Origin of the sequence: Sulfurimonas sp. RIFOXYD2_FULL_34_21 (assembly GCF_001830805.1) — a bacterium.
Classification (GTDB): domain Bacteria; phylum Campylobacterota; class Campylobacteria; order Campylobacterales; family Sulfurimonadaceae; genus Sulfurimonas.
On record NZ_MICH01000001.1, the window covers coordinates 137,343 to 195,013 of the forward strand.

Here is a 57,671-nt window from a genome sequence, read left to right on the forward strand (position 1 = left end):
ATATGCTGTTTTTGTACCGGTTTTATTAAAAGATCCGAATATTCGTCTTTATTCTCTACTTTTACTTCAGGTATTTTTATCTCATCTACATTTTCTTTTTGTACTTTAGGCTCTTCTAGCGTTACTTTTTGCGTAGGAGTCTGGGTAACATGTGTCTGTTTTTTTTCAGTTTGACTATATGATGAAGTTACTATATCCGATAGTTCGATTATATATGCTTTTTCTGTAGGGCTGTCTGCTAAATATATAGTTTTTACTCTTATAGCCGTTGTGAAATTTTTGCCTTTGACATTGATAATTGCTTTAGGTTTTATGCCGCTTTCATCACATGTAATATAGTCAATCCAGTGTACATGTGCAAAATTATGGATATAGCCGGGAGTTTTTACAAATAAATCTGCAAAATCTTTTGCTTCTTTATAAAAATCATCTAAAGTTGCAAATCCAAAAGCAGTTAAATCATCTTCATCAATACCAAAAAACTCTTTTTTATAATTGTAAATTAACATCTATATCCTTTGATATCGGTCTATTGATTTGATTTTTCATAATCGTTGATATTTTTTCTATGAGAAGGTTTGCTTACAGAAATATATCCCGTAATTTGACCCTCTTCGTCAATAATAGGAATTATCTCCATATCTATCCAGTAATAACGACCGTCTTTACGAAGATTTTTAAGTGTACCGCTCCATACTTTATTACTTTTTACGCTCTCGTAAATTTTTTCAAAACTTAAATTTTTGTTACCAGGATGCTCTACTATACCATGACTGTTGCCTATGAGTTCATCAACGTTATAACCTGATATCTCACAAAATTTTCTATTGACAAAAGTTATATTACCTTCCAAATTAGTTTGGCTGATAGCGATTTTTCCTTCAAAAATATACTCTTCATCCACGGCAACGACTAAACTCATAAAAACCCTCGGTACGATATTATCTGGCACCAATATATCATTAATAGTTTAAAAAAAAACTTATTTATAAATATCTTTTATTATTATCGCATCTTTTAAACTTAAAACAGCAGCTATCTCTTCTACGCTTAATATTTTTAACATGTCAAAAGTACCGAAATGTTTTATAAGCTTTACTATTTTTGCTTGAGATATCCCTTTTAGCGTTAGAAGTTTACTCTCATTGTCTATTTTCAATTTTGTTTTTTTATGGAAGTTTATAGCGCATCTGTGAGCTTCGTCTCTTAGTTTTTGCACCCACTGAAGCTTTTTATCGCTCTCTATAAGCTTGAAGGTATTCTCTTTGGTATGTATGATATCGTTGGCTTTACCTTTCGCTCGGTGTGATTTTTTATCTATCTTCTCTTTTGATATAGCAATAACATCTAAAAAAACTCCATCCGATTCTAAAATTTCAAGTGCTAGGTTTAAAAGCGTGCTGCCGCCGTCAATAACCCATAAGTCGGGCGGCGGATTTTTTGAAAAACTTTTTACTCTTCTTGTAAGTGTTTCTCTCATTTGCGAGTATTCATCTTTGGCATCAAGATGATATATTCTATAACTCTTTTTATCAAATTTTTCATCTTCATAAACTGCCATTGCCCCAACAGTTGCCATCCCTGACATGTGAGAGTTGTCAAAAACTTCCACTCGATTTGGGACTCTTTGTAAAGAGAATAGCTCTTTTATCTCCTCTGCTATATCATTGTTTTTTTGTTTATTATCTTTTTTTAAAAGTTCTTGGGCATTTAATAGAGCTAAATCTACGAGTTGCTTTTTATTTCCTATCTTAGGCACTTTTATTTGTGCCTTTTTTTCAAATAGAGTTGTTAGATACTCTTCTATTATATTTTTGCTCTCAAATTTACATGCTACTAAAATCGGTGCAATAATAGGCGGTTTTTCATTGCCGTAGAACTCCATGATAACTCTTTGGTAGAGTTCATCTTCATCATAGCCTTCATTTAGCTGTATATAGTCGTAAGAAGACGAAATTATTTTGCCATCACGCATAAAAATTCTAACAACGACTGCTTTGTTACCTGCATCTTTTAGTGCAAAAATATCGTAATTTTCATCGCTTGCAAAATCTATCTCGCTTTTAATTTCCGAACGGCTTATTCTCTCACATCTGTCTCTAATCTCTTTTGCCTCTTCAAAGCGGAGATTATCGGCATAAAAACGCATTTTTTCTTCTAATTTTTTTAATAGTGTTTTTTTATTCTGTATCAGTTCTATCGCTAAATCAAGCTCTTTTTTATACTCTACATGTGAGATTTTTAATTCACACGGTCCCAAACATCTGCCTATTTGATAGTAAAGACACAACTTTTTTGATTTTAAAGAACCTTTTTTTTGAACAAGACGACATAAATCATAAACAGAGTCTAAAATATCTCTTGCACCTACGGAGTATGGACCGTAATATTTGATATTAGCCGACTTTACCGTTTTTCGCGTTATCTCAAATCTCGGATACTCTTGCGAATAATCTATGTAAATATATGGGTAGGTTTTATCATCTCTAAGAAGAATATTGTATTTAGGAGTAAGTTGTTTTATAAGAGAGTTCTCTAAAATAAGCGCATCATGCTCTGAATTTACGACTATATAGTTCATAGAGAAGGTTTGAGAAATCATCTTTGTAATTCTTACGGATAGATTGGAATTCGGTTTTAAAGATGGTGTAAAATTAAAGTAGCTTTTTACTCTTTTGGACAAACTTTTTGCTTTGCCTATATACAGAAGGTTGCCGTTTTCATCAAAATATTGATAGACCCCTGCAGAGTCGGGAAGCTGTTTTATGCTCTCTTCAAGTCTCATTTGCGGCTCTTTATGATATCTTGAATAGATTTTATAAGAGAGTTTAACTTCTCGTCTTGGACATTTATCTCAAAATTTCCGCTTGAGCGCTCCGTATAAATCTGCTTTGTCTCTATAAAATCAGGTATCTCTTTTTTTGGAGTATGTGTTACAAAAGCCCGTATATCATCAAATAACTTCTCATCATTCTCTTTGCACTCTAGGGGCATATAAAACTTTAAAGCACTTTTAATGCTATGTATATTATTATCAAACTCTTGTTTTCCTACGGGATGATTAAATACGAAGAATAGAGTCTTGTTTTTTATGTATGCAAAGTTAATCATTTTTTGTACGGGTGCAGTGAACATAGATTGTACTATTTTGATGCACTTATAATAAGATAATTTAGAGAATTGAGGTCTATTTTGAATAGAATTTATAATTTGAGCGGCATTTTTCATTCGATAATTATAGCAATGTTTTTATTAAGCTTAAGTGGATGCGGATATAAAGCGAGTCCATACTATGAACAAGAAGTGCAGAGTGATAAAAATATAAAATTTATTATTAAAAAACCGGCTAGTGATAATAATCAAAGCAGTAATGAGCATAAATGAAATATGACGTAATAATTGTCGGCGCAGGAGTGTCGGGTCTTTATGCAGCTATGCATATACCTAAAAGCAAAAAAGTTCTTATAATAAATAAAAGAGAGACTTTTAAATGTAATAGTTTTTATGCACAAGGCGGAATAGCTTTAGCAATAGATAAAGAGGATATTCCTCTACATGTAAAAGATACTCTTGATGCAGGGGCAGGGCTTTGTGATGAAGAAGCGGTAAAAGTGTTAAGCGAAAACTCAAAAGCGATTATCGATGATTTAATTGCAAGAGGATTTGAGTTTGACAAAGACAAAGACGGAAATTTGCTTTATACAAAAGAAGCGGCACACTCAAAAGAACGAATACTACATGCAGGAGGAGATGCGACAGGCAGATATATGCACTACTTTTTGCTAGAGCAAAATCCTCATCCGATGTTAACCGATGCCAGAGTAGTAGATTTGCTTATAAAAGACAATGAATGTTACGGCGTAACAGTGCTAGACCATAGAGAGAGCAGAAATATATATGCCGATAATGTAATTATTGCAAGCGGAGGAGTAGGTTCACTTTATGAATACCACACAAACGCACCGTGTATTAGCGCAGATATGCAAGGACTTTGCGTATTAAAAGGCATAAAACTTGATGATATGGAGATGATGCAGTTTCATCCGACGGTTTATGTTGATAATAACTCCGCACAAAAACTTCTTTTAACCGAAGCACTAAGAGGTGAAGGTGCTACTATTGAGGATGAGAAAGGGAGACGATTTTTATTTGATTATGATGAGAGAGGAGAACTTGCTTCAAGAGATATTGTAAGCAAAGCAATATACGATTACAATAAAAAAACAGGTATGCAGACATATCTTTCATTTAAAAATTTCGATCATGTTTACTTTACAAAAAGATTTCCAAACATATATAAAAACCTTCAGCTTTTGGGTTTTGACGTGCCAAAACAGAGAGTTCCGATATCTCCGGCGTTTCATTATGCAATAGGAGGAATAAAAACAGATATAAACGGTGCCGTAGCAGGTGTAAAATCTCTTTATGCCATCGGAGAGGTTGCTTCTACAAAAGTTCACGGAGCAAACAGGCTCGCTTCAAATTCACTTCTTGAAGGGCTTGTTTTTGGCAAGAGAGCAGTAGAACATATGTTTAAAAATATACATGTAAAAGAAGATATCAAGTTTGAAGTAAGTGATGAGATAATGAGTTTAAAAGAGGATAAGGAGAAAAAAAATCTTCTTCGCCGTCTTATGTGGGAAAATGTCTCCATTGTTAGGACAAAAAGCGGTTTAAATAGTGCGTTAAATCAAATTAATGCTCTTTTAAATGAAAAAATTGGTAAACTTCTCAAATTTCGTTTACTCACAGCAAAAGAGATTGTTCTTGCGGCGTTAGCAAGAGATGAGTCGGTCGGGGTACATTTTATCAAAAAGGATAGTAATGATTAAGCTTTTAATTATTATGCTCGGTTTTAGTTTTGCATTTGCCAGTTCAGATGCTTCAAGTAGTGTTATTCCGGATTTAACATTCACGTGGGTAGGGATACTCTCTTTAGTAATATTTGTAGTTGCTTATTATTTTGTTGCAATGGAAGAGAAGTATCATATAGACAAAGCTAAACCTGCACTTTTTGCCGGTACGTTTATGTTTATACTTATCGCAATTTACTACATGTTAAATCATCTTGATATGAATCTTGTTCATACTCAAGCACAGCATCTAATCCTTGAAATAGCAGAAATTTTCTTCTTCTTGTTTGTTGCTATGACTTACATCGAAACTCTAATTCACATGAATGTATTTGAGAAGTTAAAATATAGTCTTATCTCAAAAGGATATAGCTATAGAAAACTTTTTTGGCTTACCGGTTTTTTAGCATTCTTTATCTCCCCGATAGCAGACAACTTAACAACGGCTCTTATTCTCTCAACCGTGCTTATTACAATTGAGCGTGAAAAAATATCATTTTTGGTTCCGGGCGCAATCAACATAGTAGTTGCCGCAAATGCAGGCGGTGCATGGAGTCCATTTGGAGATATAACTACACTAATGGCTTGGACGTCTGGTAAAGGTGCTTTTTCTGACTTCTTGTTCTTGTTTCCCGCAGCAATAGGAGGATATTTGGTAACAGCATATCTGCTTAGTAGATTTGTACCGCAAACACAGCCGGATTTTGACGTCTCAAAAGAAAAAGTTCCTGAATTAATGCATGGTGCTAATAATGTAGTATTTCTTGGCGTAGCTACTATCGCTTCAGCAGTTCTTTCTCATCAGCTTCTTCATCTTCCTGCAATGTGGGGTATGATGTTCGGTCTGGCAATGTTGAAAATTTATCAATACAGTTTAAAAAGAAAATATAACTCAAAATTAAATATTTTTGAGTCCATGAGCAAAATTGAGAACAACACTCTTCTTTTCTTCTTCGGTATTTTGGCTGCGGTCGGTGCTCTTTATTTTGTTGGTTGGCTTGCTCTTGCTGCCGTAGTTTATGACCCGTCGGTTCTTGGGCCTACATGGTCAAATATCGGTGTCGGCTTCCTATCTGCAATCGTAGATAATGTTCCTGTTATGTCGGCGATTCTAAAAGCTAACCCTACTATGGGACTTGATCAGTGGATGTTGGTTACATTAACTGCCGGAGTCGGCGGTTCGTTAATCTCTTTTGGTTCTGCTGCAGGGGTTGGCGTAATGGGTAAATTACCTGGTATTTACACTTTTGGCTCTCATATGAAGTATGCATGGACAATTTTTATCGGATATGTAGCATCTGTTGTTATCTGGTATCTTCAATTTGAAGTATTAGGTCTATATATTAAACATTAATCTTAATTATTGTATCCTTTCACTATGTGAAAAGGGTACACCCCTCTTTAAAGCCGTTTTTTGGCACCTCAAACACTCTTATTAAAGGCATTTAAATGACAAATGTTAGCATCATTGTTTTAGACTTTGGCTCTCAATATACACAACTTATAGCTCGCCGTTTGCGTGAAGATAAAATTTATTGTGAAATTCTTCCTTATCATGTAAGTGTAGAAGAAATTAAAGCAAAAAACCCACAAGGTGTTATTCTTAGCGGCGGACCGTCGTCTGTTTACAATAAAGACGCTTATGAAGTCGATCAGGGTGTCTATAGCATGGGCGTACCTGTTCTTGGTATCTGTTACGGAATGCAGAGGATAGCAGTTGATTTTGGAGGAAGCGTAATTCGCTCTTCTCATCACGAGTATGGAAAAGCAGAGCTAAATATTAAAGGCTCAGAATCAAACTGCTCTCCTTTACTAAAAGATTGTGACGATGGAAGAATAGTATGGATGAGTCATAGCGATAAAGTAGATGTACTTCCTGATGGTTTTACTCCTATCGCTACTTCTGCTAACTCTCCTTATGCGGCTATTGCAAATGAAGAAAAACGTGTATATGCAATGCAGTATCATCCTGAAGTACAGCACTCTGAAGAGGGTTACTTGATGCTTCGTAACTTTGCAAGAAATATTTGTGGAGTGACTGAAAAGTGGAAAATGGAGCATTTCCTAAAAGAGCAGATTAAAAGTATTCGCCAAAGAGTCGGAAACGGAAAAGTTCTTTGTGGTTTAAGCGGAGGAGTTGACAGCTCAGTAGTTGCTGCTATGCTTTATGAAGCAATCGGAGATCAGCTAGTTCCTGTTTTTGTGGATAACGGTCTTTTGCGTAAAGGCGAGAGAGAACAGGTTGAAGAAGTTTTTAAAATTAATCTCAAGGTGCCTCTTGTAGTTGTTGACGCAAGAGAAAATTTTTTAACTAAACTAGCAGGTATTAGCGATCCTGAGAAAAAACGCCAAATAATCGGACATACTTTTATAGAAGAGTTTGAAAAAGAGGCTAAAAAACATGACGGTATTAAGTTTTTAGCTCAAGGTACACTTTATCCTGATGTTATAGAATCTATCTCCGTAAACGGTCCCTCTGAAGTTATTAAGTCCCATCATAACGTAGGCGGATTGCCTGATTGGATGGATTTTGAATTAATAGAGCCTCTTCGTGAACTTTTTAAAGATGAAGTGCGTAAAATCGGTTTAGAATTAGGGCTTCCTGAGTCTATGATAAACCGTCATCCGTTTCCTGGACCTGGACTTGCAATTCGTATCATGGGCGATGTAAATGAGGTTGATTTAACACTTCTTAGAGAAGCAGATGTGATTTTGCTTGATGAGTTAAAAGCAAGCGGATACTATGCAAAAACTTGGCAAGCATTTGTTGTTTTACTAAACGTAAAGTCGGTAGGAGTTATGGGGGATAATCGTACTTATGATAATACAGTCTGTGTAAGAGTTGTTGAAGCGGTTGACGGTATGACGGCAACATTCGCACATCTTCCGCATGATTTGTTAGAGAGAATAAGTAGAAGAATTATAAACGAAGTTGACGGGATAAACCGTGTTGTTTATGATATCAGCTCAAAACCGCCAGCGACAATCGAGTGGGAATAAATATCTATACATGTTAAAAAAAATCTATCTCTTTGCTACTTCTAAAAGCAAATATGCAATCAATGTTAAATCTTTAGATGTCAGGTATTTGAAACCTGATATCGATTTTTCAAAATATGATTATCTCATAGTTACCTCTAAACAGACCGTAAAATCTTTAGAACAGTATAAAAGAGAGGATTTTATAGACATTCCTGCACTATGTGTCTCTCCTAAAACGGCAGATACGTATAGTGAATTCGGCGGTAAAGTATTGACGATAGGTGACGGTTATGGGGACAATCTCGTAAAAAATATAAAAGAGTTCTCCAAAGATACAAAATGGCTCTATTTAAGAGCGGAAGTTATAGCTTCTGATTTTGTTCAAAAGTGCAATGATGAAGGATATAATATAGAGGAGAAGATTATTTATGTCAGTGAGTGCTCAAAAGAGATATTGGATGTAAGAGTAGAAGATGACTCTACTTTGATTTTTACGTCTCCCTCATCGATAGAGTGCTTTTTAAAGAATAACTCTATAAATCCGAAAGCAAATGTGATAGTAATAGGTAAAACAACTGCAAAGTTCTTGCCAGAAGGTGTAAAATATATACTTAGTGAGCATACTTCTATAGAGAGTTGCATAGAGTCGGCTCTAAATATATAGCAAGTTTTTATCAAAATAAAATAAAATCAAGAAATATTTTGTATAATAATATTAATAGTCTGGATAGTTCGATATATCGCACTAATGAGGGTTCTACATTTTCAAGTAGCGAACTAGTAGTGTTTTTGTGTGTTGGTGTTATCGTTTGAGATATGTTAGCTCTGTCGAGATAATGTCGCCGTTATAAAATCTCTCTTCGCCCAAATACGGCTTTTAGAACCAAGCCAAATGCGAAACGGCTATCCGGGCTATTTAATTATTTTTAGAAGTAAGAAGAGTTTTGATATTCTCTGCAACAACTTTTGATGATGCATTTCTTGACAAGAGGCAACTGATTGAAAAAGAGTTTGCTTTTGGTTTTTCTCCCAATAGGACAATTTTAGGAGTAATCGAGACATGTTTTTTATATACATGTAAAAATTTTTCTACGGTTACATTTTGTAGGCGGTCTTCTACTATTAATACTTTTACGCTGTTATTAATTGCCCATTTTATTGCACTTTTTTCATCTACAAACGATTTTATATCAAGGGTCAATTTTAAATTTTTAATATAAGATTCATACTCCATAGCATCCAAAGCAGAGTTTACAACAATCAATATATAATCTTTTTGTACTGAGATAAGATAGTCATAAAGCGCAAAAAGTTTTTTAGTCTCATCGGTTGCTTTGTCAGAGTCCAATGAGTCAAGATAGTATTTAAGATAAGTTTTTGTATTTAATTCGCCGCTTACTGAAGAGTCTTTAAAATGCGCTTTTACGGCTTTTGATTTTTTTGCCTCTTGCCAAAGTTGTGAATCAAGCAGATATGCTTGAGCATTCAATACTTTTAGTAAATCTTTTTTATAAAAAAGTGCTTCCGTGCGAAAAATCTCACTAAATTCTGCTTTATACTCCTCTTCAAAAGTGCTTAATAGTTTGAGGTCATATTTATAACGCTCATCAAGTTCAGCCATTAGATGCACCATATCAACATAAGCTCCGCTAAGAGATTTCAACTCATACTGAAGTGCCGTAAATTCATCACTTTGAATATTACTTGCAAGATCCTCTTTTCTTACTTTTAAAATTCCGTCTAACTGCTCCTCGCTAGTTCGCAGCTGGTTTAATTTTTCTATAGTATGTTCGGCTCCTACTTTTATTTTGACATATTCGGCTTGACATGATAAAAAAACTTCTTGGTATGCAATATTTGGATATTTTGTTTTTTCAATGAAGTCATCATAAAAACTGCTCATAACTTTCAAATCTTCGTATAGCATTTTTATTTTCGGGGTAATTATATGCAAATCTATATCAGATAAATTGTTAAAAGTTGTAAACAAAAAACGTTTAATCAAAACATAGTCAAGGCTTCCGGGGACTTTTTTATATACGCTTCTATGCTCTAAATGCTCTTTTATTTTAGTAAAATAGTTTGAGATAGCGGTTGCTATATTTATGGATATTGTTATACTTTCCGGTCTTGATTCATCATCGTACTCAAGTTCTTCATCATCATCGTACTCAAGTTCTTCTTCAACCTCTGTTTCAACCTCTGTGTCTATTTCTGTTTCTATTTCTGTTTCTATTTCTGAAGCAAGTTCTTGTGTTAACTCACTGATTGAAACAATCTCTTTTAGCGTCTCTTTTATAATCTCTTCGGGTTTTATCTCTTGCTGTACATGTACAATAGAGGGTTCATTCTTTTGAAGTTTGCTGCTCTCTTTTGAGAGGATATTTAAAGCTTTTTTGTCTTTTAAATTAAAGACAACCTCTAAACCAAGCGAAGGCATAATATCAAAATCATTCCATTCATTAACAATAAAATCGATTTTCTCTTTTTGAGAAGTAATAATTATTCCTTTTCCCTCATTTTCATTAAAGAAAAGAATCTTGCCAAAATTCATCATGTTTGGATTATATCAAATATATTAATAAAACGTACATAGTTAAATAAAAAATAGACATGAAAAAGATATTGAATTTAATAGAGTATGTGCTATAATTAGCCAAATTTGAGTGTTTGCAAAGATATCTGCTTAAGTCATTCTGATGTTTTAAGCAGATGTCTTTTTAGTTTATTTATGGAGTATTGATGAAGATTTTAATTTTAGGTAGCGGCGGAAGAGAGTATTCGATTGCCCGTGCAATTTTAAATGAGAAAGAGTCGCATGAACTCTTTTTTATGCCTGGAAACGGAGCAACAAACTCTTTGGGAACAAACCTAAATATTAAAGATTATTATGAGTTGGCGCAATACGCAAAATCAAATAATATAGAGCTTACGATAGTCGGTCCCGAGGCTCCTTTAGTTGAAGGTGTCGTAGATATTTTTAAATCACAAGGGCTAACTATTTTTGGACCAAGCAAAGAAGCCGCTCAGCTTGAAGGTTCAAAAGTTTATATGAAAAACTTTTTGGCAAAATATAATATCCCTACTGCACGATATATTGAAACATCATCGATTGAAGATGCTTTTAAATTTGCAGATAAACTTATCACGCCGATAGTTGTAAAAGCGGATGGTTTATGCGGCGGCAAAGGTGTGATAATTGCTTTAACACATAATGAAGCTAAAGTCGCAATCTCTGAGATGTTAAGCGGAAAAAGTTTTGGAGATGCAGGAAAAAAAGTTATTGTCGAAGAGTTCTTAGATGGTTATGAACTTTCTATGTTTGCAGTTTGTGACGGAGATAACTATATCTTGCTTCCTGCTGCACAAGATCACAAAAGACTACAAGACAACGATAAAGGACCAAATACAGGCGGAATGGGTGCTTATGCACCGACGCCTTTGGTTAATGAAGAGCTTTATCAAAAAGTCAGAGATAGGATAATCCGTCCTACGCTAGATGGGATGAAGGCAGAAAATGCTCCATTTGAAGGTGTCCTTTTTATAGGCATTATGGTTGTAAACGGTGAACCTATAACATTAGAATTTAATGTTCGTTTCGGTGATCCCGAGTGTGAGATACTTATGCCTCTAATGACCTCAAGCGTAAGTGATATGTTTTATAAAGCTGCTACAAACAGACTAGACGAGATTAAAGTAGAATTTTCAAACCAGTATGCAGTAGGCGTAGTTATGGCTAGTGCTGATTATCCGTACAAGAATTCAACTCCGGCAGAAATAATAATAGACAATGTATATCATGAAGAGATAGAGAAATATACGCATATCTCTTATGCGGGTGTTAGTATGATTGATGATACTCTTTATGCAGACGGCGGCAGAGTTTTGGTTTGTGTCGGTATCGGTAATAGCATTAGAGAGGCGAGAGATAGAGCATATCTTAGATGCGGACAAGTTCATTTTGCAGGTAAGAAACTTAGAACAGATATAGCATATCAAGCTTTATAAGAAGAGATAAAGTGAACGAAGAGATTCAAGACAGACTTCATCGTGAAGAGATTACGTTAGCAACAATTAAAAGTAGAGGAATGGCTTTTTTTATAGATGAGATGCTACTCTCTTTATTGCTGATTCTTGCGCTTGGAGACTCATTCTTTGAATCTAAAACAGTTGAAGAGATGATAATTCTTACAAATACGTTTGTTTTAGAGTATATGGCAGTGAAGTTTTTTTATCAAGCTTTTTTTGTTATGCAGTATGGAGCAACACTCGGTAAAATTGTAATGAAGATAAGAGTTATAGAGATAAAAAGCCTTCAGACTCCAAATGTTATATCTGCAATGAATCGTTCAGCCGTAAGGATTATAAGCGAGATGCTCTTTTATCTTGGATTTGTATGGGGAGTGATGGATCCATCAAGGCAGACATGGCATGACAAAAGTGCAAAAACTCTGGTAGTAAATGCTTAAGTTACTTTTACTATTCATTATAGCATTCTCCTCAATTATTGCCGATGATAAAGTCGGTGTATATGCAACGACAATAGAGACAAAAGATAATATTGTAAAAGCAGATGGTGAAGTTGTTGTTACTTATCGAGACTATCATCTGAGTGCTAAAAGAGCTATTTACAATAGAAACAGTGGAGAGTTAGAACTATTTGATGATATTCGTGCTACTCAGGGAGAAAGTGTTAAACTTCTCGGAGAGTATGCTAAATTAAATATAGCTCAAAAAGAGAGAGTTTTTAAACCGTTTTACATGTTGGAAAAAAACTCAAATGTTTGGTTAAGCGGCGGTGAAGGGTATTCAAAAGATAATGATTTACATGTAGAGTCAGGTATTGTAAGCGGATGTGACCCGAACAACCCGCTTTGGAAGATGGAGTTTACGTCATCGGATTATAATTCAGAGACTATGTGGCTAAACCTCTACAACGCAAGACTTTATATATATGATATTTTAGTCTTTTATACCCCATATTTCGGCTATTCGCTTGATACTGCGAGAAGAAGCGGACTTTTACCGCCGATGGTAGGACTTTCAAATAAAGAGGGGTTTTATTATGAACAGCCTATCTTTATAGCCGAGCAGAATTGGTGGGATTTGGAGATTAAGCCTCAAATAAGAGCAAATCGCGGTGCCGGTGTTTATTCTACTTTTAGATTTGTTGATAGCAGCATCTCAAAAGGCTCTTTAACGGCGGGCTATTTTAAGGAAAAAGAGAGCTATTTTCTTGATAGCAGTTTGGCAAATAAAAAGCATTACGGGTTTAATTTTTTATATGAAAATAGTGATTTTGCGAATCAGTGGTTTGATACAAGTTTTGAGGGACAATCCGGCTTATATATGGATATAGTTAACATGAATGATGTTGATTATATAAATCTATCTACAAATGATACAACAAAAAATGTAACGGCAACACAGTTACTATCGAGAGTCAATACCTTTTACAATACAGACAATGACTATATAGGCGCTTATTTTAAGTACTATAAAGATTTGACTCTTGATAGCAATGAAAATACTCTTCAAAATCTTCCTTCTATTCACTATCACAGATATCTCGACTCTTTTTTAGATAACTACTTTTTATACAATATAGATGTAAAGAGTAACAACTATTACAGAGATGTAGGTAAAAATGCTATCCAAACAGATATAAATATTCCACTTACGCTTCAGACGTCACTTTTTGATGAGTTTATGAATGTTTCATATAAATCATATATTTATGCACAGCATACGGCATTTAACGCAAAGGAAAATATTGTAACGGCAGATGAATACAATAACGGTTTTTTTGCCAGAAATTACCACTCCTTAACTCTCTCTTCACAACTTACCCGTGCTTATGATGATATAACACATGTAATTGATTTTGGAGGACGATATCAGTTTGCCGGTTCTGAACTTGAGGATGGCTATTATGATGAAAAAAGAGATTACTGTTCTATAAAAGCAAATAAAACAGAGCCTATTTGTGAGTTTTACAATATTGCAGATATAGAAGAGAATATGCAACTCTATTTTTCACAATATTTGTATGATATATCCGGAAAACAGATAGTCTATCATAAACTGTCCCAAAACTTCTCTTATGAAGATGCAGGTTCTGAAGTAGGCGAACTCGAAAATGAACTAGATTATCAGATTAACGATAGCTTGAATTTTTATAACAATATGTTCTATAACTATGATGAGAATGCTTTTTCTAAAAATTTTAATAAAATATTATATACAAACAGTAGTTTTGACATTAGTCTCTCTCACATGTACAAAAATAGCTTTTTGCCTTATACGGTTAAAACTTCACCGATAACTAGTTATGTGACATCAACTATTAATTATAAATACAATAAACGTTACTCTTATAGGTTTAGACAAGATTATGATTTAGAGAGAAATGAAAAAAAGAGTTTAGAGATTGGATTTTTATATCAGAAAAGATGTTGGGATTTTGGTCTTACTTATCTTGAAAACAATAGACCTGTACTTAACAAAAACGGTGTGTCTGATTCAATATATGACAGATATATTTACGTTACTATAAGACTTAAGCCGATAATGAAACAAGATGGCGGATTGTCAGGATTTGTGTATAGGCTTCCTGATAGAAACGAGATAAATTAAAATTATGAAAAAATACAAAAATATTTTAATTAATCGTCAAGATGCGGCTAAGAAGCTTCAAGATGTTATACCTATGCAAAGACTTAAAGATGAAAATTGGAGATTAATTGCACTTTCAAGAGGAGGATTGGAACTTGCGTATCAAATCCGCTCAAAATATAAAAATAGTATAGATTTTCTTTTTTCAGAAGCTATTTTAGCTCCAAATAATAGCGAATGCGAAATAGCCAGAGTTTGCGAGAGTGAAGAGATCGTTATAAATGAAAAACTTGTCTCTGCATTTGGGATAAAGTATGACTATATCTATGGGGAAGCACGCAGAAAACATGAGGAGAAAATACTAAGTTATATTTATCAATATAGAAAGGGTCGCCCTTTTTCGTCAATGCATAATCAGATAGTTTTGTTAGTCGATGAGGGAAGTGAGACGGGGTTAAAGTTTATGACTGCGCTAAAAGCAATTTTGGCAATGAAGCCAAAAGCGGTATATATTGCAACCCCTGTTGTTCCGAGTGATGTTTTGGATTCACTCGAACCGTTTGCGGATGATGTATTTTTTCTTTACAATATAGATGACTATGTAGAAACATCGTTATATTATGAAGAGTTAGAGAAGATAGATGAAGAGAGAATAGAAAAGATACTAGGAGAAAAAAATGAAGTATGATGTTAATGTAGATTTAAAAAATAGAAGTGAAGAGTATTCATTTACGCAAGTTGCAAAACAAGCAAACGGTGCTGCATGGTTAAAAAGCGGCAAAACAGTTATTCTTGCAACGGTAGTGATAGATGAGACTGAAATAGTAAAAGATGATTTTCTCCCTCTAACGGTTCAATACATTGAAAAAACATACGCGGCAGGTAAAATTCCTGGCGGTTTTTTTAAACGTGAAACAAAACCAAGTGATTTTGAAACATTAACTTCGCGTATAGTTGACCGCTCACTTCGCCCGCTTTTTCCTAAAGGGTTTGGATATCCTACTCAAATAACTATTATGACATTTAGCGTTGACAAAGAGTCAGACTTACAGGTTTTGGCGCTTAGTGCAGCTTCGGCAGCACTTTATGTCAGTAATATAGATATAAATACGTCGATATCTGCCGTAAGAGCGGCAAAAGTTGATGGAGAACTTATACTTAATCCGACTCTATCGCAGTTAAACAACTCTACTTTGGATTTGTATCTTTCAGGAACAAAAGATGATTTGTTGATGATTGAGATGAGAAGTGTTGGAGGAGAAAAAGTAGATAGTACTTTGATTATAGACCCGTTAATGGATCCTACGCTAAGTGCTCCAGTAATAACGACACATGTTTCAAATGCACTGAATGAAGATGAACTTATAAACATTTTTGAAAAAACACAAAAAGTTCTTTTTGAGAGCAATGTGAAGTATGAAGAGGCTTTCAAATCTTTTAAAAAAGAAACATTAAAGATAGAATATAAAGCACATGTAGTAAATGAAGAGATGGTTTCATATGTGAGAGACAATCACATGTCAGATATCAAATCTGCTATGAACCAGATGGCAAAATCAGAACGTTCAACTGCCCTAAGACAACTTAGAAAAAACATAATAGCCATAAAAGCAGAGTGGTCGGATGTAGAACAAGAGGTATCTTTAAAAGATGCCATTGAAAAGGTAAAAAAAGAGCAGGTTAGAGCTCAAATCTTAAATGAGAGAGTTCGAGCCGATGGAAGAGCGTTAAATGAAGTTAGACCTATCAGTATAAACACAAACATACTTCCAAGCGCTCATTCATCTTGTCTTTTTACCCGCGGACAGACACAGGCACTTGTCGTACTTACTATGGGCGGACCTAAAGATGCTCAAATGTTTGAAAATTTAACTGATGAAGGCACTCAAAATGAGAACTTTATGGTTCACTACAACTTTCCGGGGTTTAGTGTCGGCGAAGCCTCACCGATTATGGGAACAAAGAGAAGAGAGTTAGGACATGGGAACTTAGCTAAGAGAGCATTAGAGCCTATCATAAATCTTGACGGACAGACTATTCGCCTTGTTTCCGAAATTTTAGAGTCAAACGGTTCATCTTCAATGGCTACTGTCTGCGGCGGTTATATGGCTTTAAAAGCTGCTGATATTGATACTTCCGACACTGTAGCAGGTATTGCCATGGGTATGGTTAGTGATGGCGAAAAATATGCAATTCTCTCAGATATTATGGGATTAGAAGATCATGACGGAGATTTGGATTTTAAAGTAACAGGCTCAAAAGATGGCATAACTGCTATGCAGATGGATATAAAACTCGGTGGAATTAGTCTAAATATTTTAAAAGAGGCTCTTTATCAAGCAAAAGAGGGAAGAAGTCATATAATTGACATAATGCAAGAAGCTGAGAAAAGTATAGAGTTTAATGACGGTGTATTGCCAAGTACTGACTTTTTTCATATAAATCCTAGTTTTATAGGCGATATTATTGGTCAGGCCGGCAAAACAATCCGTGAAATAATCGAGAAGTTTGAAGTTGCTATAGATATCGATAAAAAAGACGGTAAAGTCAAAATAACAGGTAAAAATAAAACCGGCGTAAAAGCGGCACGTGAGCATATAGAGGGAATTGTAAATACTCCAAAAGTTGCTAAAATTGAGTATAAAGTCGGTGATAAATATAAAGGTACGGTTAAAAAAATAGTTGATTTTGGTGCATTTATAGAGCTTCCTGACGGAACGGACGGATTGATACATATCTCAAAAATATCTGATCAAAGAGTTGAGAAAGTATCAGATGTTTTAAAAGAGGGCGATGAGATAAATGTAGAGATATTAGAGTTTAAAGGCAATAAAATTTCTCTAGGTCGTGCATAATCTATTTTCTACATGTAGATTACATGTAGAGTTGTTTTTATAAAGTTAAACTATCTTTTAGCACTTTTTATGTATAATTCGCAATCAAATTTTAGTAGGGAAATCCTTGCATTTATGTATGGGTTGCTATATTCATTCGGATATGGTTACGTTAGCCGAAAAAGTTTGTAATAATTTTAATGGAGAAACTATGAAAAAAATTCTTTTCTTAATGGTAGCATTCGCTGCTGCTGCATTCGCAAATGACGGTGAGGTTGCTAACCAAACTCTTAAAGCTTACTCAATGATCGCTGCTGGTCTTGGTCTTGGTCTTGCTGCTCTTGGTGGAGCTATCGGTATGGGTCATACTGCAGCTGCAACTATTGCTGGTACTGCAAGAAACCCAGGTTTAGGTGCTAAACTTATGACAACTATGTTCATCGCTCTTGCAATGATCGAAGCTCAAGTTATCTACGCACTAGTAATTGCTCTTATCGCACTTTACGCAAACCCTTATTTAGGTTAATCAAATCTAAATATTAAAGCACCTTCGGGTGTTTTAAAAATCCTCTTTAATGCGACCGTGGTGGAACGGTAGACACACTACCTTGAGGTGGTAGCGCCCTACGGGTGTGGGAGTTCAAATCTCCCCGGTCGCACCATATCTGTCAATATAAATTTACTTCATCCTTTGACACTTATAAAGTATTTAGAATTATAAGTTCACTTATCTATTCAATGATTTTATGCCAAATATATAGTTATTTTTATAATATCTTGATATTTTTGAAAGATTATTGATACATTACTGATAATTTATAAACTATAATTAAAATAATAAAATAAAAAGTAGGATAATATGTCAGTAAGTGATATTGTGATGCTATCAATATTGGTAATTTTAACAGTTCTTGTATTAGTAAAGTTGCCTAGTGCATGACAATAAGCTTTAATACAAAGTATATTTTCATTCTCAAAGGGTTGGGAATATTATTTGTTATAACTCTTGTGAGTCATATTTTTCGTGAGCATTTAGATATTATAAATATCGCTCTAATTCATATTATCCCAGTTGTTATAGTTGCAATTCACGGAAATATGAAGGCTACGATTTTTATTACTCTATTGAGTGTAATTTTCTTTAACTTTCTTTATATTCCTCCATTATATAGTTTTACTGTTCACAACGAACTCTATATCTGGAGTTTTTTTATTTTTGCAATCGTAGGATGGATTATTACTGTTCAAGCTAAAAATTTATATACTCAAACAAAACAAAATGAGATGCGTGAAAGTTTATTAAATATCATTTCACACGATTTACGAACCCCTTTATCTACTATTATAGGTACTACAAATTTAGTTTTGTCTAATGAAAATATGGATAAAGAAAATATGAAAAGTTTGCTGGATGATATAAATTATGCCTCATTGCGTATGAAAAGATTAATCACAAATATTTTAGACAGTACGAGACTATCAAGTGCAGATATGAGTTTAAAATATGAGTGGTGTGATTTTGATGATATAGCGGGAGTTGCTCTTGAAGAGTTTTCAGATAAACAAAAAGATGAACTTTTAGATATCAAGATTGATGATTTTGGGTTATACTGGGGTGATAATATTTTATTAAAGCAGTTAATTGTAAATCTTTTGGATAATGCTTTTAAATATTCAAAGAACAATACAAAAGTCACTTTGAAAATAGTTGATTTGGGTAGCAGTGTAAAAATAGAGATTTTTAACCAAAGTAATCACATTGACAAAACAAAGCTTAAAAATATTTTTGATAAGTTTTATCGCCTTGAAGACACTGACGATATATCAGGTAGCGGCATAGGACTCGCAATTTGTAAAAGTATAGTGAGCCTTCACGGTGGAAGCATTAAAGCAAGTGCAATAGATGAGGGTATATTAATAGAGGTAAATTTACCTATAGCAAAAAAGGCAAAATTGGTATGAAAAATTATCTTATTCAAATTGTAGAAGATGATTCTTCCGTTAAGAAGCTATTAGAGATTACCTTTAAAGAGTATGAATTTAACTATGTGTCATGTGAAAGTAAAAAAAGTGCAATGATGATGTTTTTAAGCCATAATCCTGACTTGCTGATTGTTGATCTCGGTTTGCCTGATGGCGATGGTAAAGAGTTTATAAAACAGATAAGAGAGATATCTAAACTTCCAATTGTCGTTCTTAGTGCAAGACATGACGAAAAAGAGATTATAGCGGCTCTTGACGCCGGAGCGGATGATTATATAACAAAACCTTTTTCAGTCAATGAGCTTTTGGCACGAATCAGAGCAAATTTAAGACGCGACATAAGTGATGAAAATATACCTGATAAAATAATATGTGGCGAGCTAAAGATGGATATCGCTTCAAGAGATATTTTTTTTAAGCAAGAGCAGTTAAAACTAACCCCGATCGAGTATGAACTATTAAAATATTTTTTATTAAATACAAACAAGACACTCACGCACAAGCAGATATTAAAAGAGGTATGGGGTATAGGATATCAAAATGAGATGCAGTATTTGAGAACTTATGTAAACACACTTAGAAAAAAAATAGAACAAAACAGTACGAGACCAAATTACATCAAAACAGAATCCGGTATCGGATATAGATTTTGTTGCAATAACTAAAGGGAAAAATCAATGGATATCATAATTGCAGGGGCAGGAAGAGTGGGTTTTAGGCTGGCAAAGTCACTTAGTGTAAAACATAATGTTATTATTATGGATAAAAATGAAGAGGCACTGGAAAAGATTCAAGAAAGCGTGGACGTGCTTACGATTCCTGGTAATGTGGAAGATCCAAAAAGTTATATACCTTTACAGGATAAGACAATAGATATTTTTATAGCAGTTACCGATTCGGACGAGATAAATCTAATATCTTCTATTATAGCCTCGGAAAAAATAGATGTAAAAAGAAAAATAATACGGCTAAAAAATGATTTTTTTGCAAGAAGCAGTATAGCAAAAAAAATTGGTATTACGGATGCCGTATTCCCATATAACTTGACTGCAAAAAGTATAGTATCGCTTCTGGATTATCCTAAAGCAAATAATGTAAAAAGTTTTATGCAGACAAGCAATAAGCTAATATCTATTAAAATTGACAGCCATTATGAAGAGTTGTCTATATTTAAGATAGAAACGCGTAAAGTAAAAGTAGTAGGTATTGATAGCGGTAAAAAATTTCATATACCCCACGGGGATGAAAAGTTAAAAAAAGGTGATATGGTATATCTGTTTGGCAAAGAAAAAAATATTAGACTTATTTGCCAAGAATTAAATCATGCGATGCCAAAGAGTATAAAAAACATTGCAATTTTTGGAGCTGATATCTTGGGTATAGAGATAGCTCAAGCTCTTGGAAAAAACGATGTAAGAATTAAAATAATAGAGAAAGATTTGCAAAAATGTAAAGAAGCTTCGGAAATATTACAAAATAGTGCAACAATAATAAACAGCAAATACGGTGATTTTAGGCTTTATGATGAAGAAGGACTGAAAAATGCGGATATGATTATTGCTTCAACAACTAATGATGAAGAAAATATTATTAAATGTATTGAAGCAAAAGAGCAGGGAGTACAAAAAGTAATTGCTATAAATAATGATATAGAACATTACAATTTAATGCACTCACTCGGAATAGTTGTAGTAAGAGGACCTAAAGTAAATGCATTTAACTCTATCATGGAGACAATTGGCTCAAATTCGGTAGTTAATGAGAAACTCTTTTGCGGTGGGTCGGCTATATGTTTTATTAGGGAATTGAAAAATGAACATCAGACTATAAACCCATTAAATATAAACGGCGCAGTTTCTTATATAGTTTCAAATGATGAATTGAATCCTTTTGATTCAAAATATACACTTCGCAACCCTATAGTGGTAATTACATTTTGTGTGCGTCAAAAAGAGGAAGAGGCAAGACATTGGATAAACAAACTTTAAAAAATATTGTTAAGCTTTTAGGAAATATAGGAATATATTTAAGCTTCTTTTTCCTTATACCCATTAGTGTCGGATATTACTACGGTGAAGATATATTTTTGTTCGCGATATTTAATATTTTGTTTTTTTGTCTAAACGCTATTATACTTTTAGCTCTTAAAAATCATGATATTACGCTCTCTTTGCGTGATGGAATTCTTAGTGTAAATATTATTTGGGTTTTGGTCGGTTTGGCAGGAGCAATACCTTTATGGTTATATAGTAATATTACCTTTATGCAGGCTATTTTTGAATCAATAAGCGGTTTTACCACAACCGGGGCTACAATCTATGCCGATATTGAAATCTTGCCCAACATGATTTTAATTCTCAGAAGTCTTATGCACTGGGTGGGCGGTATGGGTATTTTAGTTCTTGGAGTAGGACTTTTATCTCTTATTAATCCCAGCGGCTCGCTAGCACTCTTTAAAGCAGAATCTAGCGGAATAAAACTTGATAAATCAACTCCTAAAATAAAAGATACTGCAGTTATGCTTTGGGGAATATATATTTTTTTAACGTTTCTTGACGGACTACTTTTAAAAATCGGCGGTATGAGTACATTTGATGCCGTAAATCACGCTTTTAGTACTATTTCAACAGGCGGATTTTCTACAAAAAATAGTTCATTAGCCGCTTTTGACACCCCTTTTATTTTATGGGTTACAACTTTTTTTATGATAATTTCAGGCATAACATTTTTAGCGCACCTAAGAGCTTTCAAAGGGGACTATAAAGGGTATAGAAATGAAGAGACAAAATGGTATATGATTATATTTATTTTACTCTCTTTGTTTATGGGTTTATTTAGATATCAAAGCAGTGATGATAGTTTTTTTATTGCAATGACACATGCAAGTTTTAGTATTGCATCACTTATGACGACGACGGGATTTGCATCGCTAGATTATGAAGCCTGGGGACAGATGGCTGTTTCAATAGCATTTTTAGCGATGCTTGCAAGCGGAAACGGCGGTTCGACAGCAGGAGGGGTAAAAATTATCAGATATGTCGTTTCTATGAAAGTAATCTTTGCCGAACTTAAAAAGATTTTGCATCCTGCGGCAATCATAAGGGTATTTATAAACTCTTCACCGATTTCAAGCTCTCTGGTATGGATGACTTTTGGGTTTATTTTGCTTTTTATTATAACTAATGCCGTTATAACTTTCTATCTCTATGCAAGCGGACATGATATGATGACGTCTCTCTCTGCCGCTCTTGCATGCGTCGGAAATATCGGACCTGGATTTTCTCAAGTAGGACCGGCTCAAAACTACTCTTTTTTCGATAGTTTGGATTTAATAGTTTTATCAATTGGAATGATTATGGGAAGGTTAGAAATTTTTACCTTTTTATTAATCTTTATTCCAAGCTTTTGGCGAAAGTTTTAGTATGTATTAATTGTTTATTTCGCTTTTTAATATTTTTGACAGTTCAGAACATTGTTTTATTTTTTGAGTATAATTTAAATCATGTTTTAAAAGAATATCAACAAAAGCACTTCCTACAATAACACCGTCAGCTCCTTTTACTTTTTCTTTTGCAGTTTTTTGATTTACTCCAAAACCTACATAAACAGGAGTTTGGGTGTATTTTTTTATTGAATATAAAAAAGGTTGTAAATCTTCAGCACTGCCTGAACCGGTTATTCCTGTATAAGCTACCATATAGATAAATTTTTTAGAATCTTTAACTATTTTTTCAATTCTATCGTCACTATCAGTTGGGGCTACAAAGCTAATATTTGACATGTTGTTAGCGTTAAACAAATTATTATATACCAAAGTCTCTTCATGCGGCAAATCAGGAATTATTAACCCGTTTATTCCTAGCTCTTTTGCTAGAGGGATTAATTTATACATATCTTGTTGATAAAAGCTGTTAAAGTAGCCCATCCATAAAGTATCGACCTTCGGTGCGACTGCAGATGATATCTCTTTCAGGTGTTCAAATTTAAATCCGAGTTCTAATGCTTTGTGATTTGCTTTTTCTATCAAAGGACCGTCTGCTACCGGATCGGAGAAAGGAACCCCAAGTTCAAGTGTGTCAACGCCGTTACTTCCTAGCGACAAAGCTAAATCAATACTAAATGATTTTTCCGGATAGCCGGATGTTATATATGCTACTAATTTTTTCAATTGTTATCCAAGTCAGGTAATTTAAGTAGAGAATATTTTATATGACTAAGTTCTTTATCGAGTCTGATATCATTTTTCCAAACGGTAAACATATCATCAATGCTAAGTAGCCAGTTTATAGTTTCTTCATTTGCGCAACTATAGTTTTTTCTCATCTCTTCGAGAATATCCTCTACAAACGTTGAAAGTTTTGACATTGGCGCAATTTGCAAATAACTTGATGCAGATTTTATATTGTGAAAAACACGAAAAAGCTCATTCACGCTCTGCTCATACATATTAGGTTTAGATAGGTCTAAAATCATGACTTCCATTGCATCAACCATCAAAGAGTAGTGATCTAAGAACTCATCGACTATCTCATAATCAAAATTGGAGTACAAATCACTTTTTAGACCCATAAAATATTTCTCCTATATAGTCAAAATTATAGCAATTTTTAGTTAAAATACTTTTTATTAAATAAAAGAGTTCTAAAATGATGAAAAAAATGACTATAACTTCTATTAAAAAAAGTAAGGGTATTCAACCTTTAGTAATGATAACTGCTTATGATGCACTTTTTGCAAAGTTATTTGAATCAAGCTCGGATATGATTCTAGTCGGCGATAGTCTAAATATGAGTTTTGGCGGTAAAAATGATACGCTAAGCGCAACGCTAGAGCAGATGATATATCACACAAATGCAGTATGTTTAGGGGCAAAAGATAGTTTTGTTATCTGTGACATGCCCTTTGGAACGTATTGCAATAAAGAAGAAGCACTTAAAAATTCTATAAAAGTTTTTCAAGAAACAAGTGCAGATGCCATCAAGATAGAAGGCGGAGAAGATAAAGCCGATGTTATCAAGCATCTCTGCTCAAACGGCATAGCGGTTTGCGGACATATCGGACTGCTTCCTCAAGCAGTCCGCTCAGAGGGCGGATATAAGGTAAAGGGTAAAAGTAGCGAGGAAGAGCTTCAGCTTATCAAAGATGCACAGGCAGTTGAAGAAGCTGGAGCTTTTTGTATAGTTATTGAGGGTGTAAAAGCAGATGTGGCAGCGGTAGTGTCTAAAAGTGTAAAAATCCCGGTTATCGGCATAGGAGCAGGTAAAGATGTTGATGGACAAGTTCTTGTTTTTTCTGACATGTTAGGGCTTTTTGAAGAGTTTACTCCGAAATTTGTGAAAAAGTATTTAGACGGTGCGTCATTGGTTAAAAATGCCATAAAGAGTTATAGCGATGAGGTAAGATTAAGAGAATTCCCTCAAGAGATACACACTTACTAAGAGAGAATATGGAAAGATTGGTAGAGATAGAGAGATTTGATGCCGAGGAGAGTTGTGAGATAACTCTGCGTCCTAGTGCTTGGAATGAGTATATAGGACAAGAGCAGATTAAAAAGAATCTCGGTGTCTTTATAGAAGCGAGCAAAAAAAGACAAGAAGCACTTGACCATGTGCTTTTTTTTGGACCTCCTGGGCTTGGAAAAACTACTTTGGCACTTATAATTGCAAATGAGATGAATGCGAACATAAAAGTAACAGCCGCTCCTATGATAGAAAAAAGCGGAGATTTGGCAGCAATACTTACAAACCTTGAAGAGGGCGATATACTCTTCATAGACGAAATTCATCGTCTCTCTCCGGCTGTTGAAGAGATACTATACTCATCAATGGAAGATTTTCGCATAGATATAATTATAGGAAGCGGACCTGCTGCTCAAACCGTAAAAATAGATTTACCTCGTTTTACTCTAATAGGGGCTACAACAAGAGCAGGGATGCTCTCCAATCCCCTTAGAGATAGATTTGGTATGAATTTTAGAATGCAGTTTTACACTCCTGACGAGTTGGCAAAAATAGTATCTCAAGCTTCAAATAAATTGAATAAAGAGATAGCTCATGAGGCTAGCATTGAAATAGCAAAGAGAAGTAGAGGGACTCCACGTATAGCTCTTCGTCTTCTGCGTCGCGTAAGAGATTTTGCAGATGTGGCAAATGAGAAAAATATACTTCACTCAAGGACAAAATATGCTCTTGATGAACTTGGTATAAATTCATATGGATTTGATGAGATGGATATCAGATTATTAACTTTATTGGTAGGTGCAAACGGAAGGGCTATGGGACTTAGCACAATTGCGGCAGCACTTAGTGAAGATGAGGGAACCGTGGAGGATGTTTTAGAACCGTATTTGATTGCAAACGGTTATCTGGAGAGAACTGCCAAAGGGCGGAAAGCAACAAGAAGTACTTATGAGATTTTAAATTTTACTATTCCTACTTTAGATGATGGAGGTCTATTTTGAAACCGCAATATTTCGTAGCACTGCTTTTTGCAACATCTCTTTATTGGATGTATCTTCTTTATGCTCCATTTCTTTTAGCAATAACAATAGCGATACTTTTAGCTATCTCAACTTCTAATATACAGAACTTTTTTTTAAAATATCTAAAAAACAGATTTTATGCCTCATTCACATCTACGTTTTTACTTGCGATACTTTTTTTTGTTCCACTAGGATATTTTTTAATTACACTCAGTGTTAAGTTAAACAATCTAGACCCTCAGATTTTAATAAATGTAAAGCAGTATATATTGACAAAAGTTGACAATCCGCCGGAATTTCTCATTTTTGCAAAGCCCTATATAGTAGAGAATATTCAAAATTTAGATATAGCTTCATTTAGTAAAACCGCACTATCATATACTGGGACTGTAGGAGCTTTTAGCATAGGATTTTTGAAAAACTCTTTTTTAATGATAGTTTTTTATTTTTTTGTTCTACATAACGGAGATCATATATTTACATTTTTAAGAAGAGTAGTCCAGATGTCGGTTGATGAGAGTTCAACTCTTATAAAAGAGCTTTCATCCGTTATGGGCGTTGTTTTTTACTCGATTATCGTTAATGCAATGCTTCAAGGAATTTTGTTTGGTTTGGCTATATCATTTTTGGGATATAACGGCGTTTTATTCGGAGTAATGTACGGATTTGCCTCTTTAATTCCTATTATCGGAGGAGCTGTTATGTGGTTACCGTTTATGCTTTTTGAATTCTCTTTGGGAAATGAATCTAACGGTATCTTCATAGCACTATACTCCGTAATAATGATTTCTATCGTAGCAGATACTTTTATTAAACCGCTGATTATAAAAGAGATTAATAAAAGGCTTTTAAAAGAGGATGATGCAAGAGTAGATGAACTTGTTATTTTCTTTGCAATCATTGCTGGACTTGCTACATTTGGATTTTGGGGGATGATATTAGGACCTGCAATTACGGCATTTTTTCTTACACTCTTAAAGTTGTTTGAAGCAAGAAGCAAAGAGTTTATGACATGAAAATTAAATTTTAATTTTTATAAATTTGTGGATATTCACTTTTAAATCTTCTATGCACCCAAAACCAAAATTTTGGGTTGTCAGTTATGATTTTTGTTAGCCAATCTGCTTGAAGTTGAGTCGCTTTTTGTATGTCTTCTTGTTCATTATCTGTTTTTTCAACCGCAATTTCATCAAAAAATATTAACTCATAATTCTCTTCATCATCCGTTTTTATAGTAACTGGAATAATTGCCGCATTATATTTTCTAGCTAAGTAAGCAGGTGTTGAGGTTTGGCGAATTTTTTTGCCAAAAAAGTCCACTTCTAAACCCTCTCTTTGATTCATTGCCGTATCTATTAAGATGCCGCAGGCACCACCGTTTTTTACCAGTTTAATGAGTGGCTTTATAACATTTGATTTTTCTAATGAACTGTTTCCAAATTTTGAACGGCTATCTAAAACCCACTCCTGATATGTAGGATTTTTCATTTTTCTATAAACTGCGGCAATGGGCTCTGCAAAAGCTCCTATTGCACTCCCGCCTAATTCCCACGCACTATAATGCGAGGTTACATAAATTACCGAGCGTTTTTGTACATGTACTCTTTGAACGGCTTCTATATTTTTTACGGTTACTTTTTTTGCCAACTCGTTTTTGCTCATATATCTGATTTCCATTAGATGTAAAAAATTAAATAGTAGATTTTTGAAGCTATATCGCACTATTTCATCTTTTTCTTTTTTACCTATTTTGTTTTCAAATATAAAATCAAGATTTTTATAGGCTATATTTCTGTATTTTGAAGATACATAATAGGCTATTGTTGCAAGTGTTGTGAAAAAATACTTTCTTATTTTTTTTGGTAAAATCATTAAAATTTTTTCAAGTAGTAAAAAGAGTTTAAAGCCCATTAGATAATAACTCCTATGTTATTTAAAAAGTGGATTATATCAAATCATAGTATATAAAACCAGCAAGTAATTTAATTGTTATCTAGCCTTTGGTATAATCCCGTTTTACTAATATAAAAGGCATATAGCAAATGATGGCGTCTGATATCCAAAATTTTTCCGATGGTAGAACAAAGGCTAGAGCATATTTTTGTTATCTTTTTTCTAGAAATATTCCAAATAGGCTCCCCTCGCTTTCAGAGGAGATGATAATGCCGCGTCTTTTAAAGATAAAAGCAGATTTAGAAAAATGTGAGGGGGTATATCTTATTAACAGCCATGGTGTGCAAATTTCATCGACATACACTGCACTTAGGCAGATAGATACCGATATAGGAAAAATTAGAGCTGATCGTGCATACTATTATCGCGCAGTCAGAGAGGGAAGATGTACGATAACCGACCCATATCCTTCTCTTATTACCGGTGATTTAACGGTTACTGCATCCCAGCCTATTTTTGATGAACATGGAGAACTGAAATATATAGCATGCCTTGACATGCCGATTCAAGAAGTTGTTAAAATATCACGTTCAACATTTTCAGATAAATTTTTTATAAATCTTTTTAAATACTCATATGCGGCATTTTCTTTTGCTCTTATTGCGGTTGCATCGCTTCTGTTTTTTAAAGGTATGCAGAGTTTTTTCATATATGAGATATCACCGGATCATTTTAAGATAAAAGATGTATTTGAGGCAACAATCTTACTTACACTCGCACTTGCAATATTTGATTTGGCAAAAACTCTTATCGAAGAGGAAATCTTGGGTAGAAATAAAGAGCATAGTATTTCCGGTCCCCATAAGACAATGGTAAGATTTTTGGGTTCAATTATTATAGCGCTGTCTATAGAAGCTTTGATGTTGGTATTTAAATTTGCAATAACAGACCCGGAAAAATTGGTTTATGCCATGTACATTATCGCAGGTGTTGCAATGCTGCTTGTAACTTTGGCAATATATATAAAATTTACAAAATTAAAGATTGAAGAATGATAGGAATTGTTGATTATAACATGGGAAATTTGGCAAGCGTACAAAATGCGTTTGCTAAGTTGGGTGCAAAAACGGCGATAGAAAGTAACCCTGAAAAGTTTAAAGATTATGATAAGTTGATACTTCCAGGGGTGGGTGCATTTGCTGATGCTATGGAGCATCTAAGAGAGCGAAATATGATTCAACCAATTAAGGATTATGCCGCTACTTCCAAGCCGATTTTAGGTATATGTTTGGGTATGCAACTTCTATTTGAAAGTAGTGAAGAGTTTGGAGATAGTGAAGGTTTAGGTCTTATCAAAGGCAAAGTTGTGGCTTTTGATACATCTAAGTTTAGTGAGCCGCTAAAAGTTCCCCATATGGGATGGAATAAAATGTTTACAAAAAATCATCCTCTTTTTAATAACTTAGATGAAGAGCATTATCTCTACTTTGTACACTCTTACCATGCCGTTTGTGATAATGAAGAAGATATTATCGGTAAAACTGTATATGGTTACGAATTTGCATCTGCTGTTGCTCATGAAAATATAATGGGAATTCAGCCGCACCCTGAAAAAAGCCATAAAAATGGTCTTAAAATATTAGAAAATTTCATAAATTTATAGGAAAGAATATGACTTTATATCCGGCAATTGATTTAAAAGACGGGAAAGCGGTAAGACTTACAAAAGGTCTTATGGAAAGCGCAAAAATTTACTCGGATGAGCCGTGGATGCTTGTTAAAAAATTTGAGGAGATGGGTGCCCAGTGGGTTCATTTGGTTGATTTAAACGGAGCGTTTGCCGGAGAGCCTAAGAATTTAGAACAGATTATTAAAATACGTCAAAATTGCAATGTAAAGCTAGAACTCGGCGGCGGCATACGTGATGAAGCAACAATAAAAAAAATGCTTGAAATAGGAATAGACAGAATTATCTTAGGCTCAATAGCCGTTAAAGATTCGCAGTTTGTTAAAGATATGGCAGCAAAATATCCAATTGCAGTCGGAATCGATGCAATTGACGGCTTTGTAGCAGTTGAAGGCTGGGGTGAAGTAAGTTCGATGAGAGCAACTGATTTGGCAAAAGAGTTTGCTAATGCAGGTGTTGAAGCTATTATATGCACGGATGTTTCAAAAGACGGAACTCTCAGTGGAGTTAATGTAGATTTTACGGTTGAGATTGCAAAAGCAAGCGGCATTAGTACTATTGCAAGCGGCGGTGTTAAAGATGAGAGTGACATAGAAGCTTTAATAGCAACAAATAGCGTTGAGGGTGTGATTATAGGCAAGGCATATTATGAGGGAACTCTTGATTTGGCAAAAATGTTTAGGCTCATAAGTTAAGTTTTGCTTAATCATAAAATAAATAAAATTTAGGTATCATTGTTGCTTAATTAATTTACAAATATTTAAAAAAGAAAGGATTTCATTTGAAATTACTTGTTGTTGATGATAGTTCTACGATGCGTCGCATTATAAAAAATACGCTAGTTAGACTTGGTCATAAGGATATACTTGAGGGCGGTGACGGTATTGAAGGTTGGAATGCCTTGAATACAAATCCTGATATAGATATGTTAATTACAGATTGGAATATGCCAGAAATGAATGGATTGGAACTTGTTAAAAAAGTTCGTGCAGACAGTCGTTTTATGGATTTGCCAATTATTATGGTAACAACCGAGGGCGGTAAAGCGGAAGTTATTACTGCATTAAAAGCCGGCGTTAACAACTATATTGTAAAACCGTTTACACCTCAAGTTTTAAAAGAAAAACTTGGTGCTGTTATGGGTATTGAAGTGTAATGCAAGAGCATTACTTTGAGCTAGTAGTCAATATATCTTCTCATCATTCGTTATTCTGTGATTTTTTATCGGATACATTGCCTGTCGGTTTTGAAGAGACGGATAGCGGCTTTATTATTAGAAGTGATGATGAACTAGATACTATAGTATGGGGATTAGAGCAATTTGCTGAAGCTTTGCAAAAAGCACTCGGGGAAAACATAGAACTAGAGTGTAAGCAGACAAAGCTAAAAAATAGTGACTGGGTAGAGATTTATCAAAATAGTATTAAACCGATTTGTATAGAGAACTTTTATATTCATCCGACTTGGGACGAGCCTAGTGAGAATTTAATTAACATAATAATAGATCCCGCCTTAGCATTTGGCACAGGTCACCACCCGACAACAGCTTCATCATTAAGAGCCATTGCGAAACATGTAAAAAAAGGTAATAGAGTTTTAGATGTCGGATGCGGCAGTGGAATACTCGGCGTTGCTGCGCTTAAGCTTGGAGCTTCTGTCGATGCATGCGATACAGATGCAGTAAGTGTAGAAAACAGTATTTTAAACGCTGAGCTAAACGGTGTAAAATTTGAAAATATATGGGAAGGCTCTTGTTCGTTGGCAAAAAATAGTTATGACATTGTTGTGGCAAATATAGTAGCAGATGTATTGACTTTTATAGCAAATGATTTAAAAAAAGTTTTAAAAGAGGGCGGTATTCTTATTTTATCCGGAATATTAGACAAATATGAAGCAAAGGTTTTAAAATTTTATCAAGATTTTGAAATTGAAGAAAAAATAACTCAAAATGAGTGGGTTACATTAATACTAAAGCAAGGTAAAAAATAGATATGCAAGACAAAGATAATAAAAACAGAGATAGTAACTTTTTTAATAAAAACCCGTTAATAACTTTTGCAATATTTTCTGTAGTAATTATTTTGCTCTTTAAGGCTTTAATAGGCGAAAATAGCACTTCATCTGAAGGAGCTGTTGTAGGGAATAAAAGAGCTAAGCAGATAAGTTATTCAGAACTTAAATCATTAATATCATCTAAAAGTTTGAAAAAAGTTGATATAGGGCAGAGCTATATAAAAGCTTATGGCGCTGATAATCAAACACTTTACACAACCAGAATTGTTCCTAGTGATGCAAAACTGACAGAAGGATTAGACAAACAAGGTATAGAATATACGGGCTTTAGCGAAACGAATTGGTTTACAGAGATGTTTGGATGGCTATTTCCATTTTTAATTATTATAGCTATTTGGATGTTTTTTGCTGGCAGAATGCAAAAAAGTATGGGCAGCGGTATTTTGGGAATGGGTACGTCTAAAAAGATGATTAACTCTGAAAAACCAAAAACAAAATTTGATGATGTAGCTGGAGTAGAAGAGGCAAAAGAGGAAGTTCAAGAAATTGTTGACTTTTTAAAATATCCTGGACGATATGTTGAAATAGGTGCAAAAATTCCAAAAGGTGTATTGTTGGTTGGAAGCCCAGGTACTGGTAAAACACTTTTAGCAAAAGCAGTTGCAGGTGAAGCAGACGTTCCATTTTTCTCGGTTAGCGGTTCTAGTTTTATAGAGATGTTTGTAGGAGTAGGTGCAGCTCGTGTTCGTGATCTTTTTGAACAGGCTAAAAAAGATGCTCCTAGTATAATATTTATCGATGAGATAGACGCAATAGGAAAGAGTCGTGCAGCCGGTGCGAATATGGGCGGAAACGACGAAAGAGAACAAACTCTTAATCAGCTTTTAGCAGAAATGGATGGGTTTGGAACAGACACCCCAGTAATTATTTTAGCAGCAACAAATAGACCTGAAATTCTTGATCAAGCACTTTTGCGTCCGGGACGTTTTGATAGACAAGTATTGGTTGACAAACCTGATTTTGAAGGTCGTATAAAAATTTTAAAAGTACATGTTAAAGGCGTTAAGATGAACGCTGATGTAGATCTTGAGGAAGTGGCGCGTTTAACTGCCGGTTTAGCTGGTGCAGATTTGGCAAATATCGTCAATGAGGCGGCTCTTTTAGCAGGTAGAAAAAGTCAAAAAAGTGTAACTCAAAAAGATCTTTATGAAGCCGTTGAGAGAGCTTTGGCAGGACTTGCTAAAAAATCTCGTCGTATTAATCCGAAAGAGAAAAAAATAGTTGCATATCATGAAAGCGGACACGCCTTGATGGCTGAAACTACCGTAGGTGCCAAAAAAGTATCTAAAGTGTCAATTGTACCTCGTGGTTTAGCAGCACTTGGATATACGCTAAATACTCCAGAAGAAAATAAATTTATGGCTCAAAAATATGAACTTTGGGCAGAGGTAGATGTTCTTTTGGGCGGTCGTGCGGCTGAGGAAGTATTTATCGGTGAAATCTCTACCGGAGCAGGAAACGATTTGGAGAGAGCTACGGATATTATAAAATCTATGGTTCAAACTTACGGTATGAGTGATGTTGCAGGTCTTATGGTCTTAGAAAAAACTAGACACTCATTTTTAGGCGGAGGTAATCAAGCTTCTAGAGAGTATAGCGATAAAATGGCAGAAGCAATGGACGAGTTTATTAAGCTTTCACTTCAAGAAAGGTACGGTAATGTCGTAAAAAGACTTCAAGAGTATAAGCAAGCCATAGAAGATATCGTAAAGCTTTTGTATAAAAAAGAGAATATTACAGGTGAAGAAGTTAGAGATATAATTATAAATTTTGAAAAAGATAATGGATTGGAGTCTAAAGTAAATATTGTCGTTGATGATATTGAAGAGGAGCTAAAAGCTGACGCGAAAATGGTAGAAAATGACAAAAATAAAGAAGATATAAATAATACCAAAGAGGAATCAGATGAAAAATAATCTTTTGCCGATAGCTAAAGAGGGTTGGAATTATCTATTTGTGGCTCTATTGGCATTTTTTGTTTTTACAATTCTTGATTTAGATTTTCTACAATTTTTAGCTTTTTTAGCAACTTTTGCATTTATTTTTGTATTTAGAAATCCAGAAAGAGAAACTATGCTTTATCAGGAAAATAGTGTAGTTAGTCCCGTTGATGGAACCATAATCTCTATTGAAGAACTTCGTACTGATGGAACTTATGGATACAAAATTGAGATAGATGGCAGTTATTTAAATGTGTCTCTTCTTAGGGTTCCTTTTACCTCATCTTTAGAGCATATTGAAGTTAACAAAGGTGCCAGACTTTCTTCTTTAAGCCCTCTCTCAAAGCATATTAATGAAAATTCAGAACTTGTATTTAATGATAAAAAGTCATTAAACAGTCTGAAAATAATACATAAATTAAAGCAAAGTTTTAAAAGCATAGATATAGATATAATAAAATCTCAAAATATGTTGCAAGGTTCAAGGTACGGGCTTATGGTAGATGGAGTTACGACTATATATCTGCCTGAAAATTTCAGATTAAATATAACAGTTGGCAGTGAACTGATAGCTTCTGAGACACTTATAGGTTATTTTACTAACGAAAATAAAAGCAAATAATATAATGACAGGAGTAAAAATTTACTTCTGTGATTGCTGTGACTGACTCTTTTCAAACATCAATTTATCAGTATCGATATAAAAATTGAAATATTCCGAATTGAAATTACTCTTATTTATTTTTGATAGTTGAATAACTGCTCCCTTATTGTTTTTACTTTCTATATATAGAAGACCAAGAGCATATCTACTTTCAAGATGGTTTGGATTTTTCATTTTTGACAACTCTAAAAGGGCAATAGCATTTGCATGATGATTTGCGGCGGTTGACGCAACGGCACCTAAAAATAGAGTTTGAGAATCTCTTACTTTTAAATCGTCTATTAAACTGTTGTATAGTGTATAAGACTCTTCGTAGGCATTGTCATAAAGTGACGCAAGTGCTAATGTACTTGTTAATTCATGAGGTTGTTCTGTTGTTGATGCTAATGCTTTTTTTATCTGTTCTCGCAAGAAATATAATCTTCCTGTTATTAAATTTTGTTGAATATATAAATATCTTGTAACATGTGTGCCAAAATATAAGTCATTAAAATTTAACTCTTGCATTTTTAAATAGTGCGCAACCTCTTTTGCATACTCTTTTTGGTTAAGTTTATTAAAGTTTGCATCTATGTACATTAAGTGTGGCAAAATCTCATTTGGAAGAAGAATTGCAAGTTTACTTGCCGATTTTTGTGCCTCTTCTATATTATTTTGTTTAAGTGCTATTATAATATCTAGTGCTAGATAAAGAGGTTTTTGTTGATAATTTTTATCTAACCAATCTGCAGTAGCTAAAATATTGTCTTCACTAATAAAGAGCAATGTTTTGCACAAATCAATCTCTTCAGAAGACTCCTCCTCTGAGATTGTATCTTTTACAATTGATAACAGTTTAGGATTCTCTTTGTTAATTAGTTGAGAGGTCATAACGGCGTATATGCCGGAAAGATAATTTTTTGCATCTAAATTGTATGAGCGTAAAAAGTGTTTATGCGCATCTACCATATTTCCCATTTGAGCATACGTTAAAGCCAAATCATAGTGCAAAATGGAGTGTTTAGGCTGTATCTCAACCAATTTTTGAAGTATTTCGTTTGCTTCTCTTAACTTAAAGGATAACGCTCTTTTTATGGCATTTACTATCCCTAAATTTACATTAGAAGAGGAAGAGCTTTTTGTCAGGTACTCCTCTGCAGAGTTTACATTATCAATAAATATATTTGCAGTCCCCTTCCTTATATAGCTTATTGTTTGATTAGCATTAAATACTTTATATGGTGAAAAATAAAATATTTTTTGATAATTAATCTCTTTTGATTCAATAATAATATCTCTATAACGCTTTTGAGCTAGATCTTGATTAAAAAGTGAATCTTTCAAATTTACTTTAATAGGATACGGTTGATATGCTTTTTCTCCAAACATGTCAGTTGCATTTTCTATCTCTTTAGCAGCTTCTTGTACTTGACCGGCTTTTAGTTCTGTATATCCAAGTGCTATTTGAGATTTCATAGGTTCTATATTATTTTTAATGGCGTCTTGAAGATGTTTTTTTGCCAATGTTAAATCACCAACCCTTGCATAAAGCAGTCCTAAGCTAAAATCATCTGTTTGCAAATTATTTTTTTCTAAACTTTCTATAGCGCTAAAATTATTATTAAATAGAGCATCTATCTTTGAGCTAAGGTCGTTCTGGACTTTTATATACTCATCTGTAGTTGGATTTTTAAGCGCGCTTAAGGCTTCTATATAGTTGCCGTTATAGTAATTTATTAGTGAATAGTAGTATGAATACAAGGGAGATTGTCTCTCTTGAGGCAGATAAGCATATGCTAAATCTATATAATATTTGAAGCTTTTTTCATTTTGTAAATAAATTGAACAGACTGCTGCATTAATAGCGCTTACGCATCTTTTCTCATTATTTTGTATAGCTTTTTGAAAGCTACTTAAAGCAGTTTCGTATTGGGCATCTTTAAGCTGAGCAACGCCTAAGTTATATGCAGATACGGCTTCGCTATAGAGTGCAATTTTTTCGTAAAGAGATAGTGCTTCGATTTTTGAGCCTGTTGAGTATAAATAGTCGGCTTTTGCAATCATATTCTCGATTTTGCTAGGTTCTACAGGTTGTGTTATCTGCTCGTCAAGTTTCTCTTCAATACGTTTTGTTGAGACTTCGGCATCTTTTTTTTTGGAACTGTTAACAACCAAAGAGATAATTATTATGATTAAAACTATGCCGATACCGACACCTATATACATAAGCTGTTTTTTATTTAGTAGTTTAGTTTCTTTTTCTACAGTCGGCTTATTTGAAGCAGCATAATCTAAGGCAGCATCACTGTCTTCGATAATTATTATTTCTTCTACAGCGTCCGCCATCTCTTACCTTGTTTTTTATATTTATAGCAAAAAAAGTACCATTTAGTTTATGTAGGGTTCAAGTATTTTTGGGATAGTGATACTTCCGTCTTCATTTTGGAAGTTTTCCATAATAGCTACCAACGTTCTTCCTACGGCAAGAGATGAACCGTTAAGTGTATGAACTAATGTATTGTTTTTGCCGTCTTTATAACGAATCTTTGCACGTCTTGCTTGAAAATCTCTTGTATTTGAAACAGAACTAATTTCTCTATATCTGTTTTGTCCCGGTAGCCATACTTCTAAATCAACTGTCTTAGCCGCACCAAATCCCAAATCACCGCAACAAAGTGTAACAAGTCTGTGAGGTAGTTCAAGAGCAGAAAGCAAATCGGACGCAGTCCCCACCATTTCATTAAAAATAATATCACTCTCATCCGGTTTAGATATAGCAACGAGTTCAACTTTGTGAAACTGATGCTGTCTTATCATACCCCTAGTATCACGTCCTGCTGCACCTGCTTCTTTTCTAAAACATGATGTGTATGCCGTCATTTTAATAGGAAGCATATCAGGAGATAAAATTTCATCTTGATAGAGGTTCGTTACGGGAACTTCTGCCGTCGGGATTAAAAAAAGTTCTTGGTCTTGTAGTTTATATAAATCATCTTCAAATTTTGGAAGCTGTCCAGTTCCCTCTAGTGCAGCTCTGTTTACGATTGAAGGTACGCTAACCTCTTGGAATCCTCTTTTTGAGTTAAAATTCAGCATGAAGTTAATAAGTGCGCGTTCTAGTTTGGCACCCATACCAAAAGAGACACTAAAACGGCTAGTTGCCAGTTTTACACCACGTTCAAAATCAATCCATCCGTTTTGTTCGGCTAGTTCCCAATGCTCTTTTGGAGTAAATGTAAACTCTTTTGGAGATAAAACTCTTTTAATTTCTACATTATCATTCTCATCTGCACCGTCTGGAACATCATTATCCGGTATATTGGGAATAGACATAGCAAGAGCTTCAAGATCTTCTTGTTTTGTTCTTAGAACTTCAAGGGCATCAGTTATTTTAATCTTGTTTGCATCAACCTTCTCTTTTAATTCACTGACATCTTTGCCATCTCTTTTATAGATGCCAAACTCTTTACTCATACTGTTTTGGTCTGCTTGAAGAGTTTCAAATTCTACTTTTGCAATTTTTAACTCTTCATTTTTTCTCTTTAACTCTTCAATAAGTTCCGCACTAACACCTTTGCGTATAAGTTTAGCGCTAACGCTTTGAAAATCTTTTTGTAATAGCTTTAAATCAATCATAGTTATCCTAAAAAATAAGTAGTGAAATTATATCAAAATAAACTACTTAAGCATATTGTGCTATCTATATGTTAAAATACCATATTATTTTGTATATTACAAAGACAATATAAACAGGAAATTTATGAAAAAAAACTTTAGCACTGAAGTTGTTCTTGACTCTTTTGAGCGGCAAAATTATCTAAGACTTCAATCAGGTCTTAATAAAGCGCAGGCATTGGCACATATAGGGCATTGGGAACTTGATTTAACAGACAATAGTCTTTATTGGTCTGATGAAGTTTATCGTATTTTTGGACTTGAGCCTCAAGAATTTGGTGCTACTTACGGAGCCTTTTTAAAACATATTCATCCTGATGATGTAGGGTTGGTCAATAATACTTATATGAAATCCCTTGAAGAAAAACAGGGATATCACGTCGAACATCGTATCGTGAGAAAAGATGGAGAAGTGGGTTTTGTAGAAGAACGATGTGAGCATGAGTTTGCAAGTGATGGAAGACCACTAAAATCAATCGGTACGGTACATGATATTACAAAGCGAAAAATTGTAGAAAATGAGCTTATTTTAGCTTCCGCCGTTTTTGAAAAGATGAAAGACGGAGTTTTAATAACGGACTCAAATCAACGAATAATTACCATTAACAGAGCATTTAGTAAAATATCGGGATATACACTAGAAGAGATTAAAGGTAAAACACCGCATGTTCTTAGTTCAGGTTGGCATGACACTCTTTTCTATCAAAATCTATGGAGTGAAATTAATAATAATGGTCAATATAACGGAGAGATAATAGACCGTAAAAAAAACGGAGAGTTATATACGGCCGAAGTTAATATTATAGCTTTACGCAATAAAGAGGGCGCACTGACAAACTATATATCTATAGTTAATGATATAAGCGAAAAAAAAGAGCAAGAAAAGCTTATTCACAATTTAGCCTATTTTGACTCTCTTACGGAACTTCCAAATAGGGTACTGTTTGAAGAACGTGTTATTAGTAGAATACCTGCTTTAAAAAGAGCTAATAAGAAGATGGCAATTCTATTTATCGATATGGATAACTTTAAAAATATCAATGATACGCTTGGGCATTTTGTAGGTGATAAATTTTTAATAGAAGTTGCAAAATCAATCAAAACTCTTTTACGCGAAGAAGATACTCTTGCAAGATTAGGTGGAGATGAATTTACAATCATATTAGAAGATATAGGGTCTATAGTAGAGATAATTCCAATAGTTGATAGAATTATAAATAAATTTAAAACACCGGTTGAGATAGGAGACAAAGCGTTATATACCGGAATTAGTATGGGTATTAGTGTTTATCCTGATGACGGATATACTTACGAAGAGCTAATTAAAGCTGCAGATACGGCAATGTATCATGTAAAAGAATCAGGAAAGAACAACTATCAGTTTTATAAAGAGTATATGAACGAAAAGATAACGCAGCGTATGTTAATTGAAAATGATTTGCGTGGTGCCATAAGTAAAAATGAGTTGTTTTTAGAGTATCAGCCAAAAGTAAATTTAACTACAAAAAGTGTTTACGGTATGGAAGCGCTTATTCGTTGGAGTCACTCAAGCGTAGGACTTATAAGACCTGATATGTTTATAGGTATTGCTGAAGATACGGGGCAAATATCGCAAATTGGATTGTGGGTAGTAAAGCAGGCAGTTAGTGATACAAAGATACTTCACGATAACGGTAATAGACTTACGGTTTCAATAAATGTATCTAGTAAACAGCTTGATGATGAGTCTTTTGTCGAGGATATTTGTAAAATTGTTGATGGGATTGGTCTTGAAAAGAGGTATATAGAGCTTGAAATAACGGAGAGTCATATTATGAAAGATGTTAAAAAAGCACTCTCTATTTTAAACGAACTACATGTAAAAGGTTTCAATCTCTCTATCGATGATTTTGGAACAGGTTACTCATCACTAAGTTACATTAAAAAATTACCCGCTAAAACTATAAAGATAGACCGCAGTTTTGTACTTGATATTGATAAAGATGAAGATGACCGCTCAATTGTCGCAGCAATTATAGCAATGGCAAGATCTTTAGGCAAAGATGTTATAGCAGAGGGTTCAGAAACACAAGAACATATTGATACGTTAAAGCATTTAGATTGCAATCAAGTACAGGGATATTATTTTAGTAAACCGCTAAAAATAGATGTTTTTAAAGAATTTATACGTAATTTCAAAGGAGAAGGTAAAGCAGTTTAACATGTTAAACTGCTAAACTAATATATCTTTAGCTATCTGAAACTGGTTTGCAGTCATAAGATGAATTTTTGGATGGAAAGCTTTTAGATTATCAAAGAGTTTTTTGCTGAGTTCAAATCCAACTTTATACTCTTCATTAGCTCCTTTTTCATGAGCTATCCTTAACTCCTCTATCCAATAGTCTGGAACATTAATTCCCGGAACATGTGCCGAGAGAAACTGTGCGGTTCTGAGTTTTGTAATAGGGAAAATTCCTAAAATAAGCTCTGCACCTCTGTTCTCGCTTGAACATTCTTTGTTTGCCGCCTCTTTAAGTTCTAAAAGTTGTTTTGCATTTTCTACATCATAAACAGGTTGCGTAATAATGCCTAGAGCTCCGTGTTTTATCTTTTTTTGCATTTTCTTTTGAAGAGATTTTGGATTTTTTGCATATGAATTTACAACGGCAAAAGGGTATATCTCTTTTGGTTGATGCGATAACGGTTTTCCCGCGTAATCTATACCGCTGTTAAAACAGGAGATTATATCAAGCAACATTGAACTGTCTGCCTCAAAAACGCCTTTTGTATGTGGTTGGTCGGATATAGTAGCAGGATCACCAGTTAAGGCTAAAATAGCTCTTACATCTACTTCGTTTGCTCCAAGAAGGTCGGATTGAAGAGCAATTTTATTTCTATCGCGCATACTCATTGTAGCAATAACGGGTTTGTTAAATCTATCTTGAAGCAATTTTGCTCCAAAAAGAGAGTTGTATTTTAATTTTGCTAGAGGATTGTCAGTAGTTGTAAAACCGTCTATTAATTTATCAAGCCCAAGCTCTGCAATTTTATCAACAATCGGAGAAAAAACAGGAGAGTGTGCAGGTGTAGTCTCAAGCGTAATGTATGTATGGTTTTTTAATTTATTTATTAGTTCATCAAACAAAAAGCATCCTAAATGGGTATAATTGCACAATTATAACTAAAGAGAGAAGAATATATGCTAAAACTGGCTGTTTTTGATTTTGACTCTACGCTTATGGACGGCGAGACAATAGATTTTTTTGCTGAAGAACTCGGACTCGGTGAACAGGTAAGCAAGATAACCGAAGCCGCAATGAGCGGAGAGCTTGATTTTTTTGAATCGCTTCAACAAAGAGTAGGGCTTTTAAAAGGTTTGGATTATAGTGTAGTTGAAAAAATTAGTCATAATCTTCCTTACATGAAGGGTGCTCGCGAAACAATTGCCGAACTTAAATCAAGAGGCATGAAGGTGGTTTGTTTTAGCGGTGGATTTAGAAGTGCAACAGGATATGCAAAGGGTATTTTGGGATTTGATGCAGATTTCTCAAACGTCTTACACCATAAAAATCAAAAACTAAGCGGTCTTGTAGGCGGAGATATGATGTTTAACTACTCGAAAGGCGATATGTTGATACGCTTACAAGGTTTATTAGGTGTCTCCGAGAGTGAAACTTTGGTGTGCGGAGACGGTGCAAATGACCTTTCTATGTTTGCACATGCAGGGACAAGAGTCGCTTTTTGTGCAAGAGAAATCTTGAAAAAAGAGGCAAATATTATAGTCGAAATAAAAGACTTAACACAAATATTGGAGAAAATTTAATGTTAGAAAACAGTGTCTGGAGACAGTATAACAAAGAAAATAGTTTTAAAGAGATGATTGCTAAATTTTGTAAAATGGATTTGCTTGATATTATCGAAGATGAAAAAACTCTATATGGAGTTCTTAAAGCAAAACTTACAAAAAAAGAGTTGAAGCTTTTTGCTATGGATAGTGCAGGACTTGACGATGAGCAAATTAAAGCTGCTTTTGAGTGTAGCGATGAAGAGCTTAAAAATGCAAAGTTTAAACTTTACAAAAAGTTAAAACAGGACAAGACACGCTTAGATTTTAGAGCATCAAGCTTAGATGAGGATGATGAGTAAAATTAGTTATTTTTAAGGATAATCTTAAAAGAGACTCTTCTTGATTTCTCTTTCTCCTCAACTTCGTTATGCACTATCTTTTTCGAAAAGCTAAGACCGCTCCCTTTTAAAATATTAGAGAGCAACTTTTTACTTTTTTCATCTTGCATTGAAAAAATATAGCTTAGTGTTGAAAATGAGCGGGTCATTGATAGTTTTGCATTATTTAGATATCTACCGGAAAAGTCCTGTGTTCCCCATTCGCTTGAAGTATGCCCGCTTATTTCTAGGGTGTTTACTAACTCGTGATGTTTATGCAAAAAGAGTAAAAGTTTATTTGAAAATTTTTGTAAAAACTCTTTTTGAGCACTGTTTAGTTTATACTCCGCTATATCAAAATAGAGATTTTTATCGATTAAATTTATGGATAAGTCTTGCGTTATTGATATCTTTTTTTCTTTTACCTCTTGTTTAAATATATCATTTAACTCATCGTATAAACTGCTTATTTTGCTAGGGGCTTGAGCCATGGAGATATCTCTGTTTAGTTTTACAATCCACATGTTACTCTCTTGTGAATCTTTATTTGTATAGACTCCGGCTACCGCTGCTTGAGAGTTATGTAGTATTGTAACCGCATTGAAGCCCTCATACTCTTTTGAGCCGTAATGTTCTTGAGAGAGCATTGAAAACCTGCCATCTAAAAGCATAACAAGCCCGTCAGTGTTAAACGTATCTTTTACATAACCGACACCGATTATTTTGCTGTCTGAATACTCTTTTATATCATTTAATACGCTACTGTAAGTTGTATGAATAATTTTATCAAGCAAAATATTTTTTTGTATATCTATTTTCACGAGCCTGATTTGCTCTTTATTCATCTCATCCTCTTGTGAGAGTGACAAAGCAAAGCTACCTTCTCGCAGTTTTATGACTCTATGAGCCGTTATGTTTTTTTCGCCTTTAAACTCTTTTAACCAGACTTTGTCTCCATTTTCAGTAATTCTCATAACTTCTATAGTTTTTGATTTTTCACTATTTGCTTGGCATAGTACAATTATAGAGCCGTTATCGGCTTCTGTTGCATCGACTCCTATATCATCATTTTGTGTGCCATATTTTTTGCTCCATAACATGTCGCCGTTACTTGAGACTCTTGTTAAATAGATATCACTTAAACCCAAACCGCTTTCAAAAAGATTATCGTGTTTATCTCTTGAGGTAGCAGACGATCCTATTGCCAAAACACCACCATCGCGAAGAAGAAGCATTTTGCTCATTTTGTCATAATTTGCAGTTCCGAATATTTTTTTAAAAATAATGTTTGCATTTGAATCAAGTTTTAAAACTATAAGTGATCCATCTAACGTATGTCCACCTATAAAGTAGCCGTTCTGAGGTGTTTTTGCGATACTGAGTGCTTCACTAAAGTTTGACAACTCCATTGATTTTCTAAGTAAAATATCTGCATAATCATCAATTTTTATTAAATGCATTTTAGAACCGTATTTATTTGAAACAGAAGCTAAGTAATCAAAAGCGTTTGTATAAGTAACACCTGTACTAGCAGAGTTCTTTTTGTACTCTTTTATAAATCCAACGGCACTTATGCTACGATCGTAATCTTCGGTTATATCAAAAAGAGCATTGTTAAATGGTTCATCTATTACTATTGAAAAGTCTGATTTTTTTGCGTAAAGGGAAGTGATTAGTAGTATAGCTGTTAATATATATTTCATAGTACTGCTTTTTACTACATGTGTAGCAAAAAATATTCCTAAAGTAAAAAAAGTTTTTTTGGAGTTATTATAGAAAATAAACGGCGGTGCAAAAGCACCAATCCTCGTATTGAGGATTCTTTGAAAATTATCTTAAATTTTCAAACGGTGCAGTTACTACAGTTTTTCTTGTTACAGTATATGGAACCAATGCAGCTGCACGAGCTCTTTTAATAACTGTTGAAATCATATCTTGGTGACGTTTACAGTTTCCTGTTAAACGACGAGGCATAATTTTATATCTTTCTGAAAGAGAGAAACGAAGTGCTCCTACATCTTTGTAATCCATAAAATCAACTTTTGCTTCACAATATTTACAGTATCTTTTTTTATACTTTCTTCTTTCTGCCATGTTATTTCCTTTGTTATCTAATATCTAAAATGGGATTTCATCTTCATCAATGTCGATTACTGGAACAGAGTTACTACTTGGCATCTGCTTACTTTGATTGTAAGCTTGTTGCTGCTGTCCACTCGGCTGTTGATAGCTTTGAGGCTGTTGCTGTTGGTAACTAGGTGCTTGCTGATAGTTTCCTTGTTGCTGATAACCTGCTTGTTGCTGAGGCTGATAATCATTACCGCCTTGGTTGTCATTTTTAGAATCTAACATCTGCATAGTCTCAACAACAACAGAGTGCTTAGAACGTTTCTGTCCGTTTTGATCTACCCATTGGTCAAAGTTAAGTCTGCCTTCGACAAGGATTTTACTTCCTTTTCTAAGGTATTGGTTGGCAATCTCTGCACTTCTTGCAAAGAATGTAATATCTACAAAACAAACTTCCTCTTTTTTTTCACCGTTTACGGTAAATTTACGGCTAGTTGCTATTGCACTGTTTGCGATAGCCATTCCGCCTTGAGAGTATCTAAGTTCAATATCTCTAGTTAAGTTTCCAACTAAAATAACTTTGTTGTACATGAATTTTCCTTATTTGTTTAGGCGTTAGCCAATTACTTCACTTGTCTATTCAGCGTCTTCGTCTTCATCAATTCCGGCAGGTATAATAACTTCTTCTACTTTTGCCTCACCTGCAGGTGCGCTAGCTTTTTTATGAGCTTTTTGAACTAGTTGATTCCAAGCAGTTACTTCGCGGTTTGTATCATATTTTATAGTTACAAAACGAAGAAGATCTTCATTGATACGGAAACGTCTCTCTATTTCGTTGATTGCCGATGGAGCAACAGAATAGTAGATAACATGGAAATAACCACGCTCGTTTTTGTTAAGAGGGTATGCTAATTTTCTCATGCCCATAGCGTCTGTAGCAGCAATTTCGCCGCCGTTAGAAGTGATAATTTCTTCGATAGCTTTAATGCTAGCTTGAATCTCTTCTGCTGTTAATGTCGGTTTTACGATTACTAGGTTTTCGTAATGTCTCATAGAGTATAATCTCCCTTTGGTATTTCGCCCTTTTGCAAGGCTTTTGTTTCCCTTTCGGATATGCATATATCGAAAAATTATCGATACAAAGAGAAAGGAACTCGGAATTATACAAAAAAAATACTTAAAAAAGCATATATATAAACATATTAGTTTTTATGAATAAAGTATAGCAATTTGCAATAATAATATCTTTTTAAATTTTTTAAGATATAGTTTTAACAAGAATAAATGGAGAATATATGACAAAAAGAAAAAAAGTCGGCTCAAAAAAACATTCAAATACTTTAATATATATAGCATGGGGATTGGTTTTTATAGTCATAGCTATTGGCGTATTTATAGGCGGATACTATTTCGGGTATGATGATGCTAAAAAAAATATACAAAAACAAGAACAGATGAAAGAGAAAAAGCGACTCTCCGTAATTAAAAAATTAGAAGAAGAGAGTGCAAAAAAAAGAGAGATAGACGTAAATGACAGATTAAAAGAGATACTAAAAAAAGAGGCTAATATTACTCAGATAAGTGAGCCAAAAATAGAAGAGAAAATTGAGAAAAAGAGTGATGAGGCAAATGAGTCAAAAGAGCAAGAAAGAGGCGATGAGTATGAAAATGCTACACATGAAACAGAGGGTGCAGTACTCCCTCAGCCGCCTGAGCGTAAAATCGTAAAAAGTTCTACAAAACCAAAGCTTGCGATTATTATCGATGATGTAAGCGTAAAATCACATGTAGCAGCAATAAAAGCTCTTAATCTGCCTATAACAATGTCTTTTTTACCGCCGAGTAAGTTTAGACCTAACTCAAGTACTTTAGCCGCAAAAGAGAGTTTTTATATGGTCCATTTACCTATGGAAGCTAAAAATTTTCATCATGAGGAGCCTTATACTTTAAGAGTCGGTGATTCTCAGGATGAGATTATAAGTAGGATAGAAGATATTAAAAAACTGTTTCCAAAAGTAAAATATATAAACAACCATACCGGCAGTAAATTTACATCCGACGAAGCAGCTGTAAATAGACTTATAATTGCGCTAAATAAAGAGAATATTAATTTTATAGACAGCAGAACTATAGGCTCTACAAAAGTACCTACGGTTATGAAAAATTATGGAAAACAGTATGTAGCAAGAGATGTCTTTTTAGATGATAAAATGGATAAAGCTTCTATAATAGTGCAGATTAAAAAAGCTATAGAGTCTGCTAAAATACATGGAAGTGCCATAGCAATAGGTCATCCGCATGCAAATACTATTTTAGCAATTAGTGAATCAAAAAATCTTTTCTCTGCTGTTGAGTTAGTTTTAATAGACAAGGTTTATTAACCTATGAATTTAGTTCAAGATAAGATTCCTGAACTATTAGCTATGAAAAACTACCCTTGCAAACTTTTTTACGATGGAAATATAGAACTTTTAAAAAGAGTTAAAGTTTCAATTGTAGGAAGCAGAAAACCTACAATGTACTCTCGATTAACGATTCAAAAGCTCTCATCATCTTTGTCAAAGCATGGCGTTTGTATTGTAAGCGGAGGAGCAATGGGAATTGATGCTACGGCTCATGGTGCAGCCGGTGCCTCAAACACTATAGCAGTGCTTCCATGCGGTATTGATATAAGGTATCCTAGCGTTAATAAAACTCTCTTAAATGATATATCTAAAAATGGGTTGTTGATTAGTCAGTTTGATATGGGCTTTATTGCAACTCCATGGAGCTTTGTTGTTAGAAACGAGCTTGTTGTCGCCCTTGGAGATGTATTGATAGTAGGCGAGGCGGAAATTGATAGCGGAACGATGAGAAGCGTGGAGTTTGCTTTGAAGATGGGCAAGGAGATTTTTGTACTTCCTCAGCGTTTGGGAGAGAGCAGTGGAACAAGCCAACTTCTAAAAGAGTTAAAAGCAAAACCAATTTATGATATAGATGAGTTTGTCTCAGGATTTGCTACATGTAGTGAACCGAAAATAGATAAAAAAGAGGATGATTTTTTCTCTTTTTGTGCTAAGAATCCGACTTATGACGAGGCTTGTTCAAAATTTCCGCAGAGAGTTTTTGAAGCTGAGCTTGGCGGCGAGATAAAAATAGCTAACGGCAGAGTTTGGCTCCTATAAGATTAGCATAGCATCGCCGTAAGAGTAAAATCTGTACTCGTTTTCTATGGCGATTTTATAAAGTTCTTGAGCTTTTTGCAGACCTATGAAAGAGGCTACTAGCATTAAAAGAGTTGATTTTGGCAGATGAAAGTTTGTAAGGAGATGATTTACTCTAAGAGGCTTATTGTTGGGATGTAAAAAAAGATTTGCCTCTCCCTTTTGTTCTCCTTTATTTCTTGCATAAAATTCTATGGTTCTTGTGGATGTAGTTCCAACGCTTAGTATCGGTATCTCGGAATCTATTAGTTGTTTAGCACTGTCTGATATATCATAATACTCAGAGTGCATAGGGTGTTGTGTTATAACTTCACACTCAACAGGTTTAAACGTTCCGCTTCCTACATGTAGTGTAACATAGGCGTGAGGATACTTTTGGCATACTCTTTTATGTTGCTCTTTTGTAAAGTGAAGTGATGCTGTTGGAGCTGCAACGGCACCCTCTTCTTTGGCAAAAACACTCTGATACTCTATCTCATCGTTTTTGTTATCTTCTCTTTGAATATACGGCGGAAGAGGAATATGCCCTATCTTATCTATAATAGGGAGTATCTCTTCAAAACGCAAAAGTTTATCATTTGAATAAAAATTCACGATTCTGCTTCCATCATCAAGCACTTCTTTTACATGTAGAGTTAATTTCTCATTACAATCAAATAAAACTCTTGTACCTATTTTTACTTTGCCTCTTATATAGACATTCACATCATGTGCATTTAAGGCTCTATTTATAAGCAGTTCAATTTTTCCGCCGCTTAGTTTTTTCCCAAAAAGTCTGGCTTTTATAACTTTAGTATCGTTAAAAATAAGCGCACACTCTTTTGGAATAAAAGCTTCTAAATCAGAAAATTTAACATGTGAAACTACATCTGTCTTTCTATTATAGACTAAAAGTTTTGCGCTGTCTCTGGGAAAGGCAGGGTGGGTTGCTATGAGCTTTTTTGGAAGAAAAAAGTCATAGCTAGAAGTTAAAAGATTTTTATCACTCACTGTCTTTATTTATCGCTTTTATCTCATCAAGGAGATTAACATCCTCATTATCATCCTCTTCTTCGCCGTCTTCTAATGGAGCAGCAGGATTTACCATTTTAACAATTAAAATAGAAGCTCCATAAAGCAGAACAAGCGGTCCTGCCATTAGAAGTTGAGTTAAAACGTCAGGAGGAGTAAGAAGAGCGGCTACTATAAAAATAATCACGATTGCATATCTGAAAAAATCTTTCATCTGTCTATCGTCAACCATGCCAAGCAGTGCTAAAAAGTATGCAAAAACGGGAAGTTCAAAAGATATACCGAACCCAAACATGATTTTTGTAAAGAAGCCTACATAATCTTCTATATTGATTAGCGGAGTAAATTTAAAACTACCGAATGTAATAAGAAAGTCAAATCCAAAAGGTGTAACTACATAGTAAGCAAACAAAACTCCTATCAAAAACATTATGCTTCCGCCAAGGACAAATGGAATAACCATCTTTTTTTCATTAGCATAAAGAGCAGGGGCTACAAATGCCCATATCTGAGAGAGTATAATCGGCAGAGCACCTAGAATTGCCGCAAAAAATGATACTTTAAGTGCAACAAAAAATGCTCCTCCGACTTGATTTGTCGTTACCATTCCATCTGCCGCATGAAGTGATTTTTTACCGACTTCTATAAGTGCTACATTTAGAGGTTCAACAATCCATGCTAAAATAGGTTCATGAAAATAAAACATGACAAAAAACATTACAATAAGACTTGCTACGGAGATTGCTAGCCTTTTTCTTAGCTCAATTAGGTGCGGTCTTATCTCATCAAACATTTTTTACATCTTCTTGTGGTTTTTTTGCAGTTTGAGTAACATCACTTTTTTTAAGTGTTACCTCTTCGGGTTTATTTACAGGTGCTTGTTTCTTTGGCTCATCAAAGAAACCGTCATCGCCAAATGAATCATCCTCAAGTGTTGTCAGTTTTGCCGCCATACCCTTGATATCTGTAGCACTTTTTACTTTCTCTGTAGCATCAAGCAACTCTTTTTTATATGCAAGAGCCTCATCTTTCATGCTTTTTACATTCATTTCTTCTTCAAGACTGCTTTTCATAGTTCCGATAACATTTTTTGTGTTTCTAAAAAATTTAGCTATCTCAACCATTGCGTCCGGAAGTTTATCTGGACCGAGAAATAAAATAGCGATAATAGCAATAACGAGTATCTCAGTAAAACCCATACCAAACATGAAAAAATCCTCTAAATTATATGAACGACGATTCTAGCAAAAAAATAATTAAACTACGATATAAAGAGTGCAATCTCATCTGCTAACAGATAGTTCTCGTTATAAAAGGTATCATTTTGAAAGGTAAGTTTTTCTTCGCTAACTAACAGTTGTGCTTTTTTAAGTTCATCTTTATCTAAGATGTTTTTATCTATTCCTACACAAGAGCGAAGACCTAAAAAAATCTGCTCTATCTTTTTATCTTCGGGAGTTAAGTGCTCTGTTTTTATGTTTAGCGGGTTTTTTATATACTCTTCAACACTGGTTGTCGGGTAATATCTCTCCAAATCTAACTTTCCTACAGCACCGCTTCCTAGACCTATATAATCATCATATTGCCAATAACCAAGATTGTGAATACTTCTATAAGAACCGAAGTTGCTTATCTCATACTGCTTGAAACCAAAATTACTGATGCTTTTAAAAAGCCATGACGTAAGTTTTAATCTCTCTTTTGACATGTAAGGCTTTGATTCAAAAGGCGTACCCTCTTCTATAGTTAGAGCATAAGCACTTAAGTGGTTGATGGGTAGGGCAAAAGCGGTGTTTAAATCATTTTCTAAAAGCTCTTTCGTGTCTCCTAGCGTTGCATAAATCAAATCCAACGAGATATTCTCAAAACCTACCGCTTTTGCATTCAAAATTGCCTCTTTTGCCTGAGATGCATTATGAGCACGGTTTAGTATTTTTAGTTTCTCTTTATCAAAGCTTTGCACACCGAAACTTATGCGATTAACTCCGAGATTATACATTCCTTCAAGCCACGCCGCATTAGCACTGTTTGGGTTTGCTTCGCTTGTTATTTCGATATTTGGTGCCATGTATGGTTTTAGCATCTCAAAGATATTTTTATATAATTTTGGTTCTACGGTAGATGGAGTACCCCCTCCGATAAAGAGGGAGGTTATTCCTTTTTGGGGAGTTCTAAATCTTTTGAGTTCAAATTCAAGCTGTGTGCAAAGGGAGAGCATATACTGCTCTTTTAAATGGAACTTATCCACATAAGAGTTAAAAGCGCAGTATGAACACTTAGAGTCACAAAATGGTACATGTATGTAAAGTAACATCTTTCTATTTAGAGAGACTGTCTAATGTATCTATAATCTCATCCATTTTGTCATTGATTAAGCTGATTTCAGCAGAAATATTATTAACTTCATTTGCATTTGCGTTTAATGCATCAGAACTTTCAGAGATAGACTGTATTAAAACATTTGTCGTAGCCGATGTTTCAGCTAAGCTTTTTTGCGTTCTCTCAGCCAGTTTTCGCACCTCGTCTGCAACAACGGCAAATCCTCTTCCATGCTCACCTGCACGAGCTGCTTCGATAGCTGCATTTAGTGCTAAAAGGTTTGTCTGCTCCGCAATATCACCAATGGTTGCCAAAATAGTTTTTGTCTCATTTGCATTAGTAACCAGAGTTTGAAGATTATGTACCATATCGTTCTCTTTATGCGCGACATTGTGAATTCTCTCTACCGTGTCGTCTATCATATCTTTTAGCTCTTTGATTGTGGTATGTGTGATTTTTGAGACTGTTTCATTGAGCCTATCTGAAGATTCGACTATAACATTTTGGCTTACTCTATTCTTCTCTTCCATATCTTGCAGTGACTGACCCAGAGAGTTTATATTTTTTAGTAAATCAGCCATTTTCGCTTCTACTTTAATCTCGCTTCTTGTAGAAAATGAACCCTCAGAGAATTTTTTAAGAGTCTCTATCGCATTGTCGATATTTTTCTCAGACTGATTTAACATGTTGTTTAGACTATTTTTAAGCACATGTATATACGGTGTTTTAGAGTCTGATGAGATTCTGCAAGAGTAGTGACCTTTTGAAACTTTATCTGCTAATAAAACCATCTCTCCTGCAACTTTTGTATCTGCAAGTACTGAATTTTGGTAACTTGTTACAATTTTATTGAAATTTATCTCTGCCTCATCATTTGTTTTGTCGTTAAGTTCGATTTTATTTCTGTTAAACTCCATCATCTCGATTAACTCGGCTCTTTTCTTGCCAAGATAATTATTAGCGGGATTTCTTTGCATACTTAGTGTGATAGTGACTGCAAAAGTAACAACTGCCAACACTGCATGTAAAATAGCAGATTCGCTCAAAAAAAGCGATACTATTAGAATTAAAAAAGCCGAAGCTATAATCATGTTTTTTTGAATTGTATTCATATTTATGTATCCTATCTTAATGTCTTGTATAAAGATTCTGCTTCTTGAATCTCTGATGCCGATGGCTTTCTTCTGCATGAGAGATATGTTTGCTCTTTTCTTGTTTCATCGTACATCGGATAAACAGTCGCGTAAACCCAATAAAATCCGCCGTCTTTTGTACTGTTTTTTACGTAGCCGCTCCAAATTTTACCGTTTTTGATAGCTTCCCATAAATCTTTAAAGGCCGCTTTTGGCATATCTTTATGGCGAACAATATTATGCGGTTTTCCTACGAGTTCATTTATACTATATCCGGCAATTTTGCAAAAATCATCATTTGCAAACAATATAATTCCCTTAGCATCTGTTTGCGACACTAAAAAATCATCATTTTTTAAGACGTACTCTCTCATTCTGTATTCTCTCGTTTGTAATATGCCGCAACTGTAACATAATTAAGATAACGCCTGCTTTAATGGTGTCAAATAGTGTCAATCATATGGCAAAATTGCAAGCTTGTATCTTTACTATTAGTTTATTTTAATTCCATATTTTGTATAATCGCACAATTATAATATGAAGTGAAATCATGACTGAAAAAGAGTTATATCGTCCCAACGTAGCAATGATTATCGTATCTCGCTATTATCCGCATAAAAAAGAGATTTTTTTAGCGCAGAGAAATGATTTGATAGATATATGGCAGTTTCCCCAAGGCGGAATCGACAGTGGCGAAGAGGTAAGAGAAGCTCTGTTTAGAGAGCTTTTAGAAGAGATAGGTACCGATAAAGTAGAAGTAATTGCAGAATTTCCTGAGTGGATATCTTATGATTTTCCACCTAGAATTGCACAGAGCATGAAGCCTTTTATCGGGCAAAAACAGAGATATTTTTTGGTTAAACTGCAAGAGGATGCAGTTATAGATATAAAGACTGAGGAACCTGAGTTTATTGATTATAAATTTGTATCTGTTGATGAAGCTTTGAATCTTAGTGCAAGTTTTAAAAAAGATGTTTATACCAGTGTAATAAATTATTTTAAAGAAGAGGGATTATTGTAGATGTTAATAGTTCAAAAATTTGGCGGAACTAGTGTCGGTGATTTAGATCGTATCCAAAACGTAGCTAAGCGTGTAAGTGAAACAAAAAAAGCAGGAAATGATGTTGTTGTAGTTGTTTCTGCAATGAGTGGAGAGACAAATAAACTTGTTTCTTATGCGGAGCATTTTTCAAAAAATCCTTCAAGAGGCGAAATGGATATGCTTCTTAGTTCAGGAGAGAGAGTAACGGCTGCACTACTAGCAATAGCATTGACTGAAATGGGATTTGACGCTATTTCTATGACTGGAAGAAAAGCAGGAATCGTGACTGATAACATTCATACAAAAGCTCGTATTGAAGAGATAAACCCAACCGTTATGCATAAAGCTATAAAAGAGGGAAAAATCGTAGTGGTTGCAGGTTTTCAGGGCGTATCGCAAGACGGGAACGTAACTACGCTTGGACGCGGAGGAAGCGACCTTTCAGCCGTTGCAATTGCCGGTGCTATTAAAGCCGACTTATGTGAGATATATACGGATGTTAGCGGTATCTTTACAACAGATCCTCGCATTGAGCCTCGTGCCAAAAAGCTTGACAAAATATCTTACGATGAGATGCTAGAACTTGCATCTTTAGGTGCAAAAGTGCTTCAAAACCGCTCTGTGGAGCTGGCAAAAAAATTAAACGTAAATTTAGTAACAAGAACAAGTTTCTCAAATGAAGAGGGAACATTAATAACTAAGGAAGAAAATATCATGGAAAAACCGTTAGTAAGTGGAATAGCATTAGACAAAAATCAGGCTCGTGTATCGTTGATGGGCGTAAAAGATAGACCGGGAATAGCGTCTGACATATTTACGAAACTTTCAAACAATAACGTAAACATAGATATGATAATTCAAAACGTAGGTCATGACGGAAGCGCAAATATAGATTTTACGGTTCCGGTGGGAGATTTAAATGACGCTAAGACTGTTGTTGACGGATTTGTAAAAAATGCTGAAGTTAAAGAAGCTTCATATGATGAGAAAATTTGTAAAGTATCAATCGTAGGTGTCGGTATGAAGTCTCACACCGGCGTTGCGGCAAAAGCATTCTCTACAATGGCAAAAGAGAATATCAATATAAATATGATTTCAACTTCAGAAATAAAAGTTTCAATGGTTATAGATGAAAAGTATGCAGAGTTGGCAGTTAGAAGCCTTCATGACGCTTACGAATTGGATAAGTGAGTAATATGTCTGAATTTGCCCAATGGAGCTTAGATGCCATCAGAGAAGAGGGTGGTTGTTTTAGTTGGCTGGAAGAGCAGCGCTTTGACTGGACTACTACGACTTCTCAGGCATTGGAGCAGATACTTAGCGGCAAAACCATTATTCTTATTACAGACGAAAAAAGAAAATGGCTAGAGACATATATTCTTGACTATTTAAACAACGCACAGCTAGATCGCCCTTTACTTCCTATTGTAAGTATAGACAGCATGTATAAACACTACAACAGCATTAACGGCGGTGAGATGCTTGATATTGTGGAAGATATGATATCTTTGGCTCATAAAGATGAGTACTTTTTTTGGTATATCGGAAGAGGCGAAGATAAAAGAGCCGATATCGCAAAAAGAAAAGATACTAGCTATTTTTGGATTTTTGACGAAGAGTATCTAAATGCGTTTAATCTGAAATCTTACGACAAACTATTAGATATAAAACTGCTTCAACTCTACCGCCTATTTAATGCATCTTTAAATGCGGCGATGTATGGAGAGGTTGATGTCGAATCATGACTCTAAAAAAGGTTATATTCTAATCTCAAACAACATTGAAGCGGAGTTTGAGAGACTCAGAAATGAGTTAAAACCAAATAGGGTTGTAGGTTTTATAGAGGATGAATTTAAAATAGAGCATGCAAAAGCGGTAATCGCAGAATCTTATATCAGCGAATCACAGGTAAAATATATAATTTTGGGGGCAAACAACTTTAACCACATATCCCAAAACTCTCTTTTAAAACTATTAGAAGAGCCTCCTAGAAATATAGAATATATACTTATATCATCGACAAAATCAAATCTTCTTCCGACCGTTCGTTCAAGAATGCCGATTTTACAAACCAAAACAACATACAGTGTGCAAGAGATTACTCTTAATCTATCTAGGGTAAATTATGCGGAAGTTTTCGAGTTCTTAAAAATAAACGCAAGAGTTAAAAAGAGTGAGGCGAAATCTCTTGTAGAAGCACTCTATAACAGAGCAACAGTTATAGACAAATTGATTTTGAACGCTTCACAGCTTCAAAATTTTGATAAAGCTTACAGACTTTTGGAGTTAAACTCAAGACCTCAAAGCGTTTTAGCTATGCTAATTATGAGTTTCGTGGGAGAAAAAAGTGCAAATTGAACTTTTATCAAACGATATAAATATAAAAAGTTATCTAAGTGAGCTAGGCGTAGATGGCGGCGGAATTGCTATCATGGCATCAAAAGCGACTCATCATACAATTTATATCAGAGAGTTACATGTAGGTGCGGCAAATATATTAAAACAAGATGCTCTTAGCATAGGGGCAGATTTGGCTGTGCCTCGCGGAACTGTTCTTGCGAAAACGCCACATGTAAATTGCATCTTAATTGCTACTACAAAGCAACTGCATCTGCTTAGCAAAAAAGAGTTATCTCAGCCTTTTGGCTTAAAAGAGTTGGCAAAAGAGTTTCAAAATATTTTAAATATTAAAAAACCTCTACATGTAGAAATTATGGGTGTTATAAATGCAAATGACGACAGCTTTTTTTCTGATTCTAGATTTAAAGATGCTAGCGCTATAGAAGCTATCGAGAGAATGATAGATGATGGAGCAGATATTATAGACATCGGCGGAGTTTCTTCTGCACCAAACTCTTTACATGTAGATAAAAATGAGGAATTAAGAAGATTAAAGCCAATATTAGATACCATAAAAAAACAGAAACTTTATAACAAAATAAAATTTAGTATAGATAGTTATGAGCCTTTGGCAATAGATTATGCGCTAAAGAGCGGTTTTGAGGTAGTAAATGATATAACTGGATTGTCAAACGAAAAAGTTTGCAAACTTTGTGCATCAAGCAATTCAAGAGCCGTTATTATGCATATGCAAAAAACTCCCCGTACAATGCAAGAGAGTCCAAAATATGAAAATATATTAAGTGATATTTACTCATTTTTTGAGCAGAGAATTAAAGTGGCCGAAGAGTTTGGGGTCAAGGATATTGTTTTAGACGTAGGAATCGGTTTTGGTAAAACATTGGAGCATAATTTGATGCTTATTAAGCATTTAGAGCATTTTTTAACTTTAGGCAAGCCTTTGCTAGTAGGTGCTTCAAGAAAGTCAATGATAGACAAAATCTCTCCTTCGCTTCCAAAAGATAGATTAGCAGGAACTTTGGCGCTTCATTTGGAAGCCATAAGAAACGGAGCTTCTATAGTTCGAGTACATGATGTAGCAGCACATGTTCAAGCGTTAAAAATTCAAAAAGCATTGAAAAATATTTAAAAGGCAAGAAAAAAATGAAATTTCCATCCATTAGCGAAATAGCAACAACCGAAGTTGTCTCAACAGATATAAATCAATCTATAGCCAATGCTATGAAGATAATGTTTAGTCATGAACACAGAAATATAATAGTTTTAGACGGTGATGTTTTTCGTATTTTGACCGTTAATGATATTTTAAATATAAAAGCCAAAAATATAGATTTAAACATCTCTTTAAAAGATTTGAAACTAACCGCGGTTCCTATAGTAAAAAAAGACAAAAGCGTTCTGCATACGTTGGAGTACCTAAGCTACAACATAGAGTATATTTGCGCAGTTAACGATGACGGTTCTTTGTATGGACTCATTACGCATACCGATGTTATAAGCAGCGTCGATCCCGATACGCTAATGGATAACTTTTATCTCAATGATTTTTTAAAACTGGGCAAAAGAGCCAAATGGATAAACAAGGATGTAAAAACACAAGATCTGTTTTGCGACTTGCTTCATAACACATCAGATAGTGTTATAGTTGTTGAGAACTTTAAACCTATAGGCATATTTACTACAAAAGATGTTATACGAGTTATGAAACAAGACGATGATTTATCTCTCGCCGTAAGTAACTACATGTCATCTCCGGTTGATACGATAACTAAAAATGCTTCCGTTAAAGAGGCTTTGGAATTTTTAAAAAATAAACACTATAAGAGAGTTGTCGTAGTAGATGAAGAGGGTAATATATCTGGAATTATTTCACAAAAAGAGCTAATCTCTTTAACATACTCAAAATGGGTTATTTTAATGAAAGAGTATCAGGAGGAGCTTGATAAAATTAATACCTCTCTTTTGCATAAAAACAAAAAATATGAGCAACTAGCTTCAAAAGACTCGCTAAGCGGACTTTATAACAGAACTAAATTTTTAGAACTTTATGAAGCATCGTATGAGATTATGAGACAACGAGAGAATGAGATGTCTTTAATAATAATGGATATTGATAATTTTAAAATAATTAATGACACTTACGGACATAATATAGGCGATAAAGTAATCATTCAAATTTCTCAAGCACTATTAAATGTTTTAAGAAGCATAGATATAGTTTGCAGATGGGGAGGAGAAGAGTTTGTTATACTTCTGCCTGCGGTTAATTTTGATAATGCCTTAGCAATTGCACAAAAATTAAGAGTATATATCCAAGAGTTAGAGATAGAGAACATAGGCAGAATTACAGCTAGTTTTGGTGTTTCAAAAGTAAAAAAAGATGGAGATATTAATGCTGTTATAGATAGAGCCGATAAAGCACTCTATCTAGCAAAAGCTTCAGGAAGAAACTGCGTTAAGGCAGAAACGGATTTATAAAAAAACTTCTACATGTAAATAATGAGAGGTTTTATTAAAAAGTAGCCGGTGCAATATAATTGCCTTTTACAAATTTGCAGCCGTGTCCCTTTGGAAATATCTTATTTGAACTAATCCAATGATCGTCGGAATAATTTTTTACGGGAAAATAGACTTTTACAAATGAGTCTTTCAGGTCAACAATCGGACCGCAATTAGTCTCTACCCCTTTTTTAAGATTTTTTCTAAATTTATCAATATTGTACGTAAAATTGT

Annotated in this window: 58 protein-coding genes and 1 tRNA gene (2 of these 59 cut by a window edge); 37 read left to right on the forward strand and 22 right to left on the reverse strand. The window is 34.4% G+C overall.

What is annotated here, in order from left to right:
- The 4 genes in view from A2530_RS00700 to A2530_RS00715 are tightly spaced (at most 60 nt apart) and all read right to left on the reverse strand, a layout consistent with a single transcriptional unit that may run on beyond the window.
- Positions 1 to 509: the 5' end (the start) of a hypothetical protein gene (locus tag A2530_RS00700; RefSeq protein WP_294883945.1), read on the reverse strand. It extends 796 nt beyond the left edge of the window; only the first 509 of its 1,305 coding nucleotides appear in the window; the start codon lies at positions 507 to 509; its stop codon lies beyond the left edge, outside the window.
- Positions 510 to 529: 20 nt separating this feature from the next.
- Positions 530 to 922, reverse strand: coding sequence for a PAS domain-containing protein (locus A2530_RS00705; RefSeq protein WP_294883947.1), 393 nt, complete (start codon positions 920 to 922; stop codon positions 530 to 532).
- 60 nt (positions 923 to 982) lie between these two features.
- Positions 983 to 2,785, reverse strand: a complete 1,803-nt coding sequence (uvrC, locus tag A2530_RS00710) for an excinuclease ABC subunit UvrC (RefSeq protein ID WP_294883948.1) — start codon at positions 2,783 to 2,785, stop codon at positions 983 to 985.
- A complete protein-coding gene (locus A2530_RS00715; protein WP_294883950.1) occupies positions 2,782 to 3,111 on the reverse strand; it encodes a hypothetical protein in 330 nt (109 codons plus the stop codon). Before A2530_RS00715 ends, uvrC begins: the two co-directional genes overlap by 4 nt.
- 81 nt (positions 3,112 to 3,192) lie before the next feature.
- Here A2530_RS00715 and A2530_RS00720 point away from each other — a divergent pair, with 81 nt between their 5' ends.
- From A2530_RS00720 to A2530_RS00740, 5 genes are all read left to right on the forward strand, one after another.
- On the forward strand, positions 3,193 to 3,384 hold the full coding sequence (locus A2530_RS00720; protein ID WP_294883951.1) for a hypothetical protein: 192 nt from the start codon (positions 3,193 to 3,195) through the stop codon (positions 3,382 to 3,384).
- Positions 3,381 to 4,832 carry an L-aspartate oxidase gene (nadB, locus tag A2530_RS00725; protein ID WP_294883952.1) on the forward strand — a complete coding sequence of 484 codons (1,452 nt, stop codon included), beginning with the start codon at positions 3,381 to 3,383 and terminating at the stop codon, positions 4,830 to 4,832. Before A2530_RS00720 ends, nadB begins: the two co-directional genes overlap by 4 nt.
- The gene (nhaD, locus tag A2530_RS00730) at positions 4,825 to 6,207 is read left to right on the forward strand and encodes a sodium:proton antiporter NhaD (protein ID WP_294883953.1); all 1,383 of its coding nucleotides are present in this window, start codon (positions 4,825 to 4,827) and stop codon (positions 6,205 to 6,207) included. Before nadB ends, nhaD begins: the two co-directional genes overlap by 8 nt.
- A 95-nt stretch (positions 6,208 to 6,302) precedes the next feature.
- Positions 6,303 to 7,853 carry a glutamine-hydrolyzing GMP synthase gene (gene guaA / locus A2530_RS00735; protein WP_294883955.1) on the forward strand — a complete coding sequence of 517 codons (1,551 nt, stop codon included), beginning with the start codon at positions 6,303 to 6,305 and terminating at the stop codon, positions 7,851 to 7,853.
- Positions 7,854 to 7,863: 10 nt separating this feature from the next.
- Positions 7,864 to 8,499 (forward strand): uroporphyrinogen-III synthase, encoded by a 636-nt coding sequence (locus A2530_RS00740; RefSeq protein WP_294883957.1) that lies wholly within the window; start codon positions 7,864 to 7,866, stop codon positions 8,497 to 8,499.
- Positions 8,500 to 8,751: 252 nt separating this feature from the next.
- On the opposite strand, the gene A2530_RS00745 is transcribed toward A2530_RS00740, so the two are convergent.
- Positions 8,752 to 10,392: a hypothetical protein gene (locus tag A2530_RS00745; protein ID WP_294883959.1), complete on the reverse strand. Its 1,641-nt coding sequence runs from the start codon at positions 10,390 to 10,392 to the stop codon at positions 8,752 to 8,754.
- A gap of 185 nt (positions 10,393 to 10,577) precedes the next feature.
- Here A2530_RS00745 and purD point away from each other — a divergent pair, with 185 nt between their 5' ends.
- The 11 genes from purD (at position 10,578) to A2530_RS00800 (ending at position 22,688) form a co-directional block, all read left to right on the forward strand.
- Entirely contained in the window at positions 10,578 to 11,843 is a 1,266-nt protein-coding gene (gene purD, locus A2530_RS00750; protein ID WP_294883961.1) for a phosphoribosylamine--glycine ligase, read from the forward strand.
- Positions 11,844 to 11,854: 11 nt separating this feature from the next.
- Positions 11,855 to 12,304, forward strand: coding sequence for an RDD family protein (locus A2530_RS00755; RefSeq protein ID WP_294883963.1), 450 nt, complete (start codon positions 11,855 to 11,857; stop codon positions 12,302 to 12,304).
- Complete coding sequence (locus tag A2530_RS00760; protein WP_294883964.1) at positions 12,297 to 14,471, forward strand: LPS-assembly protein LptD; 2,175 nt, start codon at positions 12,297 to 12,299, stop codon at positions 14,469 to 14,471. Before A2530_RS00755 ends, A2530_RS00760 begins: the two co-directional genes overlap by 8 nt.
- A 4-nt stretch (positions 14,472 to 14,475) precedes the next feature.
- Positions 14,476 to 15,138 carry a phosphoribosyltransferase gene (locus A2530_RS00765; RefSeq protein WP_294883966.1) on the forward strand — a complete coding sequence of 221 codons (663 nt, stop codon included), beginning with the start codon at positions 14,476 to 14,478 and terminating at the stop codon, positions 15,136 to 15,138.
- Positions 15,128 to 17,305, forward strand: coding sequence for a polyribonucleotide nucleotidyltransferase (locus A2530_RS00770; protein WP_294883967.1), 2,178 nt, complete (start codon positions 15,128 to 15,130; stop codon positions 17,303 to 17,305). Before A2530_RS00765 ends, A2530_RS00770 begins: the two co-directional genes overlap by 11 nt.
- 190 nt (positions 17,306 to 17,495) lie before the next feature.
- A complete protein-coding gene (locus A2530_RS00775; RefSeq protein WP_294883968.1) occupies positions 17,496 to 17,810 on the forward strand; it encodes a F0F1 ATP synthase subunit C in 315 nt (104 codons plus the stop codon).
- Positions 17,811 to 17,861: 51 nt separating this feature from the next.
- Positions 17,862 to 17,946, forward strand: a tRNA-Leu gene (locus A2530_RS00780).
- A gap of 319 nt (positions 17,947 to 18,265) precedes the next feature.
- Positions 18,266 to 19,246 carry a DUF4118 domain-containing protein gene (locus tag A2530_RS00785; RefSeq protein ID WP_294883969.1) on the forward strand — a complete coding sequence of 327 codons (981 nt, stop codon included), beginning with the start codon at positions 18,266 to 18,268 and terminating at the stop codon, positions 19,244 to 19,246.
- Positions 19,243 to 19,932, forward strand: a complete 690-nt coding sequence (locus A2530_RS00790) for a response regulator (protein WP_294883971.1) — start codon at positions 19,243 to 19,245, stop codon at positions 19,930 to 19,932. Before A2530_RS00785 ends, A2530_RS00790 begins: the two co-directional genes overlap by 4 nt.
- Positions 19,933 to 19,944: 12 nt before the next feature.
- On the forward strand, positions 19,945 to 21,255 hold the full coding sequence (locus A2530_RS00795) for an NAD-binding protein (protein ID WP_294883973.1): 1,311 nt from the start codon (positions 19,945 to 19,947) through the stop codon (positions 21,253 to 21,255).
- Complete coding sequence (locus A2530_RS00800) at positions 21,237 to 22,688, forward strand: TrkH family potassium uptake protein (protein ID WP_294883975.1); 1,452 nt, start codon at positions 21,237 to 21,239, stop codon at positions 22,686 to 22,688. The genes A2530_RS00795 and A2530_RS00800 overlap by 19 nt, the downstream gene beginning before the upstream one ends.
- 6 nt (positions 22,689 to 22,694) lie before the next feature.
- On the opposite strand, the gene trpA is transcribed toward A2530_RS00800, so the two are convergent.
- Complete coding sequence (gene trpA / locus A2530_RS00805) at positions 22,695 to 23,435, reverse strand: tryptophan synthase subunit alpha (protein WP_294883977.1); 741 nt, start codon at positions 23,433 to 23,435, stop codon at positions 22,695 to 22,697.
- Entirely contained in the window at positions 23,432 to 23,836 is a 405-nt protein-coding gene (locus A2530_RS00810) for a chemotaxis protein CheA (protein ID WP_294883979.1), read from the reverse strand. Before A2530_RS00810 ends, trpA begins: the two co-directional genes overlap by 4 nt.
- Before the next feature lie 77 nt (positions 23,837 to 23,913).
- Between A2530_RS00810 and panB the strand changes: the two genes are divergently transcribed.
- From panB to A2530_RS00825, 3 genes are read left to right on the forward strand one after another with little or no spacing between them, the layout of a single operon-like run.
- Positions 23,914 to 24,705, forward strand: coding sequence for a 3-methyl-2-oxobutanoate hydroxymethyltransferase (gene panB / locus A2530_RS00815; protein ID WP_294883981.1), 792 nt, complete (start codon positions 23,914 to 23,916; stop codon positions 24,703 to 24,705).
- Positions 24,706 to 24,713: 8 nt separating this feature from the next.
- Positions 24,714 to 25,727, forward strand: coding sequence for a Holliday junction branch migration DNA helicase RuvB (gene ruvB / locus A2530_RS00820; protein ID WP_294883982.1), 1,014 nt, complete (start codon positions 24,714 to 24,716; stop codon positions 25,725 to 25,727).
- Positions 25,724 to 26,764: an AI-2E family transporter gene (locus A2530_RS00825; protein WP_294883984.1), complete on the forward strand. Its 1,041-nt coding sequence runs from the start codon at positions 25,724 to 25,726 to the stop codon at positions 26,762 to 26,764. Before ruvB ends, A2530_RS00825 begins: the two co-directional genes overlap by 4 nt.
- A gap of 10 nt (positions 26,765 to 26,774) precedes the next feature.
- On the opposite strand, the gene A2530_RS00830 is transcribed toward A2530_RS00825, so the two are convergent.
- Positions 26,775 to 27,659, reverse strand: coding sequence for a lipid A biosynthesis lauroyl acyltransferase (locus A2530_RS00830; RefSeq protein WP_294883986.1), 885 nt, complete (start codon positions 27,657 to 27,659; stop codon positions 26,775 to 26,777).
- Between the two features lie 131 nt (positions 27,660 to 27,790).
- Between A2530_RS00830 and A2530_RS00835 the strand changes: the two genes are divergently transcribed.
- The 7 genes from A2530_RS00835 to A2530_RS00865 all read left to right on the forward strand — a co-directional run bounded on the left by A2530_RS00835 (position 27,791) and on the right by A2530_RS00865 (position 33,963).
- On the forward strand, positions 27,791 to 28,696 hold the full coding sequence (locus A2530_RS00835; protein ID WP_294883988.1) for a PDC sensor domain-containing protein: 906 nt from the start codon (positions 27,791 to 27,793) through the stop codon (positions 28,694 to 28,696).
- Positions 28,693 to 29,304, forward strand: a complete 612-nt coding sequence (gene hisH / locus A2530_RS00840; RefSeq protein ID WP_294883990.1) for an imidazole glycerol phosphate synthase subunit HisH — start codon at positions 28,693 to 28,695, stop codon at positions 29,302 to 29,304. The genes A2530_RS00835 and hisH overlap by 4 nt, the downstream gene beginning before the upstream one ends.
- 8 nt (positions 29,305 to 29,312) lie before the next feature.
- Complete coding sequence (gene hisA / locus A2530_RS00845) at positions 29,313 to 30,023, forward strand: 1-(5-phosphoribosyl)-5-[(5-phosphoribosylamino)methylideneamino]imidazole-4-carboxamide isomerase (protein WP_294883992.1); 711 nt, start codon at positions 29,313 to 29,315, stop codon at positions 30,021 to 30,023.
- Positions 30,024 to 30,109: 86 nt separating this feature from the next.
- A complete protein-coding gene (locus tag A2530_RS00850; protein WP_294883994.1) occupies positions 30,110 to 30,484 on the forward strand; it encodes a response regulator in 375 nt (124 codons plus the stop codon).
- Positions 30,484 to 31,317, forward strand: coding sequence for a 50S ribosomal protein L11 methyltransferase (locus tag A2530_RS00855; RefSeq protein ID WP_294883996.1), 834 nt, complete (start codon positions 30,484 to 30,486; stop codon positions 31,315 to 31,317). The genes A2530_RS00850 and A2530_RS00855 overlap by 1 nt, the downstream gene beginning before the upstream one ends.
- 2 nt (positions 31,318 to 31,319) lie before the next feature.
- A complete protein-coding gene (gene ftsH, locus A2530_RS00860; RefSeq protein WP_294883998.1) occupies positions 31,320 to 33,317 on the forward strand; it encodes an ATP-dependent zinc metalloprotease FtsH in 1,998 nt (665 codons plus the stop codon).
- Complete coding sequence (locus tag A2530_RS00865; RefSeq protein WP_294884000.1) at positions 33,307 to 33,963, forward strand: phosphatidylserine decarboxylase; 657 nt, start codon at positions 33,307 to 33,309, stop codon at positions 33,961 to 33,963. Before ftsH ends, A2530_RS00865 begins: the two co-directional genes overlap by 11 nt.
- 21 nt (positions 33,964 to 33,984) lie before the next feature.
- Here the strand turns inward: A2530_RS00865 and A2530_RS00870 are convergent, their stop codons facing one another.
- Positions 33,985 to 36,330 (reverse strand): hypothetical protein, encoded by a 2,346-nt coding sequence (locus A2530_RS00870; RefSeq protein WP_294884002.1) that lies wholly within the window; start codon positions 36,328 to 36,330, stop codon positions 33,985 to 33,987.
- A gap of 42 nt (positions 36,331 to 36,372) precedes the next feature.
- Positions 36,373 to 37,620, reverse strand: a complete 1,248-nt coding sequence (gene serS, locus A2530_RS00875) for a serine--tRNA ligase (RefSeq protein ID WP_294884003.1) — start codon at positions 37,618 to 37,620, stop codon at positions 36,373 to 36,375.
- A gap of 124 nt (positions 37,621 to 37,744) precedes the next feature.
- Between serS and A2530_RS00880 the strand changes: the two genes are divergently transcribed.
- The gene (locus A2530_RS00880; protein WP_294884004.1) at positions 37,745 to 39,859 is read left to right on the forward strand and encodes a GGDEF domain-containing phosphodiesterase; all 2,115 of its coding nucleotides are present in this window, start codon (positions 37,745 to 37,747) and stop codon (positions 39,857 to 39,859) included.
- 12 nt (positions 39,860 to 39,871) lie between these two features.
- Here A2530_RS00880 and A2530_RS00885 read toward each other — a convergent pair whose 3' ends face one another.
- A complete protein-coding gene (locus A2530_RS00885; protein WP_294884005.1) occupies positions 39,872 to 40,783 on the reverse strand; it encodes a methylenetetrahydrofolate reductase in 912 nt (303 codons plus the stop codon).
- 54 nt (positions 40,784 to 40,837) lie between these two features.
- Between A2530_RS00885 and serB the strand changes: the two genes are divergently transcribed.
- Both serB and A2530_RS00895 read left to right on the forward strand, forming a co-directional pair.
- Positions 40,838 to 41,461 (forward strand): phosphoserine phosphatase SerB, encoded by a 624-nt coding sequence (gene serB / locus A2530_RS00890; RefSeq protein WP_294884007.1) that lies wholly within the window; start codon positions 40,838 to 40,840, stop codon positions 41,459 to 41,461.
- Positions 41,461 to 41,784 (forward strand): hypothetical protein, encoded by a 324-nt coding sequence (locus tag A2530_RS00895; protein ID WP_294884009.1) that lies wholly within the window; start codon positions 41,461 to 41,463, stop codon positions 41,782 to 41,784. The genes serB and A2530_RS00895 overlap by 1 nt, the downstream gene beginning before the upstream one ends.
- A 2-nt stretch (positions 41,785 to 41,786) precedes the next feature.
- Here A2530_RS00895 and A2530_RS00900 read toward each other — a convergent pair whose 3' ends face one another.
- The 4 genes from A2530_RS00900 to rpsF form a co-directional block, all read right to left on the reverse strand.
- Positions 41,787 to 43,505, reverse strand: coding sequence for a hypothetical protein (locus A2530_RS00900; protein WP_294884011.1), 1,719 nt, complete (start codon positions 43,503 to 43,505; stop codon positions 41,787 to 41,789).
- 127 nt (positions 43,506 to 43,632) lie between these two features.
- Positions 43,633 to 43,896 carry a 30S ribosomal protein S18 gene (gene rpsR, locus A2530_RS00905; RefSeq protein ID WP_294884013.1) on the reverse strand — a complete coding sequence of 88 codons (264 nt, stop codon included), beginning with the start codon at positions 43,894 to 43,896 and terminating at the stop codon, positions 43,633 to 43,635.
- Between the two features lie 24 nt (positions 43,897 to 43,920).
- Complete coding sequence (locus A2530_RS00910) at positions 43,921 to 44,460, reverse strand: single-stranded DNA-binding protein (protein WP_294884014.1); 540 nt, start codon at positions 44,458 to 44,460, stop codon at positions 43,921 to 43,923.
- Positions 44,461 to 44,505: 45 nt separating this feature from the next.
- Positions 44,506 to 44,922 carry a 30S ribosomal protein S6 gene (rpsF, locus tag A2530_RS00915; protein ID WP_294884015.1) on the reverse strand — a complete coding sequence of 139 codons (417 nt, stop codon included), beginning with the start codon at positions 44,920 to 44,922 and terminating at the stop codon, positions 44,506 to 44,508.
- Positions 44,923 to 45,164: 242 nt separating this feature from the next.
- Here rpsF and A2530_RS00920 point away from each other — a divergent pair, with 242 nt between their 5' ends.
- Together A2530_RS00920 and A2530_RS00925 are read left to right on the forward strand one after the other, a co-directional pair.
- Positions 45,165 to 46,250: a divergent polysaccharide deacetylase family protein gene (locus A2530_RS00920; protein WP_294884016.1), complete on the forward strand. Its 1,086-nt coding sequence runs from the start codon at positions 45,165 to 45,167 to the stop codon at positions 46,248 to 46,250.
- 3 nt (positions 46,251 to 46,253) lie between these two features.
- Complete coding sequence (locus A2530_RS00925) at positions 46,254 to 47,033, forward strand: DNA-processing protein DprA (RefSeq protein WP_294884017.1); 780 nt, start codon at positions 46,254 to 46,256, stop codon at positions 47,031 to 47,033.
- On the opposite strand, the gene queA is transcribed toward A2530_RS00925, so the two are convergent.
- Genes queA through A2530_RS00955 form a run of 6 tightly spaced genes read right to left on the reverse strand, consistent with a single transcriptional unit; the run spans position 47,028 to position 51,909 of the window.
- Positions 47,028 to 48,062: a tRNA preQ1(34) S-adenosylmethionine ribosyltransferase-isomerase QueA gene (gene queA, locus A2530_RS00930; RefSeq protein WP_294884018.1), complete on the reverse strand. Its 1,035-nt coding sequence runs from the start codon at positions 48,060 to 48,062 to the stop codon at positions 47,028 to 47,030. The genes A2530_RS00925 and queA overlap by 6 nt on opposite strands.
- Positions 48,055 to 48,876 carry a twin-arginine translocase subunit TatC gene (gene tatC / locus A2530_RS00935; protein ID WP_294884019.1) on the reverse strand — a complete coding sequence of 274 codons (822 nt, stop codon included), beginning with the start codon at positions 48,874 to 48,876 and terminating at the stop codon, positions 48,055 to 48,057. The genes queA and tatC overlap by 8 nt, the downstream gene beginning before the upstream one ends.
- A complete protein-coding gene (gene tatB, locus A2530_RS00940) occupies positions 48,869 to 49,291 on the reverse strand; it encodes a Sec-independent protein translocase protein TatB (RefSeq protein WP_294884020.1) in 423 nt (140 codons plus the stop codon). Before tatB ends, tatC begins: the two co-directional genes overlap by 8 nt.
- A gap of 53 nt (positions 49,292 to 49,344) precedes the next feature.
- Complete coding sequence (gene hemW / locus A2530_RS00945; protein WP_294884021.1) at positions 49,345 to 50,397, reverse strand: radical SAM family heme chaperone HemW; 1,053 nt, start codon at positions 50,395 to 50,397, stop codon at positions 49,345 to 49,347.
- 4 nt (positions 50,398 to 50,401) lie between these two features.
- Positions 50,402 to 51,514 (reverse strand): methyl-accepting chemotaxis protein, encoded by a 1,113-nt coding sequence (locus A2530_RS00950; RefSeq protein ID WP_294884022.1) that lies wholly within the window; start codon positions 51,512 to 51,514, stop codon positions 50,402 to 50,404.
- Between the two features lie 11 nt (positions 51,515 to 51,525).
- Entirely contained in the window at positions 51,526 to 51,909 is a 384-nt protein-coding gene (locus A2530_RS00955) for a PAS domain-containing protein (RefSeq protein ID WP_294884023.1), read from the reverse strand.
- Positions 51,910 to 52,085: 176 nt separating this feature from the next.
- Between A2530_RS00955 and A2530_RS00960 the strand changes: the two genes are divergently transcribed.
- Genes A2530_RS00960 through A2530_RS00985 form a run of 6 tightly spaced genes read left to right on the forward strand, consistent with a single transcriptional unit; the run spans position 52,086 to position 57,416 of the window.
- A complete protein-coding gene (locus A2530_RS00960; protein WP_294884024.1) occupies positions 52,086 to 52,556 on the forward strand; it encodes an RNA pyrophosphohydrolase in 471 nt (156 codons plus the stop codon).
- Positions 52,557 to 53,768, forward strand: coding sequence for an aspartate kinase (locus tag A2530_RS00965; RefSeq protein WP_294884025.1), 1,212 nt, complete (start codon positions 52,557 to 52,559; stop codon positions 53,766 to 53,768).
- 5 nt (positions 53,769 to 53,773) lie between these two features.
- The gene (locus A2530_RS00970) at positions 53,774 to 54,322 is read left to right on the forward strand and encodes a HobA family DNA replication regulator (protein ID WP_294884026.1); all 549 of its coding nucleotides are present in this window, start codon (positions 53,774 to 53,776) and stop codon (positions 54,320 to 54,322) included.
- Positions 54,309 to 54,935, forward strand: coding sequence for a DNA polymerase III subunit delta' (locus tag A2530_RS00975; RefSeq protein WP_294884028.1), 627 nt, complete (start codon positions 54,309 to 54,311; stop codon positions 54,933 to 54,935). Before A2530_RS00970 ends, A2530_RS00975 begins: the two co-directional genes overlap by 14 nt.
- A complete protein-coding gene (gene folP, locus A2530_RS00980; protein WP_294884029.1) occupies positions 54,925 to 56,067 on the forward strand; it encodes a dihydropteroate synthase in 1,143 nt (380 codons plus the stop codon). Before A2530_RS00975 ends, folP begins: the two co-directional genes overlap by 11 nt.
- Before the next feature lie 14 nt (positions 56,068 to 56,081).
- Positions 56,082 to 57,416 carry a diguanylate cyclase gene (locus A2530_RS00985; RefSeq protein WP_294884031.1) on the forward strand — a complete coding sequence of 445 codons (1,335 nt, stop codon included), beginning with the start codon at positions 56,082 to 56,084 and terminating at the stop codon, positions 57,414 to 57,416.
- A 34-nt stretch (positions 57,417 to 57,450) separates the two neighbouring features.
- Here the strand turns inward: A2530_RS00985 and A2530_RS00990 are convergent, their stop codons facing one another.
- Positions 57,451 to 57,671, reverse strand: the final stretch of a protein-coding gene (locus tag A2530_RS00990) for a hypothetical protein (RefSeq protein ID WP_294884033.1). Its footprint extends 760 nt past the window's final position; the window shows 221 of its 981 coding nt (coding positions 761–981); the start codon falls outside the window, past its right edge — the gene reads right to left on this strand; the stop codon is at positions 57,451 to 57,453.

Bases quoted from the DNA above. Each gene is read 5' to 3' on its own strand.
- A2530_RS00705 (WP_294883947.1), bottom strand. From the start codon at position 922: ATGAGTTTAGTCGTTGCCGTGGATGAAGAGTATATTTTTGAAGGAAAA.
- uvrC (WP_294883948.1), bottom strand. From the start codon at position 2,785: ATGAGACTTGAAGAGAGCATAAAACAGCTTCCCGACTCTGCAGGGGTC.
- A2530_RS00715 (WP_294883950.1), bottom strand. From the start codon at position 3,111: ATGATTAACTTTGCATACATAAAAAACAAGACTCTATTCTTCGTATTT.
- nadB (WP_294883952.1), top strand. From the start codon at position 3,381: ATGAAATATGACGTAATAATTGTCGGCGCAGGAGTGTCGGGTCTTTAT.
- nhaD (WP_294883953.1), top strand. From the start codon at position 4,825: ATGATTAAGCTTTTAATTATTATGCTCGGTTTTAGTTTTGCATTTGCC.
- guaA (WP_294883955.1), top strand. From the start codon at position 6,303: ATGACAAATGTTAGCATCATTGTTTTAGACTTTGGCTCTCAATATACA.
- A2530_RS00740 (WP_294883957.1), top strand. From the start codon at position 7,864: ATGTTAAAAAAAATCTATCTCTTTGCTACTTCTAAAAGCAAATATGCA.
- A2530_RS00745 (WP_294883959.1), bottom strand. From the start codon at position 10,392: ATGATGAATTTTGGCAAGATTCTTTTCTTTAATGAAAATGAGGGAAAA.
- purD (WP_294883961.1), top strand. From the start codon at position 10,578: ATGAAGATTTTAATTTTAGGTAGCGGCGGAAGAGAGTATTCGATTGCC.
- A2530_RS00760 (WP_294883964.1), top strand. From the start codon at position 12,297: ATGCTTAAGTTACTTTTACTATTCATTATAGCATTCTCCTCAATTATT.
- A2530_RS00765 (WP_294883966.1), top strand. From the start codon at position 14,476: ATGAAAAAATACAAAAATATTTTAATTAATCGTCAAGATGCGGCTAAG.
- A2530_RS00770 (WP_294883967.1), top strand. From the start codon at position 15,128: ATGAAGTATGATGTTAATGTAGATTTAAAAAATAGAAGTGAAGAGTAT.
- A2530_RS00775 (WP_294883968.1), top strand. From the start codon at position 17,496: ATGAAAAAAATTCTTTTCTTAATGGTAGCATTCGCTGCTGCTGCATTC.
- A2530_RS00790 (WP_294883971.1), top strand. From the start codon at position 19,243: ATGAAAAATTATCTTATTCAAATTGTAGAAGATGATTCTTCCGTTAAG.
- A2530_RS00795 (WP_294883973.1), top strand. From the start codon at position 19,945: ATGGATATCATAATTGCAGGGGCAGGAAGAGTGGGTTTTAGGCTGGCA.
- A2530_RS00810 (WP_294883979.1), bottom strand. From the start codon at position 23,836: ATGGGTCTAAAAAGTGATTTGTACTCCAATTTTGATTATGAGATAGTC.
- panB (WP_294883981.1), top strand. From the start codon at position 23,914: ATGATGAAAAAAATGACTATAACTTCTATTAAAAAAAGTAAGGGTATT.
- ruvB (WP_294883982.1), top strand. From the start codon at position 24,714: ATGGAAAGATTGGTAGAGATAGAGAGATTTGATGCCGAGGAGAGTTGT.
- A2530_RS00830 (WP_294883986.1), bottom strand. From the start codon at position 27,659: ATGGGCTTTAAACTCTTTTTACTACTTGAAAAAATTTTAATGATTTTA.
- A2530_RS00835 (WP_294883988.1), top strand. From the start codon at position 27,791: ATGATGGCGTCTGATATCCAAAATTTTTCCGATGGTAGAACAAAGGCT.
- hisH (WP_294883990.1), top strand. From the start codon at position 28,693: ATGATAGGAATTGTTGATTATAACATGGGAAATTTGGCAAGCGTACAA.
- hisA (WP_294883992.1), top strand. From the start codon at position 29,313: ATGACTTTATATCCGGCAATTGATTTAAAAGACGGGAAAGCGGTAAGA.
- A2530_RS00855 (WP_294883996.1), top strand. From the start codon at position 30,484: ATGCAAGAGCATTACTTTGAGCTAGTAGTCAATATATCTTCTCATCAT.
- ftsH (WP_294883998.1), top strand. From the start codon at position 31,320: ATGCAAGACAAAGATAATAAAAACAGAGATAGTAACTTTTTTAATAAA.
- A2530_RS00865 (WP_294884000.1), top strand. From the start codon at position 33,307: ATGAAAAATAATCTTTTGCCGATAGCTAAAGAGGGTTGGAATTATCTA.
- A2530_RS00870 (WP_294884002.1), bottom strand. From the start codon at position 36,330: ATGGCGGACGCTGTAGAAGAAATAATAATTATCGAAGACAGTGATGCT.
- serS (WP_294884003.1), bottom strand. From the start codon at position 37,620: ATGATTGATTTAAAGCTATTACAAAAAGATTTTCAAAGCGTTAGCGCT.
- A2530_RS00880 (WP_294884004.1), top strand. From the start codon at position 37,745: ATGAAAAAAAACTTTAGCACTGAAGTTGTTCTTGACTCTTTTGAGCGG.
- serB (WP_294884007.1), top strand. From the start codon at position 40,838: ATGCTAAAACTGGCTGTTTTTGATTTTGACTCTACGCTTATGGACGGC.
- A2530_RS00895 (WP_294884009.1), top strand. From the start codon at position 41,461: ATGTTAGAAAACAGTGTCTGGAGACAGTATAACAAAGAAAATAGTTTT.
- A2530_RS00900 (WP_294884011.1), bottom strand. From the start codon at position 43,505: ATGAAATATATATTAACAGCTATACTACTAATCACTTCCCTTTACGCA.
- rpsR (WP_294884013.1), bottom strand. From the start codon at position 43,896: ATGGCAGAAAGAAGAAAGTATAAAAAAAGATACTGTAAATATTGTGAA.
- A2530_RS00910 (WP_294884014.1), bottom strand. From the start codon at position 44,460: ATGTACAACAAAGTTATTTTAGTTGGAAACTTAACTAGAGATATTGAA.
- rpsF (WP_294884015.1), bottom strand. From the start codon at position 44,922: ATGAGACATTACGAAAACCTAGTAATCGTAAAACCGACATTAACAGCA.
- A2530_RS00920 (WP_294884016.1), top strand. From the start codon at position 45,165: ATGACAAAAAGAAAAAAAGTCGGCTCAAAAAAACATTCAAATACTTTA.
- A2530_RS00925 (WP_294884017.1), top strand. From the start codon at position 46,254: ATGAATTTAGTTCAAGATAAGATTCCTGAACTATTAGCTATGAAAAAC.
- tatC (WP_294884019.1), bottom strand. From the start codon at position 48,876: ATGTTTGATGAGATAAGACCGCACCTAATTGAGCTAAGAAAAAGGCTA.
- tatB (WP_294884020.1), bottom strand. From the start codon at position 49,291: ATGTTTGGTATGGGTTTTACTGAGATACTCGTTATTGCTATTATCGCT.
- hemW (WP_294884021.1), bottom strand. From the start codon at position 50,397: ATGTTACTTTACATACATGTACCATTTTGTGACTCTAAGTGTTCATAC.
- A2530_RS00950 (WP_294884022.1), bottom strand. From the start codon at position 51,514: ATGAATACAATTCAAAAAAACATGATTATAGCTTCGGCTTTTTTAATT.
- A2530_RS00955 (WP_294884023.1), bottom strand. From the start codon at position 51,909: ATGAGAGAGTACGTCTTAAAAAATGATGATTTTTTAGTGTCGCAAACA.
- A2530_RS00960 (WP_294884024.1), top strand. From the start codon at position 52,086: ATGACTGAAAAAGAGTTATATCGTCCCAACGTAGCAATGATTATCGTA.
- A2530_RS00965 (WP_294884025.1), top strand. From the start codon at position 52,557: ATGTTAATAGTTCAAAAATTTGGCGGAACTAGTGTCGGTGATTTAGAT.
- A2530_RS00970 (WP_294884026.1), top strand. From the start codon at position 53,774: ATGTCTGAATTTGCCCAATGGAGCTTAGATGCCATCAGAGAAGAGGGT.
- A2530_RS00975 (WP_294884028.1), top strand. From the start codon at position 54,309: ATGTCGAATCATGACTCTAAAAAAGGTTATATTCTAATCTCAAACAAC.
- A2530_RS00985 (WP_294884031.1), top strand. From the start codon at position 56,082: ATGAAATTTCCATCCATTAGCGAAATAGCAACAACCGAAGTTGTCTCA.